A 56,965-nucleotide genomic window follows, 5' to 3' on the forward strand; every position below is an offset into this window, starting at 1 on the left:
ACAGCCCCGCCGCCCTGTGCCCCCGCCGCCCTGCCGCCCACGGCCGGCCCGGCGGCCCGGCCCGGCCGACGGGGACCACGGGGGCTGGCGGGCAGTGCGCCCCGACCTGTGCGAGACTCCGGCGCACCATTCCTGAGGAGACGTCGATGCAGCCAGACCCCCTGCAGAGCCTGCACCAGTTCCACATCCGGCAGCGCATCCGGATGATGGTCAACCAGTACGAGGTACACGCCGTGGCCCCGGACGGCAGCGAGGGCGGGCTGCTGGCGTTCGCCCAGCAGAAGCGGCTCGCCTTCAAGGAGCAGGTGACCATCTACACCGACGACTCCAAGCAGCAGCCACTGCTCGGGTTCAAGGCGCGGCAGCGGCTCGACCTCGCCGCCACGTACGACGTCACCGACGCCGCCGGCAACCCGATCGGCCTGTTCCGCAAGGACTTCGCCCAGTCGCTGCTGCGGTCGACCTGGCACCTGGAGCAGCCCGGCCTGCCGGCGGTCAGCGGCCAGGAGCGGAGCATGCCGGTGGCGGTGCTGCGGCGGTTCGTCGACTCGCTGTCCTGGCTGCCGTACCACTTCGACTTCGTCGCCGGGGGCCAGCCGGTCTTCTCGGTGGTCAAGAAGTGGGGGCTGCGCGACCGGTACGTGGTGGAGATCCAGCACCCGCAGGTCGACCGGCGGATGGTGATCGCCATGGCGATCGCGCTGGACGCCCTCCAGGGACGCTGACCGGCCCGGCCTGGCCCGCCGCCGGCCCGGCTCCGGCCGGTGGCGGGTCACCGGGGGTGGCGGGTCACCGGGGGGTGGCCTGCCGCCATCCGCTCGACCGGGCCGCCACCCGCTCCGCCTCGGCGCTGTCCCGGACGACGCCGAGCCAGCGCCACGAGGGGTCGTCGGGCACCGAACCGTCCTCGATCATCCGGGCGAGCGGGGGCAGGCCGGTGGGCTCCACGTGGGCCCGCAACCGGGCCCCGACCACCCCACCCCGACCCTTGGCGTCGGGAAAGACCCGCAGGTCGGCCACGTCCGACCAGGGCAACAGCCGGCCTGCCGGACCGCCGTGGGGCAGCCCGACGCCGTGCGGACAGAGCCGGGCGGCCGACCCGGCCGCCGGGCCACCGGCGGACCGCAGCCCGCCCCGGGCCACGCCACGCGACCCGCGCCGGGTCAGCGCCGGCAGCAGCAGCACCGCGACGATGACCACGGGCCAGAGCACGGCGACCACCTTCCCGGCCGTGCCCAGCTCCCGGAAGCCGCCCCACAGCGTGGGCGCCCACAGGGCGGCCACGCCGACCACGAAGGCCAGCAGCACCAGCAGCCACCACGGTTTTCTCGGGTCGCGGTACTCGCGCAGTCCGATCACTTCGTCACAGTCGTGCATGGGCCCGCCTCCGATCCGCAGCCGACGGTAACCGATGCCCGCCCACGATGGGGACCACCCACGGTTCCCTTCCATGGGAAACCCAGCATGGACGGCCGGTGGTGACGACCCGGTACATTGGCGCGGACTCGATGACGGGCGGTCCCGGACCGTCCACACGCGGCGGGGGATGTGACTTGTACCCGGACAGCTCTCACGAACTCGACCGAGCGTTGCGGATCTCGGCGGATCTCCAGCGCAAGGCGGAGGATTTCCAGTCCCGCCTGGCCGACGTGACCGGCCAGGGTGGCGACGACAGTGGCCTGGTCCAGTTGACCGTCGGCCTCGGCGGGGCGTTGACCGACGTCTACGTCGACCCCCGGGCGATGCGCTTCGCCTCGCAGGACCTGGCGGACGCCTTCCGGCAGGCCCACCAGGTGGCGACGCAGAACCTCCAGGAGCGGATGGCGCAGGCGCAGCGCGAGGCGTTCGGTGACGAACTGCTCACCGGGCTGCTCGACGGCAGCCGGACGCCCGACTCGGTGTTCGGGGAGATGCGGCGGACCGCCGAGACCGGCATCGACGGCTCCCTGGACGAGATCGAGCGGCTGCGCCGACGCCTCGGCTGATCCCTCGGCAGTCGCCACATCTCGACAGCGGCTGACCCCCGGCCCTTGCCGATTGTCGACGGCCGCTGAAGCTCGGCGTCGACGGCCGCTGAAACTCGGCGGCTGCTGGTTGTCGGCGGCGGACGGTGGAGCCGGGCGGGTCGCCCGGCTCCACCGCACGTCAGTTGCCGGGCTCGTCGGGCGCGTTGGCCTCGTCGTAGCTGACCGGCTCCTCCTTCTTTGGGGAGATGAACTGGTTGGGCGCGCTCCAGGTGATCTCCACCTGCTCCAGTTTCGCGCTCTTGTCGTCGATGTTGAGCACCATCGGACCGCCCACCATGCCGAGCAGCGCGGCGCCCGCGAAGGTGCCGAACGCCGCGTTCGCGGTGGCCAGCTTGGTCAGCCACGTCTGGAGCACGGTGGCCAGCCCGTTCACGATGCTCTCGGCAGAGATCCGGATGGCGGGGCCGGCCGGCGTGAACTGCGCGGCGAGCACCATGACGGCGAGCGCCAGGGTGAGCGCGGCGACCACGGCGGCGTACGCCCAGAACAAGGCGTACGCGCCGGCCACCGCGACCATGCCCCCGCCGACCAGCCCGGCGCTGGCCTGCACGTTGGCGAGTTCCTTGCCGATCTCCTTGAGCTTGTTCTCCAGGGCGTCGAAGTCGTCGGCCGTCCAGCCCTCCTTGGCCTTGTCCATCGCGTCGTCCAGCTTGGCCTGGATCTGCGACAACTCGGTGCCCACCTCGGTCGACCAGGTCACCCCGGCCCGGAACATCGCCGGTACGTCGGCGACCGCCACGCTGAGGATGAGCGCCAGGCGGATGCCGTTGACCAGGGTGAAGGAGGCGGCCCGCGCCTCGCCGACGGCCAGCGTCATGGCGGCGACGGCCGCCGGGTTCGGTGAAGTCATCTGTCGGTCCCCCGGTCCGTCACGTGTCGCCGTAGCGGACGGTGTTGTTGAGTTCGGCCTCCTGCCACGCGGGCGCGACCCGGGTCCGCAGGATGACCGCCACGTCGGTCATGGTCTCGGAGTACGTGTCGAGGAAGCCCGTGAAGTCGTCGATGATCCCGTTGTAGGCGATCTGGAGGGGGATCCCCGCCAGCCCGAAGCCGGGAAAACCGTCGACCCGGCACTCCTCGATCTTCCGCTTCGCCGTGGTGACCTGTTCTTTGACGTCCTTGTCGAGGTCACCGGCCAGCCCGGTGATCGCCTCGGATGTGACGTGTCGCTGGATACCCACGCCTTGTCGTCCTCCCCGCAGTTCGATGACGATGACCGAGGTGAGCGTAGCGACCGCCCGCCCCGCCGGCGGTCAGGAGCGCACCGGCCCGGCGCGGGCGGTCACCACGGCGATCCGGGTCAGGCCGGGCAACGGGCTGACGCCCACCTGCACGGTCACCTGGACGTCCAGCCCGTCGACCCGGCAGGCGGTCAGCCGTCCGCCGTTCGCGGCGGCGACGCTCTCGGCCCACCGGCACGCGTCCGAGGGGCCCTGGGCCACGGCACCGGCACCCGCCAGCGCACCGAAGTCCGCCGCCACGCCGGCCCGCTGCCGGGCCACCCCGGCCGCACCGACGGCCGCACCGAACGTTCCGAACAGGACGAACACCAGCCCCACCGCCAGCAGGCAGACGCTGGCACCACCCCGTTCACCACAGCAGGCCAGCGCGGTGACCGGCCCGGTGGGGGCGGGCCCAGGGGCCCCGGTCACGGGCCGGCCTCCGGTACGCCCGGTTCCACCGCAGCGACCACGGTGGCCGTCACAGTGAGCCGGGGCAGCCGGGCGCCGAGCGTCCGTACCGGCGCGCGTACCGTCGCGGTGACCTGATCGCCCTCGACGCTGACGGCGATGTCGGCGTCGACGGGTGCGGTCCGGGCACCGGCCTGCGGCCCGTCCGCGCCCCGGGAGGCGGCCAGCGCCGCCTCCCGGGCCGCGCCGAGGCTGGCCGCCTTCGTGGTCACCGCGTCGACGGCGGTGAGCCCAGCCAGGAGCAGCAGCAGGAGCGCCGGCAGGCCGGCCGCCAGTTCGGCGGTGAACGAGCCCCGGTCGTCCCCGGCCAACCGGCGCCGGATCACTGCAGGGCCCGGTCGATCACCCCGGTCAGCGCGGTCTGCACGCTGTCGGAGGTGAGCACCTTGAGCAGGAGCCCGGCGAAGGCCACGGCGGCCAGCGTGCCCACCGCGTACTCGGCGGTGTTCATCCCAGCGTCGCCGCGCAGGCGGGTGAAGAGCTTGCGCACGTCTTTCCCCTCTCGAAACGGTTTCAGAGCACGTCGCCGAGAACGGCGACGATCACCGGCACCAGACCGGCGAGAATGAAGGCCGGCAGGAAGCACAGCCCCAGCGGCAGCACGATCAGGACCCCCGCCCGGCGGGCCGACTCCTCCATGGCGGTGGACCGGTCGGCGCGCAGGTCGTCGGCGAGCCGGGTCAACGCACCGGTCAGGGCCGCGCCGCTGCTCGACGAGCGCAGGGCCGCCGACACCAGCCGGTCCGCCCCGGACACCGGGGTCAGGTATGCCCAGGCCTCGTCGGGCTCGCCACCGAGGGTCAGCGTCCGGCCGACCCGGCCGAGCCGGTCACCGAGCGGGCCGCCGAGCGCCTCGGCGACGGCCAGGACGGACCGGTCGACCGGTGCGCCCGCCCGCATCGCCGCCGCCAGCAGATCCGCCGCGAGGGGCAGGTCGGCGACTTCGCGAAGCCGCCGTTCGCGGGCGGCCGGCGTCTCGATCCGGCGGAGCAGCCGGTCGAGCAGTACCGCCGTGGGCAGCGCGCCGACCGGCCCGAGCCAGCCGCCGACGAGCACCGCCACGGCCAGCCCGCCGAGGCCCGCCGCCAGACGGATCCGGTCGGGTGGCCAGTGGACGGCACGGGTACCGCCGTCCGGGGCGATGTCAGGCGGCTCCGGGCGGCCCGGTTGCGGCACCGGGCTGCCGGCCGGCGGGTGTCGGAGACGCCGCAGGCGGCGCAGCGGACGCCGCGAGACGCCGACCGCCGCCACGAGTCCGGCCAGCACGGCGAGACCGCCGACGAGCAGCGTCGCCCGGGACATCACGCGGCCCGGCCCGGCATCGCGGTGAGCTTGTCCGCCCAGATCAGCCCGATGGCCTGGAGGGCGACGGTAAGGAGGGTGCAGGCGGCGCCGACCGGGGTGTGCAGCAGGATCGCGACCGGGTCGACGCCGATCCCGTACCCCAGCCCGATCCCGCCGAGCGGTAGCGCGGCGAGCAGCCACGCGGTGGCCCGGGCGCCGGCCGCCTGCGCCGCCGCAGCGGCCAGCCCCCGGTCGCCGAGCCGGGTGTCCGCCTCGATGCGTTCCAGCAACTCGGCCAGGGGCGCGCCGGTCCGTTCGGCGAGGTGCACGGCGGCGGTGGTCAACCGGTCCACCCGGTCGGCGTCGCCGCCCGCGGCCCCAGTGGCATCGGGCAGCGAGGCCACCGGTGCCGGGAGGCCGGCCCGCAGGTCCGCCGCGAGGCCGCAGAGCTGGTCCAGCCGACGCCGGCGGGCCCGATCGGCCTGCCGGGCGGCCCGCCGTCGCACCAGGGCACGGGCCCCCAGCAAGCCGTACCCGGCGAGGGCCACCGCCGCGACGGGACCGGCCAGCGCACCGCCGACCACCGCACCGGTGAGCCCGGTCAGCAGCAGCGTCCGCCTCGGTGAGCCGGCGAGCGTGGCGCCCCACCGACCCGCCCACGCCGCCCAGCCGGTGCCGCTGGACGGCTGCGGCTGGCCCGACCGGCTGTCCGCCCTCGCCCGCCCGGCACCGGCGGGCCACTGAGGGCGACCCGTCGGGGGCGCTCCGATCGGCACGTCGTCGCCAGGCGGCCGGCGCCCGGCGACGTTGCCCGGCTCCGCTGCCGACGGACCGCCCCGGAGCAGACCGACCACCGGCGGTCGACCGTCGGTACGCGGACGACGCGGGTCGTGCCGACCGGGTGGCCGGACCGGCCCGGCACCGCCATGCGGCCGAGCCGGCCCGGCGGCAGCGGTCGACCGGGCGGACGCGGGAGTACCGGTGACTCCAGCGGGGTCCGGCCGGGCCGGGGCGGGAGGATCGAGGTGGGTGTCGGGGATCCGACGCAGCTCGGCGACCCAGTTCACGAGTGGATCGGGGACGTTGTCCCGGCGGGCCCACCGGACCAGGCGGCCCACCCGACGCGCCGCCGGACGACGGGCCGGGTCGACCGACGGGTGGCCGGCGCGGCGGCCGGACCAGGCCAGGCGTACGGGCCACGTCAGCAGGACGGCCGCCAGGACGGTACCGGCGACGAGCCAGACCGGAATGGTCATGCGGCACCCGACCGACCCGCCGGACCCAGCGCCGGGGGCACCGGCACCTCGCGGGCCCGTAGCAACGCGGCCAGGGTGCCGGCGGCCGGACCGGGGCCCTGCCCTCGGGTCCACGCCGGAACGGCGACGACCAGCCGGTCCGGCCCCTGCGGCAGCAGCAGGCAGACCGACTCCAGCAGCCGCCCTCGGGCGCCGCGACGGACCTGGAGCAGCACCTGCAACGCGGCGGCCACCTGGGCGTGCAGCGCCGCCCGGGGCAGCCCGCCCAGCAGCCCGAGCGCCTCCAGCCGGGCCGGCACGTCGGCCGGCGCGTTGGCGTGCAGGGTGCCCGCGCCGCCGTCGTGGCCGGTGTTCAGAGCGGCGAGCAGGTCGACCACCTCGGCACCCCGGCACTCCCCCACCACGAGCCGGTCCGGTCGCATCCGCAGGGCCTGCCGGACCAGGTCGTTGAGCCCGACCGCGCCGGAGCCCTCCACGTTGGAGGTGCGCGCCTGGAGCCCCACCACGTGCGGGTGCACCGGGTACAGCTCCGCCGCGTCCTCCACCAGCACGATCCGCTCGGTCGGCGGCACCAGGCCGAGCAGGGTGTTGAGCAAGGTCGTCTTGCCCGAACCGGTGCCACCGGTGACCAGGTAGGCGAGTCGGGCGGCCACCACGGCGGCGAGCACCGGCCCCACCGGGGCGGGGACCGTCCCCTGCCGGACCAACTCGTCGAGGGTGAACGGCCGTTGCCGGAAGGTCCGCAGCGACAGGTACGGTCCGTCGGTCGCCACCGGCGGCAGGACCGCGTGCAGCCGGGTGCCGTCGGGCAGCCGGGCGTCCGCGTACGGGACGCCGTCGTCCAGCCGCCGGCCCGCGCCGGCCGCGAGCCGCTGCGCCAGCCGGCGTACGTCGTCGACGGTGCCCATCGGCACGGCCACCTGGTGCAGGCCCCGGCCCCGGTCGACCCACACCCGGGTTCCGTTGACGAGTACGTCGGTGACCTCGGCGTCGAGGAGCAGCGGAGCGAGCGGGCCGGCGCCCACCAGGTCGTCGTGCACCCGGTCGGCCATCCGGAGCACCGCCGTGTCGCCGAGGACGGCGGCGGTGGGCTCGGCGCGTACCGCGGAGACGATCGCGGCGGCGGTGACCGGGGTGGCCTCGGCGGCGAACCGTTGCCGGACCCGCGCGGAGAGCGCCCGGGGGTCGGCCGGGCCGCTCATCAGGCCGCCCCCGTCGCCGGTCGGCCGGTCACCTCGGTGACGAGACGCTGGCAGAGCACGGCGAGCGGGCCCCGCCCGGCGGCAGCCGGCGCCTCACCCCGTTCCAGGCCCCGGCAGAGGGCCGGCTCGGGGCGCAGCGTGCCGGCCAGCGGCAGGCCCAGTACCCGGGCGATCTCGGCGGCCTTGAGCCGCCCCGGCGCGGGCCCCCGCACGATCACCGACAGGTGCGCGCAGTGCGGGGCCGCGACGGCGACCACCCGGGCCGCCGCCGCGGTGGCCCGCAGCTCGGCCGGGACGACCAGGTACGCCTGGTCGGCGGCCTGGAGGGCGATCACGGCGGCGTCGTCGAACTGGCGGGGCAGGTCGACGACGACGAAGTCCCGCCCCCGGCGGGCGGCGTCCAGCGCGGCTGCCATCGCCGGCGCGGGCAGGTTGAGCAGCTCGCCCCGGTCCCAGGAGAGCACCACCAAGTCCCCGCGACTGGGCAGGGCACCCACCAGCGCCGGTGGGTCGACCCGGCCGTCGGCGTCACTGAGCGCCGGCCAGCGCAGCCCTTCCAGTTGCTCCCAGCCGAGCACCAGGTCCAGCCCGCCGCCGAGCGGATCGGCGTCGACGAGGAGGGTGCGCTGCCGGGCGCGGGCGGCGGTGACCGCCAGGCCACCGGCGAGCACGCTGGCCCCGGCGCCGCCGCGCCCGCCGAGTACGGCGACCATCCGGGCGGCCCCGGTGGGCTGGCCCGGGGCGGACTCGGCGAGCCGGTCGACCAGCCACGGCTCGGCGGCGGGCAGGGTGGCGACGTGTTCGGCCCCGACGAGTTCGGCGACCTCCCAGCCCGGATCCAGCTCCCCGGTCCGGCCGACCAGCACCAGCCGGGGCCGGCGCGGCAGCCGGGCCCGCAGGCAGGAGTGCGCCTGGTCGCTGCCGACCAGCACCAGGGGCGCCGGCAGCCAACGGGCCCGCGCGGCGGCCGGGTCCGCGGCCACGTCGACCTCGGTCCCCCCGGCGGCGGCGAGGCGGAGCAGGTCGTCGAGCAGGTCCTCGTCGGCGGTCACCACCAACGGCCGTCGTGGGGTCGGTGTGACGGAGGTACGGGGCGGCATCGCGGCCTCCAGGGGTACGGCTGGCAGAGGGCCCACCCTCCCGCCGGACCCGGACACTCCGCCGCCCCGCAGCCGTCGCCTGTGGATAACTCAGTCGCCTGTGGATGAACCCCGCAGCAGCAGTGGATCTGGTATGCCAGCGAGGGATTGCATAGGATCCCCGGGCCGGGTCCGCCGAAGCCCCTGCTTCCGGCCGGACGGTTCAGCCATCCTTGCCGACCTGCCACGACAGGTCGCACCGCTCACTCGGGATCGGGGTTCATGGCGCACGTACCGGATGAGGCACACGGCGTTCCGCAGCCAGCACCCGACGCTCGCACTCCCGGGATCGACCCCGCCGTCCAACCGGCGACACTGCCCGGCAACGGCAACGGCAACGGTGCCGGCGAGGGCGACCGGTGGACGTCCGGCGCGACGGTGGACCAACCGGCCCCGGCCACCGAACGGGGCGGCCTGGACCTGGTACCCGCCCTGGTGGCGGTCGGCCTGCTCGCGGCGCTGGCGATCGGGGTGCTGCCGTTCGTCACCGGCCCGAAGCAGTCGGACTTCCAGCCGCTGGCCGACCCGCCGATCGCCATCGTCGGCGCGGACAGCGTCGAGCCCACATCGGCACCCACGTACCCGCCGGGTCCGGCGTCCGCGTCCGGTCGGGCGACCCCGGACCCGAGCCGGTCCGTGCCCCCGGCCGACCGGTCCGCGTCACCCGCGCCGTCCGGGTCGGCTCCCGCTCCCTCGACCCGGTCGGCGTCCGCCGCACCGACCGCGTCACCGCAGCAGCCGCCGCTCGACCCGCCCCCGACCGGGCCCGGCGCGCAGTCCTCGCCCACCCCGTCACGGCAGGCGACCACCCCGCCGCCGATCCCGGAACTCGCCGCCCTGCCGCCGCACCGGGAGGTGTTGCTCCGGTCGGTCGACGGCGGCACGGAGGCGTACGTCGAGTTCGTGAACGCCCGGTCGGAGCCGGTGGTGATCCACTGGCTGGACCACCGGGGCCACCGCCAGCGGTACCGGACCCTGGATCCGGGGCAGCGGTACCGGCAACGCACCCACGTCGGCCACCCGTGGCTGGTCACCACCGCCCGTGGCTGGGGGCTGGCCTGTTTCCAGCCGCAGGCCGGGACGGCCACCGCCGTCGTCCGGTGAGTCGGACCACGAACTGCGCGGTGGGCCGGCCGACGGGGAGCGCTCCCCCGGGCAAAGGGACGACCCCCGTCGGGGGGAGACGGGGGTCGTCGGGTGGTTCGGCTCCGGGGGGGTTGAGCCGAACCCACTCAGCGGTTACGGGGGGTGCAACCGCCGAGGGTCTGATTCCGAAGCGGAAAGTCTAGAAACTTGCTTTGAGGACTAGCATGCCTGAGCACACAGGCGCACGTCGAGTGGTGTTACCTCCACTCCCTGCAAATTCCCGCTCGCAGAGTGTGACGACTATCACTGGTATGCGTGATATTGTGGGCCCTTCCCCGCAGATTGGCGTAACCATCGGGCCCCGGGCACCCGCCGACCATAGACCATCGGGCTAGACTTTCGCGCCGTGGGCCGAAGTGCCGCTTTCTTCGATCTGGACAAGACCGTCATCGCCAAGTCGAGCGCCCTGGCGTTCGGTCGGCCGTTCTATCGGGACGGGCTGATCACCCGGCGTGACGTGGTCAAGTCTGCGTACGCGCAGTTGATGTTCCGGCTGGGCGGGACAGACGAGCAGACCATGGCGCGCACCCGGGACTACCTGGCCACCCTCTGCAAGGGCTGGCAGGTGGAACAAGTCCGCCAGATCGTCGCGGAGACGCTGCACGAGCTGATCAACCCCTACGTGTACGCCGAGGCCGCCGTGCTGATCGAGGAGCACCGGGCGGCCGGGCGGGACGTGGTGCTGGTCTCCGCCTCCGGCGAGGAGATGGTCCGGCCGATCGGCGAACTGCTCGGCATCACCGACGTGATCGCCACCCGGATGGCGGTCGAGGACGGCCGGTACAGCGGCGAGGTCGAGTTCTACGCGGCCGGCCCGAGCAAGGTCGACGGGGTCCGTGAGCTGGCCACCGAGCGCGGGTACGACCTCGCCGACTCGTACGCCTACTCCGACTCGTACAGCGACCGGCCGCTGCTGGAGTGCGTCGGCCACCCGACCGTGGTCAACCCGGACCGGGCGCTGCGCAAGCTGGCCACCGAGAACGCCTGGCCGGTGCTGGAGTTCCGCAACCCGGTCCCGCTCGGCCGGCGGCTGCGGGAACGGCCCGCCGTGCCGGTCGCCGCCGCCGCGCTCGGCGTCGGGGTGGGCGTGGCCATCGGGATCGCCTGGTACGGCCGGCACCGCCGCACCCGGGTCGCGGCCGGCACCTGAGGCACTGACGGGGCGGACCGCAGCCAGGCGCGCCCGCGTGATCCCGCCGGCGGACGAACGCGGGCCGGGACCGGTCGGCGGCAGGGGCGGTCAGGTGGCGGCGAGGATCTCGTCGCCGATCGCGGTGAGCTGGTCGACCCCGATCTCGACGGCCGTCGCGTAGTGCCGCAGCCAGGAGCGCAGCCCGTCCGGGGTGCCGGTGGCGAAGGCGCCGGCCGCGCCGAGGTACTCCGGTTCCCGCTCGTGGTGGCCGACGTCGACGGCGAGCAGGCCGCGCGGGTCGAAGCCGGTGGACATCAGCACCAGCCGGGCGGCGCCCCGCGCCACCACCGGGGAGGGCCCGGCGAACGGTCGCAGCGCCAGCAGCTCGCCGTGCACCACGGCGGCCAGGACCAGCGGGGAGACCGTCGTCCCGCCCGCGACCAGGCCGGCCAGCGCGTCCAGGCGCGCGCCGACCACCGGATCGGCGACCGGCCGCCCCAGCTCCCCCTCGGGTACGACCTCGCGGGCGGCGAGCACGTGCAGCCGGGCCAGCACCTGTCGGGGCGCCTTCGACCAGAGTTCGGTCAGGCCGGGCAGCGCTCCGGCCACCCGCAGCGCCCCCTGGAGCACCGGGTCGGTGATCGTGCCGGCCCGGACCGTCTCCCGGTCGTGGGCGTACCCCTGCAGGGCGGTGCTGGCGACGGCGGACCGCAGGCTGACCTCGGCCGCGACCTGGCCGCCGTGCCGGCGCAACGCGCGGTGCCGCAGCGCCTGGTCGAACCGCTCGCGGGCCCGGTCGACGGCGGGTGCGATGTCGGCGAGCGCGAGCAGTGGGGCGAGCGGGTCGGCGGTCACCCCGCCACGCTAGCGAATCCCCGGCGACCGCCCCCACCTCCGGCGGTGAGAAGGGGACCCTTCTCTACCGTATGCGTTAACAGGGGGCCCTTCCTTACAGCTCGGCGCGTGGGGTCGGCCGCTGGGCGCGGTCCGGGACGCACCGGTCGCCTGGGCGGGGCCGCCCGGCTAACCTCAGCGTCAGTGAGACCCAGGTCACGTAAGCGAAGAAGGAGCATGGCATGAGTGGTGAGGCACTGGCCAACCTGCTGAACGAGACGAGGCAGTTTCCGCCGCCGGCCGAACTCGCCGCGAACGCCAACGTGACCGCCGAGGCGTACGAGGAGGCGACGGCGGACCGGCTGGGTTTCTGGGCGCGGCAGGCCGAGCGGCTGGCCTGGAACACGCCCTGGGAGCAGGTGCTGGACTGGTCGAACCCGCCGTTCGCGAAGTGGTTCGTCGGCGGTCGACTGAATGTGGCGTACAACTGCCTGGACCGGCACGTCGAGGCGGGCCGGGGTGACAAGGTGGCGATCCACTGGGAGGGCGAGCCGGGGGACACCCGCACGGTCACCTACGCCGACCTGCACAAGCTCACCTGCCAGGCGGCGAACGCGCTGACCGACCTCGGGGTGGGCGCGGGCGACCGGGTGGCGATCTACCTGCCGATGGTGCCGGAGGCGGCGGTCGCGATGCTGGCCTGCGCCCGGATCGGCGCCACGCACAGCGTGGTCTTCGGCGGGTTCTCGGCCGACTCGCTGAGCAACCGGATCCAGGACGCCAGCGCCAAGGTCGTGATCACGGCGGACGGCGGCTACCGGCGGGGCAAGCCGTCGGCGCTGAAGCCGACCGTGGACGAGGCGGTGGCGAACTGCCCGTCGGTGGAGCACGTGCTGGTGCTGCGCCGCACCGGCGAGGAGGTGGCCTGGACGGCGAAGGACCACTGGTGGCACGAGACGGTGGAGACCGCGTCGACCGAGCACACCGCGCAGCCGTTCGACGCCGAGCACCCGCTGTTCATCCTGTACACCAGCGGCACCACCGCCCGGCCCAAGGGCATCCTGCACACCACCGGGGGCTACCTCACCCAGGCGTCGTACACCACGCACGCGGTCTTCGACCTCAAGCCGGAGACCGACGTGTACTGGTGCACCGCCGACATCGGCTGGGTCACCGGGCACTCCTACATCGTGTACGGCCCGCTGGCCAACGGCGCGACCCAGGTGATGTACGAGGGCACCCCGGACACCCCGCACAAGGGTCGGTTCTGGGAGATCGTCGACAGGTACCGGGTGAGCATCCTGTACACCGCCCCGACGCTGATCCGGACCATGATGAAGTGGGGCGACGAGATCCCCGCCGGGTACGACCTCTCCTCGCTGCGCCTGCTCGGCAGCGTCGGTGAGCCGATCAACCCCGAGGCGTGGATGTGGTATCGGCAGCACGTCGGCCGGGGCGAGCTGCCGATCGTGGACACCTGGTGGCAGACCGAGACCGGGGCGATGATGATCACGCCGTTGCCGGGGGTGACCGCCACGAAGCCGGGCAGCGCGATGTCCCCGCTGCCCGGGGTGGTCGCCGACGTGGTGGACGACCAGGGCGGGTCGGTGCCCAACGGCGGTGGCGGCTACCTGGTGCTGCGTGACCCGTGGCCGTCGATGCTGCGCACCATCTGGGGCGACGACGACCGGTTCATCGACACGTACTGGTCCCGGTTCGGGGCCGGGGCGGGCAGCGGCGACGAGTGGATCTACTTCGCCGGGGACGGCGCGAAGAAGGACGACGACGGCCACATCTGGCTGCTCGGCCGGGTGGACGACGTGATGCTGGTCTCCGGGCACAACATCTCCACCACCGAGGTGGAGTCGGCCCTGGTCAGCCACCCGTCGGTGGCCGAGGCGGCGGTGGTCGGCGCGACCGACCCGACGACCGGCCAGGCGATCGTCGCGTTCGCCATCCCGCGCGGCAACGCCGACGCCGAGGGCGAGGCGGGCGAGCGGCTCATCGCCGACCTGCGCACGCACGTGGCGAAGACGCTCGGCCCGATCGCCAAGCCCCGGCAGATCATGCTGGTGCCGGAGTTGCCGAAGACCCGGTCCGGGAAGATCATGCGCCGGCTGCTGCGGGACGTCGCGGAGAACCGGTCGCTCGGCGACGTCACCACGTTGCAGGACTCCTCGGTGATGGAGCTGATCTCCTCGGGGATGCAGGGCGGCAAGTCCGACGAGGACTGACGAACGGAAGAATCCCGGTCGTACCGGTAAATGAGTGGCGGTCCGCGCACGGGCCGCCACTCACCGTTTTTGGGTGAATACGCAAATCCCAGCAATGGGAAGCACAGAGTCGGGAGGGCGACACAGAACGTCATTCCGGCCTGCTGCCTGGGGTGATGTGACGGACATCGACGAGGCCCACAAAATCTTGCAACAAATCGACGTGTCCGTCTTCCCACCCGTCCCACCAGTGTCTATGTTCACCATGTGTCCCACGAGTGGGATCAATTTCCGCCGGCTCGTACAACCCCCGTAGGGCCGGTTCCCTCACACCGGAGGTACCACGTGCGCAAAGTCGCAGTGGGTCTGCTCGGGCTCTCGCTGACAGCGACGGGACTGGTCGCGGCCTCGTCCGCCAGCGCCGCGCCCCAGCCGGACTCGCCGGTGGCCGCCCCGTCGGCCGCTGAGTCCGCTCACGCCGAGCACGACCTGCCCAACCCGCTGGAGGACAAGCGGCGCGCCCTTCGCCAGAAGGGGCTCAGCGACGTCCTCTCCGGCCGGCTCGAGACCCAGCGGATCAACGGCAGCACCGTCGTGAAGGTCGGCGAGGCCGCCGGCAGCCCGACCGGGGCCGCGACCGCCCGGTCCGCCCGGGCGGGTGCCGGCAAGCAGAAGGACCAGTACGTCGAACTGTCCCGCGAGCAGACCGACCAGATCTTCGTGATCCTGGCCGAGTTCGGCAACGACCGGCACCCGGACTACCCGGACAAGGACACCAACCCGGGCATCCCGGGGCCGACCAAGTTCGACGGGCCGCTGCACAACGAGATCCCGGAGCCGAACCGCGCGGTGGACAACTCCACCGTCTGGCAGCCGGACTACAGCCGTGAGTACTTCGAGAAGCTCTACTTCGGCACCGGACGCGGCGACGAGTCGGTCAAGCAGTACTACGAGGCCCAGTCGTCGGGTCGCTACAGCGTCGACGGCACGGTCACCAACTGGGTCAAGGTCAAGTACAACGAGGCCCGCTACGGCCGGTCCAGCGACCCGAAGGGCGACGACGACCCGACCGGCGATCCCGCCGTCTGCTCCGACAACGTCTGCGACAACGTCTGGGACCTGGTCCGCGACGCGGCCAACCAGTGGGTCGTCGACCAGAAGGCCCAGGGCCGGACCGACGCGCAGATCGCCGCGGACGTCAAGGCGATGGACAGGTGGGACCGGTACGACCACGACGGCGACGGTGACTTCAACGAGCCGGACGGGTACATCGACCACTTCCAGATCGTGCACGCCGGTGGCGACATGGCCGACGGCGACCCGATCCAGGGTGAGGACGCCATCTGGAGCCACCGGTGGTACGCCTACAACACGCAGATCGGCCAGACCGGCCCGCCGAACTTCCCGGCCGGTGGCACGCAGATCGGCAACACCGGCGTCTGGATCGGTGACTACACCATCCAGCCGGAGAACGGTGGCCGCAGCGTCTTCTACCACGAGTACGCGCACGACCTCGGCCTGCCGGACGACTACAACATCCTCAGTGGCGGGGACAACAACAACGAGCACTGGACCCTGATGGCCCAGAGCCGCCTCGGTGGCAAGAACGACGGCGGCATCGGTGAGCGCGGCGGCGACCTCGGCGCCTGGAACAAGCTCCAGCTCGGGTGGCTCGACTACGAGGTGGTCGTCGCCGGCCAGAAGAAGACCCTCAACCTCGGCCCACAGGAGTACAACTCCGACAAGCCGCAGGCTGCCGTGGTCGTCCTGCCGCAGCGGGAGTACACCTTCGACAACGGCGCGCCGTTCGAGGGGACCAAGCAGTTCTTCTCGGGCAACGACGACGACCTCAACAACACGCTCACCAAGACGGTCGATCTGACCGGCAAGTCGTCGGCGGCGCTGACCCTCAAGGGCCGCTACGACATCGAGGAGAACTACGACTACCTCTTCTTCGAGGCGTCGGTGGACGGCGGCACGACCTGGACCTCCCTGGCCGGCACGGTCAACGGGGCGCCCATCCCGCCGATCTCCAACTCGGACCCGCGGCCGGCCCTGGACGGCAGCAGCGGCGGCGAGTGGGTCGACATCAACCTCCCGCTGGACTTCGCCGCCGGCAAGGTGACGCAGGTCCGGCTCCGGTACCAGACCGACGGCGGGGTCTCCACCGGTGGCTTCTTCGGTGACGCCCTCACGGTGGTCGCCGACGGGGCGACCGTCTCCGTCGACGGCGGCGAGAGCGGCCCGGGTGACTGGACCCTGCGCGGGTGGAGCATCGTCGAGGAGACGTACACCCGGCTCTTCGACAACTACTACATCGCGGGGCACCGGTCGTACGTCTCGTACGACAAGTACCTCAAGACCGGCCCGTACTTCTTCGGGTACGCGAACACCAAGCCCGACTACGTGGACCACTACGCGTACCAGGAGGGCCTGCTGATCTCGTACTGGAACACCCGCTGGGCGGACAACGACACCTTCGCCCACCCGGGTGAGGGCCGGAACCTGATCATCGACTCCCGGCCCCAGCCGATCTACAACCTGACCGGCCAGCCCTGGCGGTCCCGGATCCAGGTGTACGACGCCCCGTTCAGCCTGCGCAAGGCGGACTCGTTCACCCTGCACCTGAACAGCCAGCCGCAGTACATCCGTGGCCAGGCGGCCCAGCCGCTGTTCGACGACACCAAGAAGTACTGGTACGCGGAGCTGCCGAACCACGGCGTCAAGCTCCCCGCCACCGGTACCAAGATCCGGGTCGTCGAGGAGAACGGTACCTCCCTGAAGGTCCGCTTCTCCTGAGTCACTGATCAGTCGCACGACCAGTGCTGCCCGGGCGGGTCACCCGCCCGGGCAGCGCCCGTCCGGGGCCGGTCGGCGGCCCTCCGGCGGGCGGTCCCGGCCACCACCGGGGTCGGCGCGTGGGCGGGGCGGCGCGGGGGTCCTAGGCTGTCAGCCATGACCCAGCAGCGTCGCGGCCCCGTCGACGAGTCCTGCGTGCTGACCGACGGGCCGTGGACGCACCGGTTCGTCGGCGCGAACGGCAGTCGGTTCCACGTCGTCGAGGCGGGGACCGGCCCCCTGGTGCTCTTCCTGCACGGCTTTCCCGAGCACTGGTGGGCGTGGCACGAGATGCTGCCGGCGGTGGCCGACGCGGGTTTCCGGGCGGTCGCCGTCGACCTGCGGGGCTACGGCGCCAGCGACAAGCCACCCCGGGGGTACGACGGGTACACCCTCGCCGCCGACATCGCCGGCCTGATCCGGGCGATGGGTGAGCGCTCCGCGACCGTGGTCGGCACCGGGGCCGGCGGCATGGTGGCCTGGACGGTGGCGTCGTTCCACCCGTCCCTGGTCCGGCGGCTGGTGGTGCTCGGCGCGCCGCACCCGCTGCGGCTGCGCGCGGCGATCTTCGCCGACCCGCGCGGGCAGTTCGCCGCCTCCACCCCGGCGCTGAAGTTCCAGCTCCCCCGGTACGAGCACGTGCTGACCCGCGACGACGCCGCCGCGGTGGAGGAGATGCTGCGCCGCTGGGGCGGCCCCCGCTGGGTGGCCGGGCCGGACTTCGCCGGGTACGCCCGGCACTACCGGGACGCGATGCAGATCCCGCAGGCCGCGTTCTGCGCGCTGGAGGGCTACCGCTGGGCGTTCCGGTCGGTGCTGCGCCTGCACGGGTACCGCTTCGTCAAGCTGATGCAGCGGCCCCTGGTCACCCCGACCCTGCACCTGCACGGCGCGCTGGACCTCGCCTCGCTGCCGCGTACCGCCCAGGGCTCCGGCCGGTACGTCACCGCCCCGTACGAGTGGCGGCTCCTCGACGACGTGGGCCACTTCCCGCACCTGGAGGCCCGCGAGGTGGTGCTCGGCGAGGTCCTGCGCTGGACGAAGTCCTGACCGGGCCGGCCCCGGCCGGGCCGGCTCAGAGCCGCTGCTCGCGTAGGTCGGCGACGTCGCTGCGGGGCGCCCAGCCCTGGTAGACGCCGAAGTCGAAGACCTCCAGGCCCATCGCCCGGGCCACCGGCCACCGCCCACCGGTGTACTCGACCCGCAGCCAGCCGTCGTGCTCGGCCAGCACGATGAAGGGCTGTCCCTGCCAGGTGCAGGTCGTCCGCACGTACGCCAGGTCCTCGACGTCGCGGGCGGGCAGCACCCGCACGTACCGGCCCGGCCGGACCTCCTCGAACCCGTCCCCGGGCTCGGGCTGGTACAGCCGGACGTCGTCGCCGTCCGGGCTGGCCTGGTACTCCCGCCCGCGCCACCGGGCGACGTAACCGTCCCGCATCACCCCTCACCGCCCCTGCTCACGGCCCCGATCCGGGTCACGGCAGCACCTCGGTTCACGGCAGCACCTCGGGTCACGGCACCGATCCGGGTCACGGGGCACCGACCCGGCGCCAGAGCAGGGCGTCGGTGTCCAGGACGGCGACCACCCGTTCGGTGCCGTCCGCGCCGATCCGGCAGAGCTGGGCCCCGTGCGGGAGCCGCGCGCTGTCCACCTTGAACTCGGCGACCACGTCGCTGCTCTCCCCCGGCGCGAAGCCGTTGCCCCGGAACGGGGGCCGCTCGATCACCCAGCCCTCCATCGCCCGCATGGCGTCCTCGTTCTGCCCCCCGTACGGGATGCGGTAGAGGCTCGGCCGGTGCGCCGGCCACCGCAGCACGTAGATCTCGTCCGCGTCCCGGGCGAAGGGCGATTCGGGGTACGCCAGCCCGAGCGCGTCGTGCAGGTGCGCCGGGGTGGTCAGGTGGGCCAGTTCGCTGGCCCGGTGCACGAAGCCGGACACCCGGTCGTAGCCGCGCTCCAGGTAGTAGGCGAGCTGGCTCGGGGCCACCGCCTTCTGCATGACCACCGGCCGGTTGGGGTCGTCGGCCGGGGCGGGACGCGGCCGGCTCACCGGCTCGTCGGCCCCGACCCGCTCCGGCTGCTCCGGTTCGGGTCCGGTGTCGTCGCCCAGCCCCACCTCGGCGGCCCAGTTGGCCAGCCCGACGATCTGCTCGCCGGGCAGCTTCGCGCCGATCGGCGTACCGGGGTTGACCGCGAACGACCAGTCCTCGTCGGGCCAGCGCCGGATCAGCTGGACGAACTTCACCAGCACCGTCTCGACCGTCACCGTGTGGTGGTCGGTGAGCCGCTCCGGCGAGGTGTGCACCACCACGTACGGCTCGCCGTCGAGCCGCTCGGTACGCCACACGAAGCCCGGCTCGCCGGGCCGGCTGCCGGGCGCGGAGTCCGGCGCGACCGGCAGCAGCACCCGGGCCAGCAGCAGGGTGGAGAGGAAGCTGTCGGTGCTGCCGCTACCGGCGGCGGCCAGCAACTCCTCCTCGACCTCGTTGGCCGGCTGGAACGCCGCCGCCTCCGCGGCTGCCGTCTCCGCCGCTGCCGTCTCCGCCGCTGCCATCTCCGCAGCCGCCGTCTCCGCCGCTGCGGCTGCCGTCTCCGCGGCCCACACGTCCGCTCCGGGCCCGTCCCCGGCGGTCACCGGGCCTGCCGCCGGATCGGGCGCGACGGCCGGCTCGACCCGCTCGGGCGGGGCGGCCAGGTCGACGGCCCCCGCCAGCGGCTGGTCGGTCACCTCGTCGACCAGGGAGTCCGGGTGGGACGGTGACAGCGGGTGGGACGGTGACAGCGGGACGGCCGAGGCCGCCGGGTCGGCCGGGGGAGCCGGCTCCGTCCCGAGGGCCGGGTCGGGGTTCCCGGTGCCGGACCAGGCATCGGTCGTCGCTGCGGCACCGTCCGCCGGGACGTCCCGGGCCTCGACGACCGTGCCCTCGATCACGATGGGGGTGAAGGTCCGACCGGACGCGGGTGGCCCGGAGACCGGTTCGGCGGCCGACCCGCCCAGTTCCTGGGTCGGCTCCGCCGGTTGCCCCGGGGACGGCTCCGCAGCAGCGCTGCGCTCCGGGCCCGCCGGGTCGACCGACTGCCGCCGCGCCGCCGCCGGTTCCCACAGGCTGTCCGCCCCGGCGTCGGTGTCCGGTGCCCCGGCGGCGACCCGCTCCGGGCCGGTCGCCGACGTGCCCACGCCGCCGATGGTCACGCCCGGCGCGGCCGACGGCGACGTGGCCACCGTGCCCGAAGGCGAGGTGCCCGAAGGCGAGGTGCCCAAAGGCGAGGTGCCTGATGCCGACGTGCCCGACGGCGGGGTGCCCGGTGGGGAATCGCCCGATGGCGAGGTGCCCGGTGCGGGCGTGGCCGACGTGGACGGTGCCGGCGCGGCTGGTGCCGACGGGGACGCTGCCGGTGGAGCCGCCGTGCCGAGCCAGGCCGTCCGTTCGCCGGCACTGCCGGACCCGCCACCGACCGCCCCGGACCCGCCACCGACCGGGCTCACCGGGCCGACCGGGCTCGTCGAGGCCGCCGGGCTCGTCGGAGCGGCCGGGCTCGCCGGGCTGACGGGGGTGGCCGTCGCCGGTGCGTCGGACGAGGGTTGCCAGGCCGCGAAGGGGCGGGTGACCTCCGCCGTCGGCGGGGGCTCGGCCCGCGAGACGGTCAGCGGGCGGGTGGTCTCCTCCGACGGGGTACCCGGCCGGAACGCCCGGCCGGTCTCCTGCTCCGTCGGTCGGCGGGCGGGCAGCGGCAGGGCCCGGGTCGCCTCCTCGGCCCCCGCGTCGGGCCGCAGCGCCCGGGTCGGCTCCGCCGGGGTACCGGGCCGCAGCGCCCGCGTGGCCTCCTCGTCCGCCGGCCCGAACGGGACCGCCCGGGTGGGTTGTCCGAGCGCCGGCCCGAACGGCATCGCCCGGGTCGGTTCCTCCGCCGTCGGTCCGGCGTGGAACGCCCGGGTCGGCTCGCCGGCCGACCCGGCCGCGAACGGCCTGGTGGCCTCCTCGTCGGCCGGACCGAACTGGAAGGCCCGGGTCGGCTCGTCGCCACCGGCCGGCCCGGCGGGTCGGCGTCGGGGGAACGGCTGGCCGCCGAGGCCGCTGCGGGACGGCGGGGTGGCCCGCTGGGTGGGGCGGGGCGGCTCGACCGCCGGGGGGCGTCGGGGCGACGGCTCGAACAGCGACGGTTCGCCGCCGGGACGCCGGGGGTCGGGGCGCGGCTCCGTCGGTGCGGGCCGGCTGCTCGCCGCCGAACTGCTCGGCCTGGTCAACCAGCCGTTGACCGGCGGTGAGGCGGCGCGGCCGGGATCGGTCGCCGGGGTGGCCGGGGCCGGCGCGGCGGCGGAGCCCCGCGACGGCCCGTCGGGGTACGGCGTGGCCTCCGGCTCGCGGCGCTCACCCCCGTGCGGAGCGGAGCTGCCGTACCGTGGCGGGCCGGCGCCCCCGGCGAGGGTGGGCTGCCCGGGAATCCCGGTCAGGGGGTGGGCGGGGCTCTCCACGGGTGCGGCGTAGCGCGACGGCGGGGGCGGCTCACCGGCTCCCCGCGTCGGCAGGTGCGGCCGGACCGACGCCGTCGCGGGTCCGGCGTCCACCGGGACCGACGCGCTCGACGGGTACGGCCCGGCGCTGGCCGCCGGTCGGGGCATCGCCGTCGTCGGCGGCTCCTCGGGCCGGTCGGTGGGGGCCGGCGGAACGGCGGGGTTACGCGCGGCCGGCGCGACCGGGGCGTCCCGGCCGGCCGGGTGCACGCCGGCCCGGGCGCGGGCCAGCGACTCCACCCGTTCCAGCCGGGCCCGCGCGCCCATGGTGCGGCCGGGCAGCCGGACGTCGCCCCGGGAGAGCTGGGCCACGAACCAGGCGGGCAGGTACCCCTCGATGGGCAGGCCCGGGTTCACCGCGAGCCACCACTCGTGGTTGGGCCAGCCGGTGGCCAGTTCGGCGTAGCCGGAGCGACGGCTGGCGCCGGCGTTCTCCCCAAGGGACGCCCGCAGGGCGGCGGCGGAGGTGAACGCGAGCACGTGGGTCCGACCGCCGGTGGTCCAGGTGCCCCAGCCGGCCGCCGGGCCGACGGTCGTCTGGGAGACGGGCAGCAGCAGGTCGGTCCGGGCGAGGATCTGGAAGTACAGCTCCTGGTCGCTGGCGCGCAACGCGTCGCGCATCGCCACCTCGGCCTCGGTGGCCGGCTCCCATCCGGTCACGGCCACCTCTCCTCCCGCGTGCGAGCCATAGGCATCGCCTAACAACCTACAAGGTAGTAACAAGATCACAATGGCAAGGCCGGCAGCGGGCCGTGCACCGACCACACAGGCGATAACATCCTGTTCCGGAGCCGACACGAGGCGGAGGCGATCGATGTTCCGGTGCGCCGTGCGGCCGGTTCTGACCGCCCTGGCCGCGCTGGCCACGGCCGTCCCGGGCACCGCACCACCGGCCCACGCCGACGCCCCGCCGGCCGCCGCTGCGAGCCCTGTCACCATCCTTGCCGACGGCCCGCCGGGCGTCGCGGGCGGGCCGGTGCTGGCGGGCCGTGCCGCGCCGGCCTGCGCCACCCCGGTCGCCCCGGCCCGACCGGTCGCCGAGGCCCCGTGGCCCCAGCAGCGGTACGCGCCGGACCGGTTGTCGCCACTGGCCACCGGGGACGGAGTGACCGTGGCCGTGGTGGACTCCGGGGTCGACCGGCGACACCCACAGTTGGCCGGGCGGGTCCTCGACGGCGTCGACCTGCTCGACCCGGGCGGCGACGGCACCCGCGACTGCGCCGGTCACGGCACCGGCGTGGCGAGCATCATCGCCGCCGCCCCGCACCCCGGGGTGGCCTTCCGGGGGCTCGCGCCCCGCGCCCGGATCCTGCCGGTACGGGTCAGCGAGCAGCAGGTGGTCGAGGGCCGGGAGTCGGGGCGTACGGTCGGCGCGGCGGAGTTCGCGCGGGCGATCCGGTGGGCGGTGGACCGGGGCGCCGACGTGATCAACCTGTCCGTGGTGCTGTACGTCGACGACTCGGCGGTCCGCTCGGCGGTCGGGTACGCCGTCGACCGGGACGTGGTCGTGGTGGCCGCCGCCGGGAACCTGCACGACAGCGGCGACCCGGTGCCGTACCCGGCCGCGTACGACGGGGTGCTCGGGGTGGGCGCGATCGCCCCGTCGGGGCTCCGCGCCGACTTCTCGCAGACCGGGTCGTACGTGGACCTGGTCGCCCCGGGCAGCGACGTGCTGCTCGCCGCGCCCGGCCAGGGCCACCGGCGGGCCGAGGGGACCAGCTACGCGGCCCCCTTCGTGGCGGCCACCGCCGCGCTGGTGCGGCAGTACCGGCCCCGGCTGACCGCCGCCGAGGTGGCGCGCCGCCTGCTCGCCACCGCCGATCCCGCCCCGGGCGGCGGAGCCGGGTACGGGGTGGGGGTGCTGAACCCGTACCGGGCCGTGGTGGAGACCTCCGGGGCGCCGATCGCCCGGCCCGCGCCGGACCTGGCCCTGGCCGACGACGAACCCGACCCGGCGCTGGCGGCCCGGCAGGCCCGCCGGGCGGCGGCCCGGGACCGGGCGGTGCTGGTCGCCACGGTCACGGCGGCGGGCGTGGCCGGCGTCGTGCTGCTCGCCGTGGTGCTGCCGCGCGGCCTGCGCCGCCGGTGGCGGCCCGCCGGGCCGACCTGAGCCGGCTCTGCCCGACGTCCCCGGCCGGCCCGCAGCGGGGAGCCGCCGCAGCGGCGGCCAGCCCACCGGGGCGACCCCGGCGGGCTCGGTCTGGTCGTGCGGGTGGGATGGGGTGGGGTGGTGGCACCGGGCGGCGCCACCACCGCCGTCACTGGAACAGGCCGACGTTGCGCTTCTCCGTGTTGAGGTAGTCCGTCGCGGAGTCGTCCACGGCGACCTTGATGTCGCGCAGCATGGCCTGGAGGTCCTGCGAGGCCGAGCGCCACCGCGACTGCCGGACCTGGTACGCCTGCTGGGCCTCGCCGGCCCAACTGGCGACCAGCGGCGCGGCGTCCCGTTCCAACTGCCCGAGCTGCGAGTCGAGCGTGTTCAACGCCCGCTGGATGTCCGCGCTGGCCTGTTGCAGCGCGGCGAAGTTGACGACCAGCACACCATTGTCCATCGGATGGTTCCCCTTTCGGTCCGGGCGAGACTCCCGTGGCGGGAGGGCACCTCGCGGCGACTAGAGCGGAAGCTGGATGCCGCCCCGGTTGGTGCCGGCGACCCGGCCGGCGGCCTCGGAGTCGGAAACGTCGTACTGCTGGCCGGCGGTGCGGATCGCCTGCGCGGTCTCCCGCAGGGCCCGCTGCAACGCGGCCTGGTCCTGCGACCACTGCTGCTTGACCTGCGCGAAGGACCGGCCGCCGGCACCACGCCAGGCCTGCTGGAGCACCTCCAGCTCGGCCATCAGGCCGCTGAGCATGCTCTGCAACGACTGGTCCACCTGGTCGAACTTCGCGGCGGTCGTCTGCATCACCGCGGCTTCCGCCTGGGTCTGGGACACCCGGGGTCACCTCTCCTTCTCGGTCCTGGTCGGCCGGGCGGCGCGTCCACGGGCGGACCCACCGGTCGCACCCGCGGCGGGTACGGGTCGGCACGAGTTCGTCGCTGACGGTAGCCGGCCTACCCCGGTTGTGCTACCCCGGGTGCTCCCCTGTGGACAACGGACCGGCCGTCCGGGCCCTACGATGGCCGCATCGACAGACGCCACCGGACGATCGGCACAGGAGGCGCGGTGACGGCGACCACGACCGGCCCGCCGACCCAGACGGTTCGGCAGCCCCTCCCCGCACAGTGGATGCCCGGCGGTCACCGGCCGGACGCGCGGATCCGCGCGGGTCAGCTCGTCGCCGTCCAGGTGGCGCTGGCGGTGCCGGTCGCCGCGCTGGGACGGGGCACCGGGCCGGTGCTGGCCGCCCTGGCCGGGGCCGGCCTGCTGGTCGCCGGCGCCTGGATCCGGCTGCGTGGCCGGTGGCTCTTCGAGTGGCTGGTCGTCGGGCTCGGGTACGTCACCCGCCGGCGGGCGCTGCCCGCCACCGCCGGCCCGGCCGAGCTGCTGGACCTGGTCTCCCCCGGCGCGCGGCTGCGCTCCGTGGAACTGGGCGGCGGGCCGGCCGCCGTGGTGGACGACGCGACCGGGCTGAGCGTCCTGCTGGACCTCGGCGACCCGGGCGACCTGCTCGGCGGCGGCCGGCAACGGCTGCCCGCCCCGGTGAGCCTGCTGCCCCCGGCCACCGCCGACAGCCCACCGGTCCGGATCCAACTGCTGCTCAGCGGCGTCGCGGCACCGACCGCGACCGCCGGGGGCGCGACGGCGGCGACGTCGTACCGGCAGCTCACCGACGGGCGGCTGCCCGCCCAGGGCCGGGCGGTGCTGGCGGTCCGGGTGTTGCGGGCCGACGGGTGGTCCGACGAGGACCTGCGCCGGGCGCTGGCCGGGGTGCTCCGGCGGATCGTCCGCCGGCTCGGCCCGGTGCCCGCCCGCCCGCTCGGGGAGCACGCCGCGCTGCGTGTCCTCGCCGAGTGCGCCCACCTCGACGACGGCCAGCCGACGCAGGAGACCTGGCAGGCGGTCCGGACCGGCCCGCTGGTGCAGGCCACCTTCCGGCTGCGCCGCTGGCCGGACCTGCGGGCCGACGGTGGGCGCCGGCTGGTCTCCCGGATGCTCGCCCTGCCGGCGGCGGCGACCACCGTCACGCTCTCCGCCGGCCCCCGCGCGGCCACCGCCCGCACCCAGCTCACCGTGCGGGTGGCCGGTTGGACGACGGCGGAGCTGGAGACGGCCGGGGCGGCGCTGCGACGGCTGGTGACGATGCTCGGGGGCGAGGTGCGCCGGCTCGACGGGGAGCACCTGACCGGGCTGGCCGGGACGCTTCCGATCGCGGTCTCCGGGTTCGGCCCGCCGACCGGTGGGCCCGGCACCGGGGAGCCGGAGCAGGAGTTGGAGCTGACCCTGGACGACGCGGGTCTGATGATGGGCGCCAACCGGCACGGCGGCGCGCTGACCGTCCGGGTCTTCCGGCCCGAGCCCACCCGGATCGTGCTGGTCGGCGGGGTCCGCGCGGCTCAACTGATGGCCCTGCGGGCGATGGCGCTGGGCGCCCGGGTGGTGGTCCAGACCAGCCGGCCCCGGGCGTGGGAGTCGTTCGTCCGGGGCGTGGGCTCGCCCGGCGGCACCATCCCGGTGCTGCCGCCGGGCCGGGCGCCGGGTGGGCCGCCGGGCTCGCCGCTGCGACCGCTGCTGCTGGTGGTCGACGCCGGCCCGGTGCCGGCCGACGCCGGGCCCGGTCCGGCGTGGCAGACCAGCCTCGTCGTCCGGGACGAGCTGACCGTCGCGGACGTCGACCCGCTGGGTCGCGCCGACCTGGCGGTGCTGCAACCGCTCGACGCCGGGGAGGCGGCGCTGGCCGGCACCGCGCTGGGGCTCGGCGGGTCGGCGGGGTGGCTGACCCGGATCCGGGAGGACATGGTCGCCGTGGTCAACCGGCGTGCCCTGCGCTGGGCACTGCTCTCCCCGACCCCGATCGAGTCGCAGGTGGTCGGCCGGCCCGCCCGACGCTGAGGGTGGAGATCGTTCGCAGGCCCGTGGCACCATCCCGGCCATGGATTCGTTGAAAGGTCTTCTGATCAGGCTCGGTTCGACAGTCGTGGCTCTCTGGCTGGCCACCCTGGTGATCCCGGGCATCGACCTGCCGGCGGCGTCGACCACCGAGACGGTCGTCACGCTGGTCCTCGTGTCGGTCATCTTCGGGGTGGTCAACGCGGTGCTCCAGCCGATCATCAAGGTGGTGGGCTGCGGCTTCTACCTGCTGACGCTCGGCCTGATCGCGCTGGTGGTGAACGGTCTGCTCTTCCTGCTCACCGGGTGGATCGCCGGTCAGGTCGGGCTGCCGTTCGAGGTGGACGGCTTCTGGCCGGCGGCGGTGCTCGGCGCGCTCTTCGTCGGCGTGGTCACCTGGGTCCTGGGCGCCCTGCTGGACCGGGACTGATCCGCCGCCCCGCCCCGGCCACCTGACGGAAATTGGCTGGTGGCCGGGGACGGGGCGCGGGCTAGCGTGACCGGGTGACCGACCTGACCCGTGACGACGGCTACCTGCTCAGCACCGACCCGCAGCGCCTCGACCTGGACCTGGTGCACCACTGGCTCAGCACCGACGCGTACTGGGCGTTGGGGCGGGACCGGGAGACGACGCGGCGGGCCTTCGCCGGCTCGATCCCGTTCGGCGTCTACCGGCCGGGGGACGGTCGGCAGGTGGCGGTGGGGCGGGTGATCAGCGACGGGGCCCTCTTCGCGTACCTCTGCGACGTGTACGTCGACCGCGCCGAGCGGGGTCGCGGGCTGGGCACCTGGCTGGCCGGTGCAGTCCGGGACCACTTGGCCGGCCTCGGCGTACGGCGGATCCTGCTGGCCACCGTCGACGCGCACGGGGTGTACGCGAAGCTCGGCTTCGCCCCGGTGCACCCGGAACACTGGATGGAGTACGACCAGCGGGTGAAGCCGGTCACCGGAAAGGAACAAGACCCGGGCACACCCCTTACGGTGTCGAGGTGACCGAGCTTCGCCTGGGCTACCTGTACGGGATCGCCGCCTACCTGTGCTGGGGTTTCTTCCCGCTGTACTGGCGGCTGCTGCGCCCGACCAGCCCGCTGGAGGTCCTCGCCCACCGGATCGTCTGGTCGGTGGTCTTCGTCGCGCTGCTGCTCGCCGCCCTGCGCAACCTCGGCTTCCTGCGGTCGCTGCTGCGCCGGCCCCGGACCCTCGCCGGGATCTTCCTGGCCGCCGTGCTGATCGCGGTCAACTGGGGCACCTACATCTACGGCGTCGACACCGAGCGGGTGGTGGAGACCGCCCTCGGGTACTTCATCACCCCGCTGGTGGCGGTGCTGCTCGGCGTGACGATGCTCGGGGAGCGGCTGCGGGCCGCCCAGTGGGTGGCGCTCGGCCTCGGCGGCGTGGCCGTGGTGGTGCTCACCGTGGACTACGGCCGGCTGCCGTACCTGGCCCTGCTGCTGGCCGCCAGCTTCGCCACGTACAGCCTGGTGAAGAAGCAGCTCAAGCTGCCGGCAGCCGAGGGGCTGCTGGTCGAGTCGGCGGCGCTGGCGCTGCCCGCGGCGGGGTACCTGGGCTGGCTGGCCTGGTCGTCGGAGCTGACCCTGGGGCAGGTCTCCACCGGGCACACCGTGCTGCTGATCCTGGCCGGCGCGGTCACCGCCATCCCGCTGCTGCTCTTCGCCGGGGCGGCGAACCGGCTGCCGCTGAGCACCCTCGGCCTGTTGCAGTACCTGGCCCCGATCCTCCAGCTCGCCTGCGGGGTACTGATCTTCCACGAGCCGATGCCGCCGGCCCGGATCGCCGGGTTCGTGCTGGTCTGGCTGGCGCTGGTCGCCTTCACCCTGGACGCGCTGCGGCAGACCCGCCGCCGCGCCACCCGCCCGCCGGCGTCAGCCGTCGTCGAGGTCCCCGCCCCCCGCTGACCAGGGTGCCCGCCGCACCCGCCGGACGCGCGGGCGACCAGCACGGGGCCGCTCAGCGGACGTCGTAGCCGAGCACCGGGGTGCCGTCGGCGCGGAGCAGTTCGAGCCGGACCAGTTCCGCCCCGGTGAACCGGGTGGTGCCGGTCAGCCGCAGGTCGTCCCCGGGGGCGGCCAGCCAGGAGCCGACCTGCTCCGTGGCGCCGTCCGGGCCGTGCGCCACCAGCCGGAAGGTGTACGCCTTGCCGTGGCCGGCACCCGCGTCGTACCCGCAGCGCATGGTCACCTCGGTACCCCAGCCGGTGGCGGTCAGCCCGATCTCGGCGGAGACCGGTACCGCCCCGGCCACCGGCTGCATCGCCACCATCCGGATCTCCGGCGGCGGTGGGCCGGCCCCCCCGTCGGGCAGCAGGGTCGCCGCGCCGAAGCCGACGACCAGGGCGACGGCGGCGGCGACCAGCCCCGTGCCGACGTACCGGCGTCGGTGACGCCGCCGCTCGCCCTGCCGACGGTCCCGCGCGGCGTCCAGCAGCACGGGCACCCGGGAGGACTCCACCGGTGGGGGCAGGAACTGGTCCAGGGCGTTCGGGTCGAGCCGGCTGAGCAGGCCGGGCAGCACGGCGATCTCCGCCACCGCCTCCCGGCAGGCCGCGCAGCCGGACAGGTGCCGCTCGTACGCCGCCCGCTCCCCCGGCGGCAGCGCCCCCAGCACGTACGCGCCGTCGTCGAACGCGAACTCGCACCCGGTCATCCCGTGACTCCCATCTCGGCCAGGACCAACCGTAGTGAGCGCAGCGCGTAGTGGGTGCGGGACTTCACGGTGCCCGGTGGCACGCCCAGCCGGGAGGCCGCCTCGGTCACCGAACGGCCCTGGTAGAAGCACTCGACCAGCACCTCGCGGTGGGTCGGGCTGAGCCGGTTCAGGGCCTCGGCGACGGTCCAGGCTTCCACCGCACGCTCCGTCTCGTCGACCGCCGGGGGCGGTTCGGGCAGCTCGTCGGTGTAGACCTCACCGACCCGGCTGGACCGCCGCCGCCAGGCGTCGATGGCCAGGTTCCGGGCGGTGGTGAAGAGCCAGGCCCGGACCGAGCCGCGCCGGGGGTCCAGCGACTCCGGGTGCCGCCAGGCCCGCAGCAGGGTCTCCTGCACCAGGTCCTCGGCGCGTTGCCGGTCCCCGTTGACCAGACGCAGAGCGTGCGCGAAGAGCGCCTCCGCGTGCTCGTCGTGGAGCGCGCGGAGCAGGTGGGCGTCGTGGTCGCTGATGGCGGTCTCCTGACTCCGACGAGTCCTGCCGGTGCGTTCCCCGGGAGATACGTACCGCGACCCGCAACGGTTCAGCCCAGCTCAGCCCGGATGCCCCGGGACAGGTGTTCACATCCGGTTCACGTCGAGGCTGACGACCGCTCACCGCGCCCTGGCAACGTCCGGCCGGTGCACGACGGATGTTGATCCGGCGCGTCTCGACCCCTTCTCCAGGAGGCTCTTCCATGAGCGACCGTCCTCGGCTGCTCCCCCTGCTGGGCACCCACCGTCACGGCAGCCGCGATGCGATGACCTGCCTGTACCGATGCGGCAACGCCTGTGACCACCCGGTGCCCAACCAGTCCGACAACCCGTACTTCGGGGACCTGGTCCAGGCCGAGGTCTCCCGGCGCAACGTGGTCCGGGCCGGCGCGGTCGGCGCGCTGGTCCTCGGCTTCGGTGGCGCCGCCGCGGCGGGCGCGGCCCCGGCCGCCGCCGCGCCGGCCGCCCCGGCGACCCCGGTGCTGCCCGAGGTCAGCGACTTCGCCGCCCCCGCGCGGAACACCGGCAGCGGCGCGTTGACCTTCAAGTCGATCCCGCCGAACCGGCTCGACACCCTGGTCGTGCCGAACGGGTACGACCACTCGGTGGTCCTGCGCTGGGGTGACCCGGTGGTACCCGACGCCCCGGCCTTCGACCTGCACCGGCAGACCGCCGCGCGGCAGTCGAAGCAGTTCGGCTACAACAACGACTACGTCGGGGTGCTCCCGCTGGACCGGCAGGGCCGGCGGGCGCTGCTCGTGGTCAACCACGAGTACACCAACGAGGACCTGATGTTCCCCGGCTTCACCACCTTCGACGCCATGACGGTGGAGCAGGTCCGGGTGGCGATGGCCGCGCACGGCATGTCCGTGGTGGAGATCGAGCGGGTCGACGGCACCGGCGAGTGGCAGGTGGTCACCAAGGGCCGCCGCCCGTACAACCGGCGGGTCACCGCGCACCACACCCGGTTCGACGTGACCGGTCCGGCGGCCGGCTCGCCGTGGCTGAAGACCGCCGCCGACCAGCGCGGCAAGGTGGTCATCGGCACGCTGAACAACTGCGCCGGCGGGATGACCCCGTGGGGCACCATCCTCTCCGGCGAGGAGAACTTCAACCAGTACTTCGTCGGCGGCGACGCGGTGGCCGACGACGTCAAGCCGAAGCTGGCCCGGTACGGCATCTCCACCACCGCCCGGTACCCGAGCGGCAGCCGCAAGTGGGAACGCGCCGACGAGCGGTTCGACCTGGCGAAGCACCCGAACGAGGCGAACCGGTTCGGCTGGATCGTCGAGATCGACCCGTTCGACCCGGAGAGCCGGCCGCGCAAGCACACCGCGCTGGGCCGGTTCAAGCACGAGGGCGCGAACGTGATCGTCGCCGGCGACGGCCGTGTCGTGGCGTACATGGGTGACGACGAGCGCTTCGACTACCTGTACAAGTTCGTCTCCGACAAGAAGTACCGCCGGGGCGACTCCTGGGCCGCCCGCCAGCACAACCTGAGCCTGCTGGAGTCCGGCACCCTCTACGTGGCCAGGCTGGAGCAGACCAGCGCCGCCGAGATCGACGGGTCGGGCACGCTCCCCTCCGACGGGGCGTTCGACGGCCGGGGCCGGTGGATCAAGCTGGTCAGCGGTACCCGCTCGTTCGTGCCCGGGATGACCGCCGCCGAGGTGCTGGTCTTCACCCGGCTCGCGGCCGACACGGTCGGGGCGACCAAGATGGACCGCCCGGAGGACGTCGAGCCGAGCCTGCGCACCGGCAAGGTGTACGTGGCGCTGACCAACAACAGCGAGCGCGGGGCGGCCGGGCGGCCCCCGGCGGACGAGGCCAACCCGCGCAACAGCAACCGGCACGGCCAGATCCTGGAGCTGGTCGAGGACGGCAACGACAACACCTCGGACACCTTCACCTGGTCGCTGCCGATCGTCTGCGGTGACCCGGCCGACCCGTCGACCTACTTCGGCGGGTACGACAAGACGAAGGTCTCCCCGATCTCCTGCCCGGACAACGTCGCCTTCGACGCCGCCGGCAACCTCTGGATCTCCACCGACGGCAACGCGCTGGGCAGCAACGACGGCCTCTTCGCCACCGCCGTGGAGGGGCCGGAGCGGGGTCACCTCAAGCAGTTCCTCACCGTGCCGATCGGCGCGGAGACCTGCGGCCCGTTCATCACCGGCGACAACCGGTCGGTCTTCGTGGCCGTGCAGCACCCGGGCGAGTTGACCGGGGCCTCCGTGGAGAACCCGGCCTCCAACTGGCCGGACGGTGACATCGCCAAGCCGGGCGTGGTGGTCGCCTGGCGGCTCGACGGCGGCCCGATCGGAAGCTGAGCCCGCTTCGCGGGGTAAGGAAGGGCCCCTTGTTAACACCCGGGTGTTAACAAGGGGCCCTTCCTTACGTCCTCACTGGTCGGTGGCGAGGCCTTCGGCGATCGCGCGGGCCACGGTGAGCAGCTTGGCGCGGACCACCCGGGCCGAGGTCATCATCTCGCTGGCCGGCAGCGCGCAGGCCAGCACCGTCCGGCGTTCCATGTCCTTGTCCGGCGCGATCAGCACCGCCGCGCAGGCCACCCCCTGCCGGAACTGCCCCAGCTCCAACTGCATCCCGCGCCGGTCACCGGCGGCCACGTCCGCCTCGAACGCCTCCGGGCTGGTCAGCGTCGCCGAGGTGAACGCCCGCATGCCGTACTCCCGCAGGTACCGCTGGCGCTGCTCGGTGGTGAGCGTGGCCAGCAGCGCCTTGCCGAGCGCGGTGGCGTGCGCCCCCTCGTCGAACCCGGGGACCAGGTCCTCCAGGTACGGCGAGCGGGGGCCCTCGGCGACCGCGGTGATCGCCACCTGACCACCGACGAACCGGCCCAGGTAGTGGCTGTAGCCGCTGTCCAGCGCCGCCCGGCGCAGGCACTCGCCCACCACGGGCGGGCCCCGGAACGCGGTCACCAACTCCCGGTACCGGTCGGCGACCTCCAACCCCACGATGTACGTACCGTCCTCGCGCCGGATCACGTAGCCCTCGTAGGCCAGGGTCCGGACCAGGTGGTACGTGGTCGCCACGGTCAACTCGCAGCGCCGGGCGATCTGCTTGACAGTCAGTCCGCGCGGGGCACGGCCGACCGCTTCGAGCACTCGTAGCGCGCGGGACACACTCCGGATGAGGTCCGAAGGCTCCGCCAGGGGGTCGCGCACAACCACCTCCGCCGCCGGGGGACTTACACCATATGAAAAACCGGCCCTCTGCGAAATGCCTGTTCGGGTCGAGGATGCCAGATCGATATCGACAGCGCGTACACCGGTGGCGACGATCCGTGGTCCGAACGTCGTTCACGTAGGTTGGCCTGCATCATGACCGCCACCGTGTCGCACCCCGCCCCCGCCCGGCCGGTCCGGGCCAGTCTCGGCGCCACCGCCGTCACGATCGCCTGTGTCCTGCCGGTCTTCCTGGTCGGCGGGCTCGCCGTGCAGATGGGTGCCGACCTCGGGTTCTCCCCCGCCGGGCTGGGCCTGGCCGTCTCGGCGTACTTCGGGATCAGCGCCCTGGCGTCGGTGCCCACCGGCGCGCTGGTCGAGCGGTACGGCCCGGCCGTGGTCGCCCGGTGCGGCATCCTGCTCTCCGCCGGCTCGCTGCTGGCGATCGCCGCCCTGGCCCGGTCGTACCCGGTGTTGGTCGCGCTGCTCGGGCTCAGCGCCACGGCGAACGCCCTCGGCCAACTGGCCAGCAACTCCGCGCTGGCCCGGCACGTGCCGCCCCGCCGGCAGGGGCTGTCGTTCGGGGTGAAGCAGGCCGCCATCCCGATCTCCACGCTGCTGGCCGGCGTGGCGGTGCCGACGATCGCGCTGACCGCCGGCTGGCGGTGGGCGTTCGTGGTGGCCGCCGGGGCGGCGCTGGCCGCCCTGCCCGCCGTCACCACCGAACGGTCTCCGGCACGCCGCGCCGGCGCCACCCGCGCCGGTCCGGCCAGCACCGGCCTGGTGATGGTCGGGGTGGCGGCCACCCTCGCGGCGGGCGCCGCCAACGCCCTGGGCACGTTCGTGGTGGACGCCTCGGTCACCCGGGGGCTCGATCCGGGACTCGCCGGGCTGACCCTCACCCTCGGCAGCGCGGTCTGCGTGGCCGCCCGGATCGGTGCCGGCTGGCTCGCCGACCGCCGTTCCCACGGCCACCTGGTGCTGATCGCCGGCATGCTCGTGGTCGGCGCGGTCGGGCTGGGCCTGCTCGCCGTGACCGGACCGGCCCCCCTGGTGGTCGGCGTGGTGCTCGGCTTCGGCCTCGGCTGGGCCTGGCCGGGGCTGATGACCTTCGCGGTGGTCCGGCTCCATCCGCAGGCCCCGGCCGCCGCCACCTCGATCACCCAGACCGGGGTGTACGCCGGCGGCGGCCTCGGCCCGCTCGTCTTCGGCGCGGTCGCCCACCAGTGGGGTTACCCGACCATGTGGCGTGGCGCGGCGGTGGCCATGCTCCTGGCCACCCTGCTCATGCTCGTCGCCCACCGCCTGCTGGCCGCCCGCAGCGGCGCAGCCGCCGGTGCCGGGGTGGTCGGGTAGCCCGCCGCCCTCCGCTGGGCTCCCTGCCGGCCGTTGGGGCTGCCAGGCGCACATGTCTTTTTCGACACACATACCCGGTAGGAATATTTATACCGCTCAGGTATACGAGTCAATCGGACACAGTCGCCCCGGCCGGGCAACGACGGCACGGCGGGCTGGGAGAGCGGGTGGGGTCAGCTCGTGCGGTCGGCGACGAAGTCGCAGAGCGACTCCAGGGCCTGCCGGGCCGGTGTCTCCGGCAGCGGGGCCAGCCGGGTACGAGCCTCCTCGGCGTAACTGCGGACGGTCTCCCGGGCCCGCTTGAGCGCCGGGCTCTCCCGCAGCAGGCCGAGCGCCTCGGCGTGCAGAGCGTCGTCGGTGACCGGGCCGGTGGCAAGGATCTCCCGGAGCCGGACCGAGGCCGCGTCGGAGTCGTCGGCGGCGAGCGCGTAGAGCACCGGCAGCGTCGGGACGCCCTCCCGCAGGTCCGTCCCCGGTGTCTTGCCCGACTGGATCGACTCGGAGGCGATGTCCAGCAGGTCGTCGGAGAGTTGGAAGGCCACCCCGATGGTCTCGCCGTACCCGGCGAGGGCCTCGATGTGCTCCGGGGCCGCGCCGCCGAACATCCCGCCGAAGCGGGCCGAGGTGGCGATCAGGGAGCCGGTCTTGTCGCCGATGACCTGGAGGTAGTGCCCGACCGGGTCGTCGCCCTCGCGGGGGCCGACGGTCTCGGCGATCTGCCCGTGCACCAGGCGGGCGAAGGTGCGGGCCTGCAGGCGTACCGCTTCGGGGCCCAGGTCGGCCGCGATGTCGGCGGCGCGGGCGAAGAGGTAGTCGCCGACCAGGATGGCGACCGAGTTCGTCCACCGGGAGTTGGCGCTCGGCGCGCCCCGGCGGACGGCGGCCTCGTCCATCACGTCGTCGTGGTACAGCGTGGCCAGGTGGGTGAGCTCCATCACCACGGCGGCCGGCACGACCTCCGGGCCGGTCGGATCGCCGAACTGCGCGCCGAGCGCCACCAGCAACGGGCGGAACCGCTTGCCCCCGGCCTCCACCAGGTGCCGGGCCGCCTCGGTGACGAACGGGTCGGCGCTGGCCACGCTCGCCCGCAGGTCCGCCTCGACGGTATCGAGCACACCCAGCACGGACGACTCGACGCGGGGATCGGCGATGCTGAGCCCGAGCGCGCCGAACTGACCCGTGCTCGACCGACTCCGACGACCGCCGGAGCCGGTGGCACCTGAACGCTCGCCAGCCGGATTCACCACGTCTCCCACCATGCCACACCGGCTCTACCTGCCCCGGTCCGGGGAGCCCGCTCGTGGCCCGCGCGACTCCCCCGGTACCGGCCCGGACCACCTCACCTGGGCGGTGCCGCGACGGCGACGGGGCCGGACGCCAGCGCGTCCGGCCCCGTCGCCGTCGGTCGTCGCGTCAGCGGACGAACTCGGCCGCCCCGTTCGCCAGGTCGAGCAGCGGACCGGGCGCCACCCCGAGGACCAGGGTGGCGGCCACCCCGATCGTCAGGGCCGCCGCGGTCAGGCCGCCCGGCACGGTGACCGTCGGGGTGGCGTCACCCGGCTCGGAGAGCCACATCATCACCACGACCCGCAGGTACGGGAAGGCCAGCACCATGCTGGTCAGCACACCGGCGATCACCAGCCACGCCTGGTCGGCGTCGAGCGCCGGGGCGAAGACCGCGAACTTGCTGACGAACCCACTGGTCAGCGGGATACCGGCGAAGGCCAGCAGGATGAAGGTGAAGATCCCGGCGTAGAACGGCGAGCGCTTGCCCAGCCCCGCCCAGCGGGACAGGTGGGTCGCCTCCCCGTCGGCGTCCCGCACCAGGGTCACCACGGCGAACGCGGCCAGCACCGAGAAGCCGTACGCGACGAGGTAGAACATCGTCCCCGACAGGCCGTCGCGGGTCGGGGCCAGCACGCCCACCAGCAGGTACCCGGCGTTGGCGATGGACGAGTACGCCAGCAGCCGCTTGATGTCGGTCTGGGTCACCGCCAGCACCGCGCCGACCAGCATGGTGAGCACCGCCACCGCACCGAGCACCGGGGTGAAGTCCCAGGCGGCGTCGGCGAAGGCGACGTGGAAGACCCGCAGCAGGGCGCCGAAGGCGGCGACCTTGGTGCAGGCGGCCATGAAGCCGGTGACCGGCGTCGGGGCGCCCTGGTACACGTCCGGGGTCCAGACGTGGAACGGGGCCGCCGCCGCCTTGAACAGCAGGCCGATCGCGATCAGCGCCATCCCGGCGAAGAGCAGCACGTCGCTGGCGGGCGACTCGCTCACCGCCGCGTGGATGGTGGCGAAGTCGACCCCGGCGCCCCGGCCCGGGATGCCGGCGGTGAAGCCGTACACCAGGGCGACGCCGAACAGGAAGAACGCCGAGGCGTACGCGCCGAGCAGGAAGTACTTCATCGCCGCTTCCTGGCTCAGCAGCCGCCGGCGGCGGGCCAGCGCGCAGAGCAGGTACAGCGGCAGGGAGAAGACCTCCAGCGCGATGAACATGGTCAGCAGGTCGTTCGCCGCCACGAAGATCAGCATGCCGCCGATGGCGAAGGTGGTCAGCGGGTACACCTCGGTCGCCCCGGCACGCCCCTCGGCCTGCCGGCGGTCCTCCGGGGACTCGGCGGTGACGGCGGCCTGGGCGACGAACGCCCCGCCCCGCTCCACCGACCGCTCACCGATCAGCAGCAGCGCCATCGCCGCCAGGACCAGGATCGCGCCCTGGAGGAAGAGCGTCGGCCCGTCCACGGCGATCGTCCAGCCGGCGGTGATCACCCGCTCCTCGGACCCGTCGATGATCCGCAGGTTCGCGTTGCGGATCACCATCAGCAGCGCCAGCAGCACCGAGCCCAGGGCCAGCACGAGCTGGGTCACGTGCCGGTACACCCGGGGCACGAAGGCCTCGACCAGCACGCCGATGACGGCGGCCCCCATCAGGATCAGGATCGGAGCCAGCGCCGTGTAGTCGATCGACGGCAGCGTGAGCTCGTTCATCGGGCAGTCCTTTCATCCGCGACTGCGGAGCTCGCCAGCTCGGTCCGCACGCTCACCGGGAGGCCTCCTGGACGCCGCCGACCGTCGGGGCGGGGTCGGTCCTGCCGATGTCGGTCATGGTCGCCTGGACGGCGGGGTTGATCACGTCGGTGACCGGCTTCGGGTAGAAGCCGAGCACGAGGATCAGGACGATCAGCGGAGCGACGACGACCTTCTCCCGCAGGTTCAGGTCCTTGCGCATCCCCTCGATCTCGGTCAGCGCCGGGTTGAGCGTGCCCTGGGTGGTGCGCTGCACCATCCACAGCACGTACGCCGCCGCCAGGATGATGCCCAGCGTGGCGATCACCGCGACCGGCTTGTTCACCGTGAAGGTGCCGATCAGCACCAGGAACTCGGAGACGAACGGCGCGGTGCCGGGCAGCGCCAGCGAGGCCAGACCGGCGAAGAAGAGCACCCCGGCCAGCACCGGGACCAGCTTGCCGGCCCCGCCGAAGTCGCTGATCAGCGCCGAGCCGCGCCGGGCCACCAGCATCCCCACCACCAGGAAGAGCAGACCGGTGGCGAGGCCGTGGTTGAGCATGTAGAGCACCGCGCCGGTGCCGGCCTGGGTGGTGAAGGCGAAGATGCCGACCCCGATGAAGCCGAAGTGGGCGATCGAGGTGTACGACACCAGCCGCTTCAGGTCGTTCTGCCCGACCGCCAGCAGCGCGGCGTAGATGATGCCGATCACGCCCAGCGCCAGCGCGTACGGGGCGAACCACTTCGCCGCCTCGGGGAACAGCGGCAGGCAGTAGCGCAGGATGCCGAACGTGCCGACCTTGTCCAGCACGCCGACCAGCAGCGCGGCGGCCCCGGCCGGGGCGGCCCCACCGGCGTCCGGCAGCCAGGTGTGGAACGGGAAGAACGGTGCCTTGATCGCGAAGGCGACGAAGAAGCCCAGGAAGAGCCAGCGCTCGGTGCCGGTGGTGATGTCCACCTGGCTCAGCGCCACCCAGTCGAAGGTCTTGCCGCCGACCACCCAGAGGCCGATCACGGCGGCGAGCATGAACAGACCGCCGACCAGCGAGTACAGGAAGAACTTGACCGCCGCGTACTGCCGCTGGTGGCCGCCGTAGCTGCCGATCAGGAAGTACATCGGCACCAGCATGACCTCGAAGAACACGTAGAACAGGAAGATGTCGGCGGCGGCGAAGACGCCGATCATCGTGGTTTCGAGGACGAGCAGCAGCGCGAAGTAGACCGGTACGGAGCGCTTCGAGGTCTCCGCGTCGTGCCAGGAGGCCAGGATCACCAGCGGCACCAGGATCGCGATCAGCATCAGCATGACCAGCGCGATGCCGTCGGCGGCGAAGGTGAAGTTCACCCCCCAGTTCGGGATCCACGGGTACGACTCGCGGAACTGGAACCGGTCACCGTCGACCTGGAAGGTGACCCACATGGCCACCGACAGCGCCAGCACGAGCAGCGACCAGCCCAGCGCGACCTGCTTGGCCAGGACCGGCCGGCTGCGTGGCAGGAGAACCACGACCAGGGCACCGACCAGCGGTGCCACGGTCAGCACCGAGAGGAACGGGAAGTTGGACATTATGCGGCCTTACCTCCGTCGTCACAGCGTGGTCCGCCGGCGGGGGCCGCCGGGAAGAGGTCGATCACGCCAGCCACCCCGCCTGTACGGCCAGGAACGCCGCCACCACCAGCAACGCGCCGGTGAGGATGGACGTCGCGTACGACCGGACGAAGCCGGTCTGGAGTCGCCGGAGCCGACCCGAGCCGCCCCCGATCCCGGCGGCGAGCCCGTTGACCAGACCGTCGATGCCCCGGTTGTCCAGGTACACCAGGGCCCGGGTGAGGAAGATGCCGGGCTTCTCGAAGACCGCCACGTTGAAGGCGTCGGTGTACAGGTTCTTCCGGGCCGCGGTGACCACGACCCCGGCGGGCTGCGGGCTGGTCGCGGTGCCGTTGCGGAACAGGTACCAGGCCAGCAGGACACCCAGCGCGGTGACCAGCAGCGAGATCACGGTGACCGCGGTGTGCGACAGGACGGCGTCGTGGTGCTCCTCCGCGCCGCCGAGCCCGGCGGTGGCGGTCAGCCAGTCCGGCACCGAGGTGGCGAGCAGGAAACCGGCCCCGAGCGACCCGATCCCGAGCAGGATCAGCGGCACCGTCATCAGCAGCGGGGACTCGTGCGGGTGGTCGATGTCCTCGGTCCACCGCTTCGGCCCGTGGAAGGTGAGCCAGTACAGCCGGGTCATGTAGAAGGCGGTCAGCCCGGCGCCGAGCACCGCCGCCCCGCCGAAGAGCCAGGACGTCCAGTCACCCCGGGCGAAGGCCGCCGCGATGATCGGCTCCTTCGAGAAGAAGCCGGAGAACGGGAACATGCCGATGATGGCCAGCCAGCCCGCCATGAAGGTCAACCAGGTGATCTTCATGTACTTGGAGAGCCCGCCGAAGCGGCGGATGTCCACCTGGTCCTTCATGCCGTGCATCACCGAGCCGGCCCCGAGGAACATGTTGGCCTTGAAGAAGCCGTGCGCCAGCAGGTGCACGATGGCCAGCGCGTACGCCGCGCCGCCGAGGCCGACACCGAGGAACATGTAGCCGATCTGGCTGACCGTGGACCAGGCCAGGACCCGCTTGATGTCGTCCTTCGCCGCGCCGATGACGCAGCCGATCAGCAGGGTCAGCGCACCGACGCTGACCACCACGAGCTGGAGCGTCGAGTTCGCCGAGAAGATCGGGTTGGAGCGGGCGATCAGGTAGACGCCGGCGGTGACCATGGTGGCCGCGTGGATCAGGGCCGACACCGGGGTCGGGCCCTCCATCGCGTCGGGCAGCCAGGCCTGGAGCGGGAACTGGCCGGACTTGCCGGCCGCGCCGAGCAGCAGGAGCAGCCCCATCACCAGCACGGTGGTCGCGGTCAGGCCGCCCACCGAGTTGAACACCTCGTCGTACTGGGTGGTGCCCAGGGTGGCGAACATGATGAAGATCGCGATGGCCAGGCCGGCGTCGCCGACCCGGTTCATCAGGAAGGCCTTCTTGCCGGCCGTGGCGGCGGCGGGCCGCTCGGTCCAGAAGGAGATCAGCAGGTACGACGCCAGGCCGACGCCCTCCCAGCCGAAGTAGAGCATCACGTAGTTGTTGCCGAGCACCAGCAGGAGCATGGCGGCGACGAAGAGGTTGAAGTACGCGAAGAACCGTCGCCGGCCCTCGTCGTGCGCCATGTACTCGACCGCGTACAGGTGGATCAGGAAACCGACCCCGGTGATCAGCAGGACGAACACCGCGGCGAGCGGGTCGTAGAGCAGACCGAAGTCGACCCGGAAGTCACCGACCGCGATGAAGTCCCAGAGGCTCAGCTCGACGGACCTGTTCTCCAGCCCGCGGAGCTGGAAGAAGAAGCTGAGGCCGAGCACGAAGGCGGCGCCGACGGCGGCCACCCCGAGCCAGTGCCCCCACCGGTCGGCGCGCTTCCCGAGCAGCAGCAGGATCGCCGCGCTGAGCAGCGGGATCGCCACCAGCAACCACACGTTGCCCAGCAGCCCGTCCGCCGGGGCGTAGGCGACGGTTCCGGCCGGCTCGGCGGCCTGGGCGTACGTCAGAATGTGCTCCACCGGTGGGCCCCTCAGTACTTCAGCAGGTTGGCGTCGTCGACGCTGGCCGAGCGACGGGTCCGGAAGATCGACATGATGATCGCGAGACCGACCACGACCTCGGCCGCCGCCACCACCATCACGAAGAACGCCATGATCTGGCCGTTCAGGTCACCGTTGATCCGGCTGAAGGTGACCAGGGCGAGGTTGGCCGCGTTCAGCATCAGCTCGACGCACATGAACAGCACGATCGCGTTGCGTCGGACCAGCACCCCGACCGCGCCGATGGTGAAGAGGATCGAGGCGAGGACCAGGTAGTAGTTCGGCTCGACCGAGAAGAAGCCATCCATCAGCCGGCCGCCCTTCCGTTCGCGACTGCGGGGCTGCGCTCCGCTGCACTCCTCGCGCTCACCGTTCGGTCCCCTTCAACGTGGTCTCCTCGGCGGTCAGCTCACGCAGCGGCAGGATGTCGGGCGTGCTCTGGTCGCTCAGCTTGCCGTCCGGCAGCCGGGCCGGGGTGGCCACCGAGGAGGAGGTGGCGAAGACACCGGGGCCGGGCTTCGGGCCGGGGTAGTTGCCCGGTGCGAAGCGCGCCTTCATGGTGGCCACCTGGTCGCGCTTGTCCTCCTTGCGCCGCTCCAGGTGGGCCAGGAGCATCCCGCCGATGGTCGCGGTGATCAGCAGCGCGGCGGTCAGCTCGAAGGCGAAGACGTAGTCGGTGTAGAGGAGCCTTCCGATGGCGTGCACGTTGCCGATCTCGTTGGCCTGCTCCAGCCCGACCGGCACACCGCCCTCGGTGGCCCGGTAGACCCCGCTGCCGAGCAGCACGGCGAACCCGATGCCCAGCCCGATCGCGGCGACCCGCTGACCGCGCAGCACCTCGATCAGCGAGTCGGAGGCGTCCCGGCCGACCAGCATCAGCACGAACAGGAAGAGCATCATGATCGCGCCGGTGTAGACGATGATCTGTGTCATCCCGATGAACGGCCCCGCCTGGAGCACGTAGAACACGCCCAGGCTCAGCATCGTCAGCACCAGCCAGAGCGCCGAGTGCACGGCGTTGCGGGCCAGCACCATCCCGAACGCGCCGAGCAGCGCCAGCGGGGCGAGGATCCAGAAGGTCACCGCCTCGCCGCCGGAGACCGCGGCCGAGGCGGCGAGCGCCGTCTGCGTGGTCATGCCTTCTCTCCCTTGCCGGACGCCGCGCGGTCGGCAGCCTGCTCAGCGCCGGGGAAGGTGACCCCGGGGTGCTCCTCGACGCGGTACCGGCCCGGCCCCATCGGGGAGGTCTCCGCACCGGCGGAGGTACCCGGGTTGGTCAGCGCCCCGACGTAGTAGTCCTTCTCGCTGTCACCCAGGTGCATCGGGTGCGGCGGCTGCTCCATCCCGGGCAGCAGCGGCGCGAGCAGCTGCTCCTTGGTGAAGATCAGGTCCTGCCGGTTGTCCCGGGCCAGCTCGTACTCGTTGCTCATGGTGAGCGACCGGGTCGGGCAGGCCTCGATGCAGAGCCCGCAGAAGATGCACCGGGCGTAGTTGATCTGGTAGACGCTGGCGTACCGCTCACCCGGCGAGAAGCGCTGCTCCTCGGTGTTGTCGCCACCCTCCACGAAGATCGCGTCGGCCGGGCAGGCCCAGGCGCACAGCTCGCAGCCGATGCACTTCTCCAGCCCGTCCGGGTGCCGGTTGAGGATGTGCCGCCCGTGGTAGCGCGGCGCCGGGGTCGGCGGCTTGAAGGGGTAGTCGGTGGTGACGACCTTCCTGAACATGTGCGAGAAGGTGACCCCGAAGCCCTTGAACGTTCCGGTGATCGCGCCCACGTCACACCTCCCTGGAGTCCTGGCCGGCGGCGACGTTGGCCGGCTCCCGCTCGGCGACCACGCGCTTGGTGCGCGGGCTCGGTGGTACCTGCAGGTCCATCGGGGGCAGCGGGAAGCTGCCGTGCGGCCGGCTGTCGACCTGCTCCTGGACCGTCGGCTTCGGCTGCGGCCGGCGGCTCGGCCAGAACAGCGCCGCCAGCATCAGCACCCCGGCCACGAGGCCGTACGCGATCAGCCGGTCGGTGCGCTCCCAGCCCTGGGTCTTGAGGAAGCCGGCCAGGCCCACGATGTAGACCAGGTTGACCGGGATCAGGACCTTCCAGCCGAGGCGCATGAACTGGTCGTAGCGCATCCGGGGGAGCGTGCCGCGCAGCCAGACGAAGACGAAGACCAGCGCGATCACCTTGCCGAAGAACCAGAGCATCGGCCACCAGCCGGAGTTGGCGCCCTCCCAGATGGTGATCGGCCACGGGGCGTGCCAGCCGCCGAGGAAGAGCGTCACGGTGAAGGCCGACATGGTGACCATCGCGACGTACTCGCTGAGCATGAAGAGCGCGAACTTCAGCGAGCTGTACTCGGTCATGAAGCCCGCGACCAGCTCCGACTCCGCCTCGGGCAGGTCGAACGGCGCGCGGTTGGTCTCCCCGACGATCGAGATGAAGAAGATCACGAAGCTCGGGAAGAGCAGGATCGCGTACCAGCCGGGCATCGGCACCGCGAGACCGAAGAGTTCCACCTCCGGGCCGCTGCCCTGCGCGGAGACGATCTCGCTCGTCGACATCGTGCCGGAGAGCATGAACACGGCCACGATCGACAGGCCCAGCGCCACCTCGTACGAGATGAGCTGGGCGCTGGAGCGCAGGCCGCCCAGCACCGGGTACGTGGAGCCGGAGGCCCAGCCGCCGAGCACGATGCCGTACACGGCCAGCGAGGAGAAGGCCAGCACCACCAGTACCGCCACCGGGACGTCGGTCACCTGCAACGGCGTCTGGTGGCCGAAGATGCTCACCATCGGCCCGAACGGGATGACCGAGAGCGCGGTGACCGCGCAGACCACCGAGATGACCGGGGCGAAGAAGTAGACGACCTTGTCCGCCGACTTCGGGAGGATGTCCTCCTTGAAGGCCATCTTCAGGCCGTCGGCGAGGGTCTGCAGCAGACCGAACGGGCCGACCTGGTTGGGGCCGGGCCGCACCGCCATGCGGGCCACCACCCGGCGCTCGAACCAGACGCCGAGCAGGGTGGCGAGCACCGCGAAGACGAAGGCGAAGAGGATCTTGATGAGCACCAGCCACCAGGGGTCCTGGCCGAAGTCGGCCAGCGACGGATCCTGCGCCAGGACGATCGGACTCACTGCACGCCCCCTTCGGCGGCCGGTACGGAGATCCGCACCACGGTCCCGGACGTCGCGCCGAGGCTGCGTCGCACCGTCGAACCGGGTGAGTTGGTCGGCAGCCAGACGACCCCGTCCGGCATCTCGGTGATCGCCGCCGGCAGGGTGACCGCCCCGCGGTCGGTGCCCACCGTGACCGCGTCACCGTCGGCGACCCCGAGCGACTCGGCGGTGCCCTTGCCCAGCCGGACCACCGGCGGGCGGGCGGTGCCGCCGAGGTGCTCGTCACCGTCGGTGAGGCTGCCCAGGTCGAGGAGCTGGTGCCAGGTGGCCAGCACGGCCTCGCCGGCACCGGGCTCCGGCACCCGGGCGGGCTCCACCAGCGGCGAGCCGGGCCGGGCGATCCGGGTCTGCGGCAGCCCGCCCAGCTCCCGACGGACGCTGGGCACGTCGGCGGTGCCGAGCCGGACGTCGAGCTGGGCGGCGAGCGCGTCCAGCACCCGGCCGTCGGTCATCGCCGTGGTGCTCAGCACCGCGTCGAAGGGGCGCAGCCGGCCCTCCCAGTCCAGGAAGCTGCCGGCCTTCTCCACCACCGGGGCGACCGGGAAGACCACGTCCGCCCGCCGGGCCACCGCGCTGAGCCGCAGCTCCAGGCTGACCAGGAAGGGCACCGCGTCGAGGGCCTGCTCGGCCAGGCGCGGGTCGGCCAGGTCGGCCGGGTCGACCCCGGCCACCACCAGCGCGCCGAGCTGACCGTTGACCGCCGCGGTGAGGATGCCGTCGGTGTCCCGCCCGGCCTGGCTGGGGATCACGCCGGCCGGGATGTCCCAGGCCTCGCCCAGCTCGGCGCGGGCGCCGGGCTCGGTGACCAGCCGGCCACCGGGGAGCAGGTTGGGCAGGCAGCCGGCGTCGACCGCGCCCCGGTCCCCGGCGCGGCGCGGCACCCAGGCCAGCTTCGCCCCGGTCCGCCGGGCGACGTCCGCCGCCGCCGACAGGCCGCCGGGCACCTGGCCCAGCCGCTCACCGACGATCAGGATCGCGCCCGGGGTGCCGAGGGCCTCGGCGACCGTGGCGTGCTCGGCGAGCACGCTGGCCTCCTCGCCCGGCACCACCCGGGCCAGCTTGGCGCCGAGCTTCTCCAGGCCCCGGGTGGCGAACGGCGCGATCGCGTAGACCTTGATCTTCTTCTTCAGGTACGCCTTGCGCAGCCGCAGGAAGAGGATCGGGCACTCCTCCTCCGGCTCCAGGCCGACCAGCACCACCGCCGGGGCGTTCTCGACGTCGGCGTAGGTGACGTCGGTGCTCCCGGCGACGTTGCTGGCCAGGAAGTCGGCCTCCTCGCGGGAGACCGGCCGGGCCCGGAAGTCGATGTCGTTGGTGTTCAGGGCGACCCGGGCGAACTTCGCGTACGCGTAGGCGTCCTCGACGGTGAGCCGGCCACCGGTCAGCACCGCCGTGCCCCGGGCGCCGTCCCGGGCGGCCCGCAGCCCCTCGGCGGCCACCGAGAAGGCCTCGCTCCAGGACGCCTCGCGCAGCTCACCGGTCTGCCGGTCGCGGACCAGCGGGGTGGTGATCCGGTCGTTGGCGCGGGCGTACTGGAAGCCCCAGCGGCCCTTGTCGCAGTTCCACTCCTCGTTGACCTGCGCGTCGTCGCCGGCCAGCCGGCGCAGCACCTTGCCCCGCCGCCAGTCGGTGCGCTGGGCGCAGCCGGCCGAGCAGTGCTCGCAGACGCTCGGGCTGGAGACCAGGTCGAACGGCCGGGCCCGGAAGCGGTACTGCGCGCCGGTGAGGGCGCCCACCGGGCAGATCTGCACGGTGTTACCGGAGAAGTACGAGTTGAACGGGACGTCCCCCTCGGTGCCCTCCTCGCCGTACGCCTCGTCCCGGTAGATGTTGATCTCCTCGGCGGACGACCGGCCCATCAGGTCGATGAACTTGTCGCCGGCGATCTCCTCGGAGAACCGGGTGCAGCGCTGGCAGAGCACGCACCGCTCGCGGTCGAGCAGCACCTGGCTGCTGATCGGCAGCGGCTTCGGGTACTCCCGCTTGTGCTCGTGGAACCGGGAGTCGGTCCGCCCGGTGGACATCGCCTGGTTCTGCAGGGGGCACTCGCCGCCCTTGTCGCACATCGGGCAGTCCAGCGGGTGGTTGAGCAGGAGCAGCTCCATCACCCCCTCCTGCGCCTTCTTGGCGACCGGGGAGGTGAGCTGGGTCTTCACCACCATGCCCTCGGCGACCGTCTGGGTGCAGGAGGCCACCGGCTTGCGCTGGCCCTCCACGTCGACCAGGCACTGCCGACAGGCGCCGGCCGGGGCCAGCAGCGGGTGGTCGCAGAACCGGGGGATCGCGATCCCCATCTGCTCGGCGACCCGGATCAGCAGCGCCCCCTTCGGCGCGGTGACCTCGACCCCGTCGATCGTGAGCGTGACGGTCTCGACCTGCTTCGCTACGTCCGTCATTAGTGGGCTCCCACCAACTGCTTGTCGGACAGCCTCGGCGCGGTCCGGCCCTCGATGTAGTCGAGGTAGTCCTGCTTGAAGTACTTCAACGAGGACGTGACCGAGCTGGTCGCACCGTCGCCCAGACCGCAGAACGACCGGCCGAGGACGTTGTCGCAGGTGTCCAGCAGGGTGTCCAGGTCCTCGTGGGTGCCCTGGCCGGCGAGGATCCGCCGGTACACCCGGACCATCCAGTAGTTGCCCTCGCGGCACGGGGTGCACTTGCCGCACGACTCGTGGTGGTAGAACTCCAGCCACCGGTACGTCGCGTAGACCGGGCAGTCCTGGTCGGAGAAGATCTGGGTGGCCGTGGTACCCAGGATCGAGCCGGCCACCGCCACCCCCTCGAAGTCCATCGGCACGTCCAGGTGCTCGGCGGTGAGCAGCGGCGTGGACGAGCCACCCGGGGTCCAGAACTTCAGGTTGTGGCCCGGCTGCATCCCACCGGCCAGCTCGATCAGCTCGCGCAGCGTGATGCCGAGCCCACACTCGAACTGGCCGGGGTTGGCGATCCGGCCGGAGAGCGAGTAGATCATCGGGCCGGCGGACTTCTCCGTGCCCATCGACTTCCACCAGGCCGCCCCGCCCGCCACGATGTACGGCACGCTGGCGATGGTGCCGACGTTGTTCACCACCGTCGGGCTGGCGTACAGGCCGTGGGTCGCCGGGAACGGCGGGCGGAGCCGGGGCTGACCCCGGAAGCCCTCCAGCGAGTCCAGCAGCGCGGTCTCCTCACCGCAGATGTACGCCCCGGCACCGGAGTGCACCACCAGGTCCAGGTCGAACCCGGAGCGGAGGATGTTCTTGCCGAGGTACCCCTTGGCGTACGCCTCCTGCACGGCGTTGCGCAGCCGCCGGGCGGCGTGCACCGCCTCGCCCCGGATGTAGATGTACGCCCGGTTGGCCCGGATCGCGTACGAGGCGATGATGACCCCCTCGACCAGCGAGTGCGGGTCGTGGGTCATCAGCGGCAGGTCCTTGCAGGTGCCCGGCTCCCCCTCGTCGGCGTTGACCACGAGGTAGTGCGGCTTGCCGTCGCCCTGCGGGATGAAGCCCCACTTGAGACCGGTCGGGAAGCCGGCGCCGCCCCGGCCCCGCAGGCCGGAGTCCTTGACGAGCTGGATCAGGTCGTCCGGGTGGGCCTTGAGCGCCTTGCGCAGCGCCGCGTAGCCGTCCAGCCTCTCGTAGGTGCCGATCCGCCAGGCGTCCGGCGAGAGCCAGCGCTTGGTCAGCACCGGAGTGAGCTTGGCCAGCGTCTCCGGTCGCGGAGAAGTCACTTCTGGGACCCCCTGTCGCTGCTGGCGGCGGTGCCGGTGACCGACTCCGCCTCCCTGAGGTTGCGGTCCTGGGCCTCGGTGGAGTCACCGGCCGGCTTGCCGTCCCCGGCGGGGGCGTTCGACGCCGCGCCGGCGGCCTCCGCCTCCCGTGCGTCCCGGGGCGCCGGGGGTGCCCCGTCCACCGGCACCTTCGTGCCGGGCGCGTCCGGCACCGCGGTCCGGGCGTCCGGCTGCCGGGTCTCGGCGGCGCGGACCTCCGGCGACTTGTCGTCCGGGGCCTTGACGTCGGGGGCGGTGCTGCCGGTCGCCTCGGCGGAGCGGGCCGGCTGCCCCGCGCCGGCGGTCGGGGCGGCGGGCTGCGCGGGCGCCTTGGCCGGCTCGGCGGCCTTGGCCTTCGCCGCCGCCTGGTCGGCCTCCGCCTTGCTCGGGATCGGCGTGTTCGGGTCGAAGCCCGGCACCGAGATGCCGTGCTGCTGCGCCAGCCGCAGCCCCCGCAGGGTCGGCTCCCCCGGTACGCCGTCGGCGACCGCGCCGTCGCGCTCGTCGGCGAAGCCGGCGAGCTGGACCGCCATCTCCTTCAGCGTGCAGAGCCGGGCGCCCCGGCTCGGCTGGGGCCGGCCACCGGAGCGCAGCTCGTCGACCACGCCCAGCGCGGTCTGCGGGTCCACACCGTCGAAGAAGTCGTAGTTGACGGTCATCACCGGGCCGTAGTCGCAGGCCGCGAGGCACTCGGCGTGCTCCAGGGTGATCTTCCCGTCGGCGGTGGTCTCGTCGTGCCCGACGCCGAGGTGCTCGGTGAGGGTGTCGTAGACCTCCTGCCCGCCGAGCACGTTGCACATCGTGTTGGTGCAGACACTGACCAGGTAGTCACCGGTCGGCCGGCGCTTGTACATGGTGTAGAAGGTGGCGACCGCGCCGACCTGGGCCTTGTTCAGGCCGAGCACCTCGGCGCAGAACTCGACGCCGGCCGGGGAGACGTACCCCTCCTCCGACTGCACCAGATGCAGCAGCGGCAGCAGCGCGGACCGGGACCGGTCGGCCGGATAGCGCGCGATGATCTCCCGCGCCCGAGCCCGGGTCTCGTCAGTGAACGTCGTCGTCATCGGTGTCGCCTTCCGTTCGCGACTGCGGGGCTCGCAAGCTCACTCCTCGCGCTCACCGGTCACAACCACCCATCACGGGGTCCAGCGAGGCGCCGCCGGCGATCACGTCGGCGATCAGGCCACCCTCGGCCATCGCCGGGAGGGCCTGGAGGTTGACGAAGCTCGGCTCCCGGTAGTGCACCCGGTACGGGCGGGTGCCGCCGTCGGAGACCGCGTGCACGCCCAGCTCGCCCCGGGGTGCCTCGATCCCGACGTACACCTGGCCCGGCGGTACCCGGAAACCCTCGGTGACCAGCTTGAAGTGGTGGATCAGCGACTCCATCGACTGACCCATGATCTTGGCGACGTGCTCCAGCGAGTTGCCCATGCCGTCGACGCCGATGGCGAGCTGCGCCGGCCAGGCGATCTTCCGGTCGGCGACCATCACCGGGCCCGGCCGGAGCCGGTCGAGGGCCTGCTCGACGAGCTTCATCGACTCCCGGATCTCGGCCAGCCGGACCAGGTACCGGCCCCAGACGTCGCCGTCGGAGTGGGTCGGCACGTCGAACTCGTACGTCTCGTAGCCGCAGTACGGCATGGTCTTGCGCAGGTCCCAGGCGAGGCCGGCGGAGCGCAGCACCGGGCCGGTGACGCCCATCGCCAGGCAGGCGGTGACGTCCAGCACCGCGACGTTCTTCGTCCGCTCCAGCCAGATCGGCTGCCCGGAGAGCAGGTCCTCGTACTCCTTGAGCCGCTTGGGCATCATGGCGAGGAACTCACGGATCTTGACGATCGCCTCGTCCGGCACGTCCTGCGCCACGCCGCCGGGGCGGACGTACGCGTGGTTCATCCGCAGACCGGTGACCATCTCGAAGATGTCGAGGATGTACTCCCGCTCCCGGAAGCCGTAGAGCATCATCGACAGCGCGCCGAGCTCCATGCCGGTGGTGGCCAGCCAGACCAGGTGCGAGGAGATCCGGTTGAGCTCCATCATCAGGACCCGGATCGTGGTGGCCCGCTCGGTGATCTGCTCCTCGATGCCGAGCAGCTTCTCCACCGCCAGGCTGTACGCCGTCTCGTTGAAGATCGGCGCGAGGTAGTCCATCCGGGTCACGAAGGTCGAACCCTGGACCCAGTTGCGGTACTCCAGGTTCTTCTCGATGCCGGTGTGCAGGTAGCCGACGACGGTACGGGCCTCCCGGACCGTCTCACCCTCCAGCTCCAGGATGATCCGGAGCACGCCGTGCGTCGACGGGTGCTGCGGACCCATGTTGACGACGATCCGGCCCTCGGTGATCGGGTCGACGGCCGAGACCAGCTCGTCCCAGTCCCCGCCGGTGACGGTGAAGACCCGCCCCTCGGTGGTCTCGCGCTCGGTGGCGTAACTCATCGGATTGGCCCTCCGTTCACGACTGCGCCGTGCTCGGCCCCCGACTGCGGGGCTCGCTCCGCTCGCTCCTCGCGCGGGCGGACGGGGATCGCCAGCTCACTCCTCGCGCTCACTGGTAGGACCTCCTCTTGTCCGGCGGGGGGATCTCGGCGCCCTTGTACTCCACGGGCACGCCACCCAGCGGGTAGTCCTTGCGCTGCGGGTGGCCCTCCCAGTCGTCCGGCATGAGGATGCGGGTCAGGGCGGGGTGGCCGTCGAAGACGACCCCGAACATGTCGTAGGTCTCGCGCTCCTGCCAGTCGGCCGTCGGGTAGACGCCCGTCACGCTCGGCACGTGCGGGTCCTCGGCGCTCACCGCGACCTCCAGCCGCACCATCCGGCGGTACGTCATCGAGGTGAGGTGGTAGACCACGTGCAGCCGGCGGGCGTCGGCACCGAGGTAGTCCACCCCGGAGACCGACGAGCACAGCTCGAAGCGCAGCGCCAGGTCGTCCCGCATCACCTGGCAGACCTCGGCGATCCGCTCGGCGCGCACGTGCAGGGTCAGTTCGCCCCGGTCGACCACGACCTTCTCGATCGCGTCGTTGAACCCCGGGTACGCCTCCTCCAGCGCGTCGCGGACCTCGTCGAAGTAGCCGCCGTACGGCCGGGGCGACTCCTCGATCGGGCTGCGCGGGCGGACCAGGCCGCCGAAGCCGGAGGTGTCCCCGGTGCCCTGGATGCCGAACATGCCCCGACCGGCCGGGCTGGCCGGCGGGTACTCGGCCGGCGCGGTGCTGCTCGCCCCGGCCGGGGTGACCGGCACGGGCACGTTGGCCGCACCGGGCTTCTTGTCCTCGGGCATCAAGCTCACTTCCCGTTCCCGTACCGGAGGTGGTTCTGCGCCTTCATCCAGTTCTCGATCCGCAGCTGCTCCTCGCGGCCCTCCTGGACCGCCTTGGTCCACTCGGCGCGGCGGGCCTTGTCGCTGCGGTACGACGAGGGCATCGAGCCGTACGGCACGACCGGGACGTCACCGCGTGCCTGGCGGGCCTCCAGCATCTTGCGGCCGTTCGGGCCCAGCGGCTCCTGGCCGATCTTCTCGCGCAGCTTGAGGATGGCGTCGATGAGCATCTCCGGCCGGGGCGGGCAGCCCGGCAGGTACATGTCGACCGGGACGACGTGGTCGACGCCCTGCACGATGGCGTAGTTGTTGAACATGCCGCCGCTGCTGGCGCAGACGCCCATCGAGAGCACCCACCGGGGCTCGGCCATCTGGTCGTAGATCTGGCGCAGCACCGGGGCCATCTTCTGGCTCACCCGGCCAGCGACGATCATCAGGTCGGCCTGTCGGGGCGAGGCGCGGAAGACCTCCATGCCCCAGCGGCCCAGGTCGTAGTGCGGCGCACCGGCGGCCATCATCTCGATGGCGCAGCAGGCCAGGCCGAACGTGGCGCCCCAGACCGACGACTTGCGCGACCAGTTGACCAGCTTCTCCACCGAGGTGAGCAGGACACCGGCGGGAAGTTTCTCCTCGATACCCATTGCCGTTCCTCCCTCAGTCCCAGTCCAGGCCGCCGCGCCGCCACTCGTAGGCGTACGCGACGAAGATCGCTCCGATGAAGACGGACATGACCAGGAAGCCGAACATCGGCAGCATGTCGAAGGAGACCGCCCAGGGGTACAGGAAGATCATTTCGACGTCGAAGACGATGAAGAGCATCGCGGTCAGGTAGAACTTGATCGGGAAGCGGCTGCCCCCGACCGGCTGGGGGCTGGGCTCGATGCCGCACTCGTACGCCTCGAGTTTGGCCTTGTTGAGACGCCGGGGGCCGGCGAGACGGGCGCCGGCCACGGAGAACAGCGCGAACGCCGCGGCGAGGGCGAACAGCCCGATGATGGGTGCGTAAGGCGAGAGCGACATGATTTTCTCCTGCTCGTCCTTCCCTGCCCTCGGTGGTTGGCGAAATCACACTATTCACGTCCCGCACGGCGTCCGTCGCCGGGGGTCGGCCCTGCGGCCCGTTGCGGGACTGACCCGCAGCTCAGGCGGTCACACGGCGGGTGCCGCACGGGTCATCGCATTGATGACCCGGTCCATCGCGTCCCCGCCGCGCGGGTCGGTCAGGTTGGCCAGCAGCTTCAGCACGAAGCGCATCAGCAGCGGGTGCGGCATCCCGTGCTTGGTCGCCAGCCGCATGATCTCCGGCCGGCCGATCAGCTTCACGAAGATGCCACCGAGCCGGTAGTAGCCGCCGAACCGGTCCTTGAGCACCTGCGGGTACGCCAGCAGCGCCCGCTCCCGCTCGGCGCCGGCCGACCGGGCCAGCGCCTGCACCGCGACCTCCGCGGCCAGCTCGCCGGACTCCATCGCGTACGCGATGCCTTCGCCGTTGAAGGGGTTGACCATCCCGCCGGAGTCGCCGACCAGCAGCACCCCACGGGTGTAGTGCGGGACCCGGTTGAAGCCCATCGGCAGGGCCGCACCGAGGATCGGCCCCTCGGCGTTCGCCTCGTCGGTCATCCCCCAGTCCTCGGGGGTGTTGGCCAGCCAGTCGGTGAGCAGCCGGCGGTAGTTCGTCTTGCCGAAGGCCTTGGAGGAGTTGAGGATGCCGAGGCCGACGTTGACCCGGCCGTCCCCGAGGCCGAAGATCCAGCCGTACCCGGGCAGCAGCGCGTCGTTGCCCTTGGCCCGCAGTTCCAGCCAGGACTCCAGGTAGTCGTCGTCGTGCCGGGCCGCCGAGCGGTAGTACCGGCGCACGGCCACGCCGATCGGGCGGTCCTCCCGCTTGGCCAGGCCGAGGGCGAGCGGGAACCGGCCGGAGACGCCGTCGGCGGCCACCACCAGGGGCGCGTGGAAGGTGGCGGGCTCCTTGTCCGGGCCCACCTCGGCCGTCACGCCGATCACCCGGTCGTCCGCGCCGAGCACCGGACCGATCACGTTGACGCTGGTGCGCAGCTTGGCGCCGGCCGCGACCGCCCGCTGGGCGAGCAGGTCGTCGAAGTCGAGCCGGGTCCGCACCAGGCCGTAGTTGGGGTAGCTGGCCAGGTCCGGCCAGTCGAGTTCGAGGCGTACGCCGCCACCGATGACCCGCAGGCCCCGGTTCTGCAACCAGCCCGCCTCGGGCGAGGTGTCCACGCCCATCCGGATCAACTGCCGCACGGCCCGGGGCGTCAGCCCGTCCCCGCAGACCTTCTCCCGGGGGAACTCGGTCTTCTCCAGCAGCAGCACCCGGACGCCGTGGCGGGCCAGGTGGTACGCGGTCGCCGAGCCACCGGGGCCGGCGCCCACGACGATCACGTCGGCGTCGTTCTCCACCGCGGTCATCTCGCACCTCCTCCCGCACGCTCGTGAAATGCTTCACAAGCCCAGACGGAGGAAAGTCTATGACCGCCATAACACGCGGGACGGGTTAGGCATACCTAACTAACCGAGGTGACGGCGGGTGACAAGGCCCGGCACCCCGATTTCTCCCCGATTTCCGCGCGGTTTCGGGTGGCAGCAGCGCGAGACAGCGACCTCCACCGATGCGGTCCGGGTCGCCGACGACGGCTCAGTGGTGACCGCCGGTGACGATGTCGGCGTCCACGTCCCGCCGGATCGCCTCCGGCAGATGCTCGCGGAGCCCACCCCCGGCAGCCCGGTCGAGAGCGGCCAACACCTCGGAGACGACCTGACGGACCTCCACCGGGTCGGCCCCGGCCAACTCCCTGAGCTGGGCCACCAGCTCGGCGGCGTCGTCCTCGGTGGCCGGCTCACCGGCCGACGGGTCTACTCCGGTCATGCCGCTTACCTTATCGAACAAAATGGACAATTTCCCCATATGTCGATAATCGGCAGCACCACGTCGACCCGGACCGGATCGGCCACCGTGCCGCGCCGCTCGCGACGCCCGCGACCCGCCCGTCGTGTCGACTGGACAGTCGTCCCGCCAGAGGGCGACGACGAGCTACCCGCCGACGACCGGAAGCGTCCGGCCGGCCAGGGCGCTCAGGGTCGGGTCGCGCGGTGCAGGGCGACGATCCCGCCGCTCAGGTTCCGCCACGCCACCCGCCGCCACCCGGCCCCACCGACCCGGTCGGCCAGGCCGGCCTGGTCGGGCCAGGCCCGGATCGACTCGGCCAGGTAGACGTAGGCCTCCGGGTTGCTGGCGACCGCGCGGGCCACCGCCGGCAGCGACCGCATCAGGTACGACAGGTACACCGTGCGGAACGCCGGGTTGACCGGGGTGCTGAACTCGCAGACCACCAGGCGGCCACCGGGCCGGGTCACCCGGGCCAGTTCCCGCAGCGCGGCGTCGGTGTCCGTGACGTTGCGCAGCGCGAACGAGATGGTCACCGCGTCGAAGCTGGCGTCGGCGAAGGGCAGCCGCAGCGCGTCCCCGGCCAGCAGCGGCACCTCCGGGCGGGCCTGCCGGCCGGCGGCCAGCATGCCGAGGGAGAGGTCGAGCCCGACGGCGTGCGCCCCGGACTGGGCCAGCTCCTGCGTGGAGACCCCGGTGCCGGCGCCCACGTCGAGCACCCGCTCACCGGGGAGCAGCCCGAGGGCGGCCCGGGTGGCCCGACGCCAGAGGCGGTCCTGGCCGAAGGAGAGCACCGTGTTGGTCAGGTCGTAACGTGCCGCCACCCCGTCGAACATCGCGGCGACCTCGTGCGGCTGCTTGTCCAGGCTGGCGCGCTGGCCCTGCGGGGTACGGCTCACCCCTCCACTCTGCCAGCCCCGCCCCCACCCCGCCCACGCGGGTCGGTAAGGAAGGGCCCCCTGTTAACGCTTTCTGTATAGGCCCCTTCCTAACACCTGGGAGGCGGCGCACACAGTCGGGGCGGGATGGTCACCCATCCCGCCCCGACTGCGGTGCGTTATGTGAACGGCCCGCGCGGGCCGATGGAGGACGAACCTCAGTTGCTGGACTTCTCGTCGGCGGGGGCCACCATGACCACCCGACGACGCCGGGCGACCAGGAACATCGCCCCACCGGCGAGCAGGACCGCCCCGCCGATGCCGCCGATCAGGCCGGCCTGCGGGCCGGTCACCGGCAGACCCGGCTCCTCACCGCCACCACCACTGCCACCACGGGCGGCGACGATGACAGCGTAACCATCGGTGTTGTCGCTCGGATCGACGTCCTCGGCGTTGATGCCGACGGCGTTCTTCGGCACCGCCTTCGCTGCGGCGCGCAGCGGCACCGGCTTGCCGGCGATCGGCTCGACGGTCACCGTGCCACCGGTCAGGCTGCCGGCCTTCACGTCCTCGCCGACGCTGAGCAGGTGGAAGAACTCGTACCCGGAGTAGACCTTGTCGTCCTCGTCCTCGTCCTGCTCCAGCGGGACCAGGGGGAGGTTGTCGTAGGTGCAGACGGCCGAGGACCGGTCCGCACCGTACTCGCAGGCCTCCTCGGTCTCGGCGAAGGTCACGCCCTTGGGCAGCTTGACCGAGACGGTGATCCCGCCGGCGGTGCGGTCACCCTGGTTGACGGTGACATACTCCAGCAGGCCGGTCTCCCCGGCGTGCAGGTCGCCGACCACCCGGATCTCGCCACCCTCGACCGTGACCGCCTGCTTGACGTCGGCGGCGAGCACGGTCAGGTCCGGCCCGTTCTGGTCGGTCAGCTCGATGGTGGCGGAGGCGCGGTTGTTCTCCTTGTTGGTGTCGTCCGGCGAGGAGACGGTCACCGAGATGGGCGCCGAGTAGGTTCCCTCCAGCTCCTCGAACGTGAACAGCGCGAGCGGGACCTCCAGGGTCTCCCCGGGGCCGGGCAGCTCCTCGCGCGGGACGTCACAGGTCCACAGGGTCGGCTTGTCGAGGTCGCCCTCCAGCTCGCACTCGTCCAGGAACGGGAGCGCGAGGACCCGGTTGAAGTCCACCTTCGTCACGTCGGTGGTCACCGAGGCCGAACTGGGGGTGTTCGTGCCCAGGTTGGTGATCTTGGCGAACGCGACCTTGCCCTGGGTGTTCGCGGCGACCCGGGTACCGACCAGCTCGATGGAGAGGTCCGTCTCGCTGCCGGAGGCGTAGGCCGGCGCGCCGAGCGCGGTGAACGTGCCGGAGGCGAGCAGCACGGCAGCGCCGAGCCGCGCCAGCGGGCGGTTACGGAAGATCATGAAGAAGTTCCCCCGGGGGGTGGAAAGAAAGGTATGCGCGGCACGCTAGCGGCCGACGATCACCTTCGCCACCCCGCTCGGCCGGGGTTCACCACCTGCCCGCTTAAGGATCACTTAAGGATTGTCCGGTATTGACGGAGATGCTGCCGACCGCCGGGGTGGCCGGTCCCCCGAACGGTCAGCAGGAAAGCTATCTTCGACCGGCCAACCCTGCCGGTACGCATGATCATCCGGGTGGTCAGTTCACCGGGGCCAGCGGGAGCGACCTGCCGGCCCCACCGCCGGGCAGGGCGATCGAGGAGAAGTGCGACACCACCCGCTCGTCGACCGGGTCGTCGGCGGGGGTGTGGTGCACGGCCAGCCGGCGGTAGAGAGTGTCCCGCTGGGCCGGAATCCGGTCGGCGGTGCGGATCATGGAGATCAGCTCGTGCAGGTTCGACCGGTGCCGGGCACCGGCCGAGGAGATGACGTTCTCCTCCAGCATGATCGACCCGAGGTCGTCGACCCCCATGTGCAGGCTGAGCTGCCCGACGTCCTTGCCGGTGGTGAGCCAGGACGCCTGCAGGTGCGGCACGGTCTCGAAGAAGAGCCGGGCCACCGCGACCAGCCGCAGGTACTCCAGGGTGGTCGCCTGGGTACGGCCCTTCAGGTGGTTGTTCTCCGGCTGGTACGTCCACGGGATGAACGCCCGGAACCCGCCCGTCCGGTCCTGCACGTCGCGGATCATCCGCAGGTGCTCGATCCGCTCGGCGTTGGTCTCGCCGGTGCCCATCATCATCGTCGCGGTCGACTCCAGGCCCTGCCGGTGCGCCAGCTCCATGACCTCCAGCCAGCGCTCACCGGACTCCTTGAGCGGGGCGATCGCCCTGCGGGGCCGCTCGGGGAGCATCTCCGCGCCGGCCCC

Annotated in this window: 51 protein-coding genes and 1 pseudogene (1 of these 52 cut by a window edge); 14 read left to right on the forward strand and 38 right to left on the reverse strand. The window is 73.0% G+C overall.

Annotated elements, in window-relative coordinates; genetic code table 11:
* Positions 1 to 146: 146 nt before the first annotated feature.
* Positions 147 to 725 carry an LURP-one-related family protein gene (locus tag AWW66_RS07220; RefSeq protein ID WP_067361583.1) on the forward strand — a complete coding sequence of 193 codons (579 nt, stop codon included), beginning with the start codon at positions 147 to 149 and terminating at the stop codon, positions 723 to 725.
* 64 nt (positions 726 to 789) lie between these two features.
* On the opposite strand, the gene AWW66_RS07225 is transcribed toward AWW66_RS07220, so the two are convergent.
* Positions 790 to 1,377 (reverse strand): hypothetical protein, encoded by a 588-nt coding sequence (locus tag AWW66_RS07225; RefSeq protein WP_157527243.1) that lies wholly within the window; start codon positions 1,375 to 1,377, stop codon positions 790 to 792.
* A gap of 176 nt (positions 1,378 to 1,553) precedes the next feature.
* Here AWW66_RS07225 and AWW66_RS07230 point away from each other — a divergent pair, with 176 nt between their 5' ends.
* Positions 1,554 to 1,985 (forward strand): YbaB/EbfC family nucleoid-associated protein, encoded by a 432-nt coding sequence (locus tag AWW66_RS07230; protein WP_169807070.1) that lies wholly within the window; start codon positions 1,554 to 1,556, stop codon positions 1,983 to 1,985.
* A gap of 160 nt (positions 1,986 to 2,145) precedes the next feature.
* Here AWW66_RS07230 and AWW66_RS07235 read toward each other — a convergent pair whose 3' ends face one another.
* The 9 genes from AWW66_RS07235 to ssd form a co-directional block, all read right to left on the reverse strand.
* A complete protein-coding gene (locus AWW66_RS07235) occupies positions 2,146 to 2,877 on the reverse strand; it encodes a hypothetical protein (protein ID WP_157527245.1) in 732 nt (243 codons plus the stop codon).
* A gap of 19 nt (positions 2,878 to 2,896) precedes the next feature.
* Positions 2,897 to 3,208, reverse strand: a complete 312-nt coding sequence (locus AWW66_RS07240) for a hypothetical protein (protein WP_067361591.1) — start codon at positions 3,206 to 3,208, stop codon at positions 2,897 to 2,899.
* Positions 3,209 to 3,280: 72 nt separating this feature from the next.
* Positions 3,281 to 3,679 carry an Rv3654c family TadE-like protein gene (locus AWW66_RS07245; RefSeq protein ID WP_083978299.1) on the reverse strand — a complete coding sequence of 133 codons (399 nt, stop codon included), beginning with the start codon at positions 3,677 to 3,679 and terminating at the stop codon, positions 3,281 to 3,283.
* A complete protein-coding gene (locus AWW66_RS07250; protein ID WP_211271860.1) occupies positions 3,676 to 4,041 on the reverse strand; it encodes a TadE family type IV pilus minor pilin in 366 nt (121 codons plus the stop codon). The genes AWW66_RS07245 and AWW66_RS07250 overlap by 4 nt, the downstream gene beginning before the upstream one ends.
* Entirely contained in the window at positions 4,041 to 4,169 is a 129-nt protein-coding gene (locus AWW66_RS32510; protein ID WP_245647993.1) for a DUF4244 domain-containing protein, read from the reverse strand. Before AWW66_RS32510 ends, AWW66_RS07250 begins: the two co-directional genes overlap by 1 nt.
* Positions 4,170 to 4,231: 62 nt before the next feature.
* Positions 4,232 to 5,020, reverse strand: a complete 789-nt coding sequence (locus tag AWW66_RS07255) for a type II secretion system F family protein (RefSeq protein WP_067361595.1) — start codon at positions 5,018 to 5,020, stop codon at positions 4,232 to 4,234.
* Positions 5,020 to 6,258 (reverse strand): YML083C domain-containing protein, encoded by a 1,239-nt coding sequence (locus AWW66_RS35145; RefSeq protein WP_067361597.1) that lies wholly within the window; start codon positions 6,256 to 6,258, stop codon positions 5,020 to 5,022. Before AWW66_RS35145 ends, AWW66_RS07255 begins: the two co-directional genes overlap by 1 nt.
* Entirely contained in the window at positions 6,255 to 7,460 is a 1,206-nt protein-coding gene (locus tag AWW66_RS07265; RefSeq protein ID WP_067361600.1) for a TadA family conjugal transfer-associated ATPase, read from the reverse strand. The genes AWW66_RS35145 and AWW66_RS07265 overlap by 4 nt, the downstream gene beginning before the upstream one ends.
* On the reverse strand, positions 7,460 to 8,512 hold the full coding sequence (gene ssd, locus AWW66_RS07270) for a septum site-determining protein Ssd (protein WP_211271861.1): 1,053 nt from the start codon (positions 8,510 to 8,512) through the stop codon (positions 7,460 to 7,462). The genes AWW66_RS07265 and ssd overlap by 1 nt, the downstream gene beginning before the upstream one ends.
* A gap of 309 nt (positions 8,513 to 8,821) precedes the next feature.
* On the opposite strand from ssd, the gene AWW66_RS34795 reads away from it, so the two are divergent.
* Together AWW66_RS34795 and AWW66_RS07280 are read left to right on the forward strand one after the other, a co-directional pair.
* Complete coding sequence (locus tag AWW66_RS34795) at positions 8,822 to 9,703, forward strand: VHL beta domain-containing protein (protein WP_083978301.1); 882 nt, start codon at positions 8,822 to 8,824, stop codon at positions 9,701 to 9,703.
* Between the two features lie 388 nt (positions 9,704 to 10,091).
* Positions 10,092 to 10,895: an HAD family hydrolase gene (locus AWW66_RS07280; RefSeq protein WP_067361604.1), complete on the forward strand. Its 804-nt coding sequence runs from the start codon at positions 10,092 to 10,094 to the stop codon at positions 10,893 to 10,895.
* Positions 10,896 to 10,985: 90 nt separating this feature from the next.
* Here AWW66_RS07280 and AWW66_RS07285 read toward each other — a convergent pair whose 3' ends face one another.
* Positions 10,986 to 11,732, reverse strand: a complete 747-nt coding sequence (locus AWW66_RS07285) for a Fic family protein (RefSeq protein WP_067361608.1) — start codon at positions 11,730 to 11,732, stop codon at positions 10,986 to 10,988.
* 221 nt (positions 11,733 to 11,953) lie between these two features.
* Between AWW66_RS07285 and acs the strand changes: the two genes are divergently transcribed.
* The 3 genes from acs (at position 11,954) to AWW66_RS07300 (ending at position 17,812) form a co-directional block, all read left to right on the forward strand.
* Entirely contained in the window at positions 11,954 to 13,945 is a 1,992-nt protein-coding gene (acs, locus tag AWW66_RS07290) for an acetate--CoA ligase (RefSeq protein ID WP_067361612.1), read from the forward strand.
* A gap of 339 nt (positions 13,946 to 14,284) precedes the next feature.
* Positions 14,285 to 16,723: an immune inhibitor A domain-containing protein gene (locus AWW66_RS07295; protein WP_067361614.1), complete on the forward strand. Its 2,439-nt coding sequence runs from the start codon at positions 14,285 to 14,287 to the stop codon at positions 16,721 to 16,723.
* Between the two features lie 156 nt (positions 16,724 to 16,879).
* Positions 16,880 to 17,812, forward strand: a complete 933-nt coding sequence (locus tag AWW66_RS07300) for an alpha/beta fold hydrolase (RefSeq protein ID WP_067361617.1) — start codon at positions 16,880 to 16,882, stop codon at positions 17,810 to 17,812.
* 25 nt (positions 17,813 to 17,837) lie between these two features.
* Here AWW66_RS07300 and AWW66_RS07305 read toward each other — a convergent pair whose 3' ends face one another.
* Both AWW66_RS07305 and AWW66_RS35150 read right to left on the reverse strand, forming a co-directional pair.
* On the reverse strand, positions 17,838 to 18,203 hold the full coding sequence (locus AWW66_RS07305) for a hypothetical protein (protein WP_067361620.1): 366 nt from the start codon (positions 18,201 to 18,203) through the stop codon (positions 17,838 to 17,840).
* Between the two features lie 88 nt (positions 18,204 to 18,291).
* Positions 18,292 to 21,936: an SseB family protein gene (locus AWW66_RS35150; protein WP_245647990.1), complete on the reverse strand. Its 3,645-nt coding sequence runs from the start codon at positions 21,934 to 21,936 to the stop codon at positions 18,292 to 18,294.
* Between the two features lie 154 nt (positions 21,937 to 22,090).
* On the opposite strand from AWW66_RS35150, the gene mycP reads away from it, so the two are divergent.
* A complete protein-coding gene (gene mycP / locus AWW66_RS07315) occupies positions 22,091 to 23,386 on the forward strand; it encodes a type VII secretion-associated serine protease mycosin (protein WP_067361624.1) in 1,296 nt (431 codons plus the stop codon).
* 148 nt (positions 23,387 to 23,534) lie between these two features.
* Here the strand turns inward: mycP and AWW66_RS07320 are convergent, their stop codons facing one another.
* Both AWW66_RS07320 and AWW66_RS07325 read right to left on the reverse strand, forming a co-directional pair.
* The gene (locus tag AWW66_RS07320; protein WP_067361627.1) at positions 23,535 to 23,828 is read right to left on the reverse strand and encodes a WXG100 family type VII secretion target; all 294 of its coding nucleotides are present in this window, start codon (positions 23,826 to 23,828) and stop codon (positions 23,535 to 23,537) included.
* A 60-nt stretch (positions 23,829 to 23,888) separates the two neighbouring features.
* A complete protein-coding gene (locus AWW66_RS07325) occupies positions 23,889 to 24,209 on the reverse strand; it encodes a WXG100 family type VII secretion target (RefSeq protein ID WP_067361629.1) in 321 nt (106 codons plus the stop codon).
* A 231-nt stretch (positions 24,210 to 24,440) separates the two neighbouring features.
* On the opposite strand from AWW66_RS07325, the gene eccE reads away from it, so the two are divergent.
* The 4 genes from eccE to rarD all read left to right on the forward strand — a co-directional run bounded on the left by eccE (position 24,441) and on the right by rarD (position 28,180).
* Positions 24,441 to 26,267 (forward strand): type VII secretion protein EccE, encoded by a 1,827-nt coding sequence (gene eccE / locus AWW66_RS07330; protein WP_067361631.1) that lies wholly within the window; start codon positions 24,441 to 24,443, stop codon positions 26,265 to 26,267.
* Positions 26,268 to 26,307: 40 nt separating this feature from the next.
* The gene (locus tag AWW66_RS07335; RefSeq protein ID WP_067361635.1) at positions 26,308 to 26,694 is read left to right on the forward strand and encodes a phage holin family protein; all 387 of its coding nucleotides are present in this window, start codon (positions 26,308 to 26,310) and stop codon (positions 26,692 to 26,694) included.
* A 74-nt stretch (positions 26,695 to 26,768) separates the two neighbouring features.
* On the forward strand, positions 26,769 to 27,257 hold the full coding sequence (locus tag AWW66_RS07340; RefSeq protein WP_067361637.1) for a GNAT family N-acetyltransferase: 489 nt from the start codon (positions 26,769 to 26,771) through the stop codon (positions 27,255 to 27,257).
* Entirely contained in the window at positions 27,254 to 28,180 is a 927-nt protein-coding gene (gene rarD, locus AWW66_RS07345; RefSeq protein WP_067361639.1) for an EamA family transporter RarD, read from the forward strand. Before AWW66_RS07340 ends, rarD begins: the two co-directional genes overlap by 4 nt.
* Positions 28,181 to 28,232: 52 nt before the next feature.
* On the opposite strand, the gene AWW66_RS07350 is transcribed toward rarD, so the two are convergent.
* Positions 28,233 to 28,928 carry an anti-sigma factor family protein gene (locus tag AWW66_RS07350; protein WP_067361641.1) on the reverse strand — a complete coding sequence of 232 codons (696 nt, stop codon included), beginning with the start codon at positions 28,926 to 28,928 and terminating at the stop codon, positions 28,233 to 28,235.
* Positions 28,925 to 29,419, reverse strand: a complete 495-nt coding sequence (locus tag AWW66_RS07355) for a sigma-70 family RNA polymerase sigma factor (RefSeq protein ID WP_067361644.1) — start codon at positions 29,417 to 29,419, stop codon at positions 28,925 to 28,927. Before AWW66_RS07355 ends, AWW66_RS07350 begins: the two co-directional genes overlap by 4 nt.
* A 245-nt stretch (positions 29,420 to 29,664) precedes the next feature.
* Here AWW66_RS07355 and AWW66_RS07360 point away from each other — a divergent pair, with 245 nt between their 5' ends.
* Positions 29,665 to 31,791: a PhoX family protein gene (locus AWW66_RS07360; protein WP_067361646.1), complete on the forward strand. Its 2,127-nt coding sequence runs from the start codon at positions 29,665 to 29,667 to the stop codon at positions 31,789 to 31,791.
* A gap of 72 nt (positions 31,792 to 31,863) precedes the next feature.
* Here the strand turns inward: AWW66_RS07360 and AWW66_RS07365 are convergent, their stop codons facing one another.
* The gene (locus tag AWW66_RS07365) at positions 31,864 to 32,646 is read right to left on the reverse strand and encodes an IclR family transcriptional regulator (RefSeq protein WP_067361648.1); all 783 of its coding nucleotides are present in this window, start codon (positions 32,644 to 32,646) and stop codon (positions 31,864 to 31,866) included.
* Positions 32,647 to 32,802: 156 nt separating this feature from the next.
* Here AWW66_RS07365 and AWW66_RS07370 point away from each other — a divergent pair, with 156 nt between their 5' ends.
* Positions 32,803 to 34,002, forward strand: coding sequence for an MFS transporter (locus AWW66_RS07370; RefSeq protein ID WP_067361651.1), 1,200 nt, complete (start codon positions 32,803 to 32,805; stop codon positions 34,000 to 34,002).
* Between the two features lie 173 nt (positions 34,003 to 34,175).
* On the opposite strand, the gene AWW66_RS07375 is transcribed toward AWW66_RS07370, so the two are convergent.
* From AWW66_RS07375 to mqnC, 20 genes and pseudogenes are all read right to left on the reverse strand, one after another.
* Positions 34,176 to 35,261: a polyprenyl synthetase family protein gene (locus tag AWW66_RS07375; RefSeq protein ID WP_067361653.1), complete on the reverse strand. Its 1,086-nt coding sequence runs from the start codon at positions 35,259 to 35,261 to the stop codon at positions 34,176 to 34,178.
* A 154-nt stretch (positions 35,262 to 35,415) separates the two neighbouring features.
* Positions 35,416 to 36,993, reverse strand: a complete 1,578-nt coding sequence (gene nuoN / locus AWW66_RS07380) for an NADH-quinone oxidoreductase subunit NuoN (RefSeq protein ID WP_067361656.1) — start codon at positions 36,991 to 36,993, stop codon at positions 35,416 to 35,418.
* 52 nt (positions 36,994 to 37,045) lie between these two features.
* The gene (locus tag AWW66_RS07385; RefSeq protein WP_067361659.1) at positions 37,046 to 38,578 is read right to left on the reverse strand and encodes an NADH-quinone oxidoreductase subunit M; all 1,533 of its coding nucleotides are present in this window, start codon (positions 38,576 to 38,578) and stop codon (positions 37,046 to 37,048) included.
* A gap of 64 nt (positions 38,579 to 38,642) precedes the next feature.
* Entirely contained in the window at positions 38,643 to 40,595 is a 1,953-nt protein-coding gene (nuoL, locus tag AWW66_RS07390; protein ID WP_245647997.1) for an NADH-quinone oxidoreductase subunit L, read from the reverse strand.
* 20 nt (positions 40,596 to 40,615) lie between these two features.
* Positions 40,616 to 40,933: an NADH-quinone oxidoreductase subunit NuoK gene (gene nuoK, locus AWW66_RS07395; protein ID WP_067361665.1), complete on the reverse strand. Its 318-nt coding sequence runs from the start codon at positions 40,931 to 40,933 to the stop codon at positions 40,616 to 40,618.
* Between the two features lie 58 nt (positions 40,934 to 40,991).
* The gene (locus tag AWW66_RS07400) at positions 40,992 to 41,762 is read right to left on the reverse strand and encodes an NADH-quinone oxidoreductase subunit J (protein ID WP_067361667.1); all 771 of its coding nucleotides are present in this window, start codon (positions 41,760 to 41,762) and stop codon (positions 40,992 to 40,994) included.
* Positions 41,759 to 42,400, reverse strand: coding sequence for an NADH-quinone oxidoreductase subunit NuoI (gene nuoI, locus AWW66_RS07405; protein WP_067361670.1), 642 nt, complete (start codon positions 42,398 to 42,400; stop codon positions 41,759 to 41,761). The genes AWW66_RS07400 and nuoI overlap by 4 nt, the downstream gene beginning before the upstream one ends.
* A gap of 1 nt (position 42,401) precedes the next feature.
* Positions 42,402 to 43,754, reverse strand: coding sequence for an NADH-quinone oxidoreductase subunit NuoH (nuoH, locus tag AWW66_RS07410; protein ID WP_067361672.1), 1,353 nt, complete (start codon positions 43,752 to 43,754; stop codon positions 42,402 to 42,404).
* A pseudogene (locus AWW66_RS07415) lies at positions 43,693 to 46,192 on the reverse strand (NADH-quinone oxidoreductase subunit G); the annotation flags it as partial. The pseudogene AWW66_RS07415 and the gene nuoH, both read right to left, overlap by 62 nt.
* Positions 46,192 to 47,508, reverse strand: coding sequence for an NADH-quinone oxidoreductase subunit NuoF (gene nuoF / locus AWW66_RS07420; RefSeq protein ID WP_067361677.1), 1,317 nt, complete (start codon positions 47,506 to 47,508; stop codon positions 46,192 to 46,194). The pseudogene AWW66_RS07415 and the gene nuoF, both read right to left, overlap by 1 nt.
* Positions 47,505 to 48,611 (reverse strand): NADH-quinone oxidoreductase subunit NuoE, encoded by a 1,107-nt coding sequence (nuoE, locus tag AWW66_RS07425; RefSeq protein WP_067361679.1) that lies wholly within the window; start codon positions 48,609 to 48,611, stop codon positions 47,505 to 47,507. The genes nuoF and nuoE overlap by 4 nt, the downstream gene beginning before the upstream one ends.
* A gap of 52 nt (positions 48,612 to 48,663) precedes the next feature.
* On the reverse strand, positions 48,664 to 49,980 hold the full coding sequence (locus AWW66_RS07430; RefSeq protein ID WP_067361684.1) for an NADH-quinone oxidoreductase subunit D: 1,317 nt from the start codon (positions 49,978 to 49,980) through the stop codon (positions 48,664 to 48,666).
* 109 nt (positions 49,981 to 50,089) lie between these two features.
* Positions 50,090 to 50,824 (reverse strand): NADH-quinone oxidoreductase subunit C, encoded by a 735-nt coding sequence (locus tag AWW66_RS07435; protein WP_067361765.1) that lies wholly within the window; start codon positions 50,822 to 50,824, stop codon positions 50,090 to 50,092.
* A 5-nt stretch (positions 50,825 to 50,829) separates the two neighbouring features.
* The gene (locus tag AWW66_RS07440; RefSeq protein WP_067361693.1) at positions 50,830 to 51,504 is read right to left on the reverse strand and encodes a NuoB/complex I 20 kDa subunit family protein; all 675 of its coding nucleotides are present in this window, start codon (positions 51,502 to 51,504) and stop codon (positions 50,830 to 50,832) included.
* Between the two features lie 13 nt (positions 51,505 to 51,517).
* Positions 51,518 to 51,883, reverse strand: coding sequence for an NADH-quinone oxidoreductase subunit A (locus AWW66_RS07445; protein WP_067361701.1), 366 nt, complete (start codon positions 51,881 to 51,883; stop codon positions 51,518 to 51,520).
* A gap of 129 nt (positions 51,884 to 52,012) precedes the next feature.
* Positions 52,013 to 53,287, reverse strand: a complete 1,275-nt coding sequence (locus tag AWW66_RS07450; protein ID WP_067361704.1) for a geranylgeranyl reductase family protein — start codon at positions 53,285 to 53,287, stop codon at positions 52,013 to 52,015.
* Positions 53,288 to 53,513: 226 nt separating this feature from the next.
* A complete protein-coding gene (locus tag AWW66_RS07455; RefSeq protein WP_067361707.1) occupies positions 53,514 to 53,744 on the reverse strand; it encodes a DUF2267 domain-containing protein in 231 nt (76 codons plus the stop codon).
* Between the two features lie 206 nt (positions 53,745 to 53,950).
* Positions 53,951 to 54,661 (reverse strand): demethylmenaquinone methyltransferase, encoded by a 711-nt coding sequence (locus AWW66_RS07460; protein WP_067361710.1) that lies wholly within the window; start codon positions 54,659 to 54,661, stop codon positions 53,951 to 53,953.
* A 197-nt stretch (positions 54,662 to 54,858) separates the two neighbouring features.
* Positions 54,859 to 56,061, reverse strand: a complete 1,203-nt coding sequence (locus AWW66_RS07465) for an LPXTG cell wall anchor domain-containing protein (RefSeq protein WP_067361713.1) — start codon at positions 56,059 to 56,061, stop codon at positions 54,859 to 54,861.
* Between the two features lie 238 nt (positions 56,062 to 56,299).
* Positions 56,300 to 56,965, reverse strand: the 3' portion of a protein-coding gene (gene mqnC, locus AWW66_RS07470) for a cyclic dehypoxanthinyl futalosine synthase (protein WP_067361716.1). Its footprint extends 525 nt past the window's final position; only the last 666 of its 1,191 coding nucleotides appear in the window; its start codon lies beyond the right edge, outside the window; the stop codon is at positions 56,300 to 56,302.

The sequence above is a fragment of the Micromonospora rosaria genome (assembly GCF_001567585.1).
GTDB lineage: Bacteria > Actinomycetota > Actinomycetes > Mycobacteriales > Micromonosporaceae > Micromonospora > Micromonospora rosaria.

Excerpts from the sequence above, each read along its gene's own strand:
- AWW66_RS07255 (WP_067361595.1), bottom strand. The coding sequence starts at position 5,020 with ATGTCCCGGGCGACGCTGCTCGTCGGCGGTCTCGCCGTGCTGGCCGGA.
- acs (WP_067361612.1), top strand. The coding sequence starts at position 11,954 with ATGAGTGGTGAGGCACTGGCCAACCTGCTGAACGAGACGAGGCAGTTT.
- nuoN (WP_067361656.1), bottom strand. The coding sequence starts at position 36,993 with ATGAACGAGCTCACGCTGCCGTCGATCGACTACACGGCGCTGGCTCCG.
- AWW66_RS07300 (WP_067361617.1), top strand. The coding sequence starts at position 16,880 with ATGACCCAGCAGCGTCGCGGCCCCGTCGACGAGTCCTGCGTGCTGACC.
- nuoE (WP_067361679.1), bottom strand. The coding sequence starts at position 48,611 with ATGACGACGACGTTCACTGACGAGACCCGGGCTCGGGCGCGGGAGATC.
- AWW66_RS07235 (WP_157527245.1), bottom strand. The coding sequence starts at position 2,877 with ATGACTTCACCGAACCCGGCGGCCGTCGCCGCCATGACGCTGGCCGTC.
- AWW66_RS07445 (WP_067361701.1), bottom strand. The coding sequence starts at position 51,883 with ATGTCGCTCTCGCCTTACGCACCCATCATCGGGCTGTTCGCCCTCGCC.
- AWW66_RS07320 (WP_067361627.1), bottom strand. The coding sequence starts at position 23,828 with ATGGACAATGGTGTGCTGGTCGTCAACTTCGCCGCGCTGCAACAGGCC.
- AWW66_RS07435 (WP_067361765.1), bottom strand. The coding sequence starts at position 50,824 with ATGCCCGAGGACAAGAAGCCCGGTGCGGCCAACGTGCCCGTGCCGGTC.
- AWW66_RS07360 (WP_067361646.1), top strand. The coding sequence starts at position 29,665 with ATGAGCGACCGTCCTCGGCTGCTCCCCCTGCTGGGCACCCACCGTCAC.
- AWW66_RS07455 (WP_067361707.1), bottom strand. The coding sequence starts at position 53,744 with ATGACCGGAGTAGACCCGTCGGCCGGTGAGCCGGCCACCGAGGACGAC.
- AWW66_RS35145 (WP_067361597.1), bottom strand. The coding sequence starts at position 6,258 with ATGACCATTCCGGTCTGGCTCGTCGCCGGTACCGTCCTGGCGGCCGTC.
- AWW66_RS34795 (WP_083978301.1), top strand. The coding sequence starts at position 8,822 with ATGGCGCACGTACCGGATGAGGCACACGGCGTTCCGCAGCCAGCACCC.
- AWW66_RS07375 (WP_067361653.1), bottom strand. The coding sequence starts at position 35,261 with ATGGTGGGAGACGTGGTGAATCCGGCTGGCGAGCGTTCAGGTGCCACC.
- AWW66_RS07440 (WP_067361693.1), bottom strand. The coding sequence starts at position 51,504 with ATGGGTATCGAGGAGAAACTTCCCGCCGGTGTCCTGCTCACCTCGGTG.
- AWW66_RS07220 (WP_067361583.1), top strand. The coding sequence starts at position 147 with ATGCAGCCAGACCCCCTGCAGAGCCTGCACCAGTTCCACATCCGGCAG.
- AWW66_RS07335 (WP_067361635.1), top strand. The coding sequence starts at position 26,308 with ATGGATTCGTTGAAAGGTCTTCTGATCAGGCTCGGTTCGACAGTCGTG.
- AWW66_RS07225 (WP_157527243.1), bottom strand. The coding sequence starts at position 1,377 with ATGCACGACTGTGACGAAGTGATCGGACTGCGCGAGTACCGCGACCCG.
- AWW66_RS07350 (WP_067361641.1), bottom strand. The coding sequence starts at position 28,928 with ATGACCGGGTGCGAGTTCGCGTTCGACGACGGCGCGTACGTGCTGGGG.
- AWW66_RS07400 (WP_067361667.1), bottom strand. The coding sequence starts at position 41,762 with ATGACCACGCAGACGGCGCTCGCCGCCTCGGCCGCGGTCTCCGGCGGC.
- AWW66_RS07465 (WP_067361713.1), bottom strand. The coding sequence starts at position 56,061 with ATGATCTTCCGTAACCGCCCGCTGGCGCGGCTCGGCGCTGCCGTGCTG.
- AWW66_RS07370 (WP_067361651.1), top strand. The coding sequence starts at position 32,803 with ATGACCGCCACCGTGTCGCACCCCGCCCCCGCCCGGCCGGTCCGGGCC.
- AWW66_RS32510 (WP_245647993.1), bottom strand. The coding sequence starts at position 4,169 with ATGAACACCGCCGAGTACGCGGTGGGCACGCTGGCCGCCGTGGCCTTC.
- AWW66_RS07385 (WP_067361659.1), bottom strand. The coding sequence starts at position 38,578 with ATGTCCAACTTCCCGTTCCTCTCGGTGCTGACCGTGGCACCGCTGGTC.
- AWW66_RS07430 (WP_067361684.1), bottom strand. The coding sequence starts at position 49,980 with ATGAGTTACGCCACCGAGCGCGAGACCACCGAGGGGCGGGTCTTCACC.
- AWW66_RS07265 (WP_067361600.1), bottom strand. The coding sequence starts at position 7,460 with ATGAGCGGCCCGGCCGACCCCCGGGCGCTCTCCGCGCGGGTCCGGCAA.
- mycP (WP_067361624.1), top strand. The coding sequence starts at position 22,091 with ATGTTCCGGTGCGCCGTGCGGCCGGTTCTGACCGCCCTGGCCGCGCTG.
- AWW66_RS07450 (WP_067361704.1), bottom strand. The coding sequence starts at position 53,287 with ATGACCGCGGTGGAGAACGACGCCGACGTGATCGTCGTGGGCGCCGGC.
- nuoK (WP_067361665.1), bottom strand. The coding sequence starts at position 40,933 with ATGGATGGCTTCTTCTCGGTCGAGCCGAACTACTACCTGGTCCTCGCC.